Origin of the sequence: Mycoplana rhizolycopersici (assembly GCF_013378445.1) — a bacterium.
GTDB classification, from domain to species: Bacteria; Pseudomonadota; Alphaproteobacteria; order Rhizobiales; family Rhizobiaceae; genus Mycoplana; species Mycoplana rhizolycopersici.
The window spans coordinates 453,264-509,386 of sequence record NZ_JABXYK010000002.1 but is presented as its reverse complement, the minus strand read 5'-3'; the positions used below and the strand labels follow the sequence as shown (position 1 = coordinate 509,386).

Here is a 56,123-nt window from a genome sequence, read left to right as displayed (position 1 = left end):
ATCGCAGCTGCCGTATCAAGCGAGATTTCGGCCGGCACCTTGACGAGATGCTTCGTGTCGATGTTGCGCTCCGCCGCATAGGCGCTATCGGCCGTCGCATAGGCGACGCGGTCGCCGACGGAGAAATCGCTGACGCCTTCACCCAATTCGGTAACCGTACCAGCCCCTTCCTTGCCGGGGATGAAAGGCAGTTCACCCTTGTAAAGGCCGGTACGGAAATAGACGTCGATGAAGTTCAGGCCGATCGCAGCCTGCCTGATGCGCACTTCACCCGGTCCCGGCGGCGCCAGTTCGATCTCTTCCAGCTTCAGCACTTCGGGACCGCCAAGCGCGCGCACGACTATTGCCTGTGTCATGAAATTCTCCTGGACTCACTGCTTTCCAAGGCGCGGGAAAAACTGCAGCACCGCGCCGATGATATAGAGGTAGAGCCCCGTGCCGACCACGCCCAGCACCACCCATTGCGGCGACTCGAAATGCATCAGCAATGCATAACCGCCGAGTGCGGACCAAAGGAAGAACACCGCGAGGTTCAGCGTCCTCAGCCGCTGGACGCGGACGGGGTGCAGGAAGTTGATCGGCATGAAGGTGAGCAAAACCGACACCAACACCACGATCGACGCCGTCATCTCGCTCGCCTTGATGACGAACAGCGTGAAGACGACCATGTTCCAGACGACCGGAAAACCGGAAAAGAAGTACTCCTCCGTCTTCATCCCCATGTCGGCATAATAGATGGCGCTCGACATCACGATGGCGCCGGCGGCAACGAAGGACCACGGCTCCCCGATCATGCCGCTCTGATAGAGCGCGAACGCCGGCAGCAGCACGTAGGTCACATAGTCGATCACGTTGTCGAGCGTGTCGCCCGACCAGTTCGGCAACACTTCCTTGACGCGCACCTTGCGCGCGATCGGCCCGTCGATGCCATCGACGAGAAGTGCCAGGCCCAGCCACCAGAACATGTCGACGAAACGGTGCTCGGCCGCCGCAACGACGCCGAGGAAAGCCAGGAAGGAACCGGACGCGGTGAGAATATGCACTGAAAAGGCGCGAATTTCGGCATAGGGAACGCGTCTGTAATTGAAGAACTTCATCGCCTGCCTTTATTCGTCCGATGCGCCCCGGCCCTGCGCCATACGGTCTTTATTGCTGACGTCGCGCGGTTTTGCCCCCGTAATATGCACTGATTGATCGCCGCTGCCAGTGGAAATCCGGCCGTAACCGGTCCTGATCGAACCGTCCGGCCGAGCCGCGACGCTTCAGCCCATGGATTTTGCCCGAATCCGGGCGTAGTTTGGCAGTCACCCCGGGTCGGTATTTCTGTGGGTAAGCATGTCGTGAAAGAAGAATTGCATATGGAAGCCTTTGATATAGCTATCGTTGGAGCCGGACTGGCCGGCAATCTGGCCGCCCTTGCACTGGCCGATTCGGGCAGGCGCGTGGCGCTATTGGCCCCGCCGGCGCGTTCGCAGGACGGGCGCACGACCGCGCTGATGGCGCAATCGATTGACTTCGTGCGCGACCTCGGCCTCTGGGAGGAGATCGCCGGCGTCGCGGCCCCGCTGGAGACCATGCGCATCCTCGACGGCACCTCGCGCCTGTTTCGCGCGCCGCCGGTGAGTTTCCGTTCCAGCGAGGTCGATCTGGCAGCCTTCGGCTACAACATTCCCAACGCCCCCTTCCTTGAAGGCCTTGAGCGCAGGATCGATGCCAGCGAGACGATCACCCGCTTCCGCAACAAGCTCGATCGCCTCACCGCCGCAGACGATGCGGTCGACCTACATCTAGACGACGGACGTACGATCAGGGCTGGGCTCGTGGTGGGCGCGGATGGCCGGCAATCGGAAGTGCGCCGTCAGGGCGAGATTTCCGTGCGCACCTGGACCTATCCGCAGACGGCACTCGTGTTGAACTTCTCCCACACCCTGCCGCACGCCAACACGTCCACCGAGTTCCACACGGAGCACGGCCCGTTCACGCAGGTGCCCCTGCCCGGCCGCCGCTCCAGCCTCGTCTGGGTGCTTTCGCCGAAGGAAGCGGAAGCCATGCGCGACCTGCCGCTGGAAACGCTGAGCCGCGCCGTCGAGGAGCGGATGCAGTCGCTGCTGGGCAAGGTCACGGTCGAGGCCCCGCCCCAGTGCTTCCCGCTGTCCGGCATGCAGGCGGATCACTTCGGCAAGGGGCGCATCGTGCTCCTCGGCGAGGCCGCGCACGCTTTTCCGCCCATCGGCGCGCAGGGCCTCAACCTCAGCCTTCGCGACGTGATGGTGCTGCGCGACCTGCTGCGCGACCCGGGGCAGACGGCAGCCGCGATCGGCGACGCGTTCGACCGTCGCCGGCGGGCCGATATCCAGAGCCGCACCGTCAGCGTGGACCTCCTCAACCGCTCATTGCTCTCCGGCTTCCTGCCTGTGCAGATCCTGCGCACCGCCGGCCTGCACCTGCTCTCGGCGATCGGGCCGCTGCGCAGCGTCGTCATGCGCGAGGGCGTGGAGCCGGGCGGCTCGTGGAAAGCGCTTCGCAGTGGCTTAAGGGAACGGGTCGCCCGGAAGCAGGCCTGACATCACCAGGTAGAGAAAGCCGGTGACGGTCGCGACGGAAAGCACCGTCGTGATCAGGATCGTCGCGGAGGCACGCTCCTGCCAGACGCCATATTGCTGGCCGATGACGAAGACGTTGGTCGCGGTGGGCAACGCCGCGAGCAGAACGGCCGCCTGGACCCACACCGGGTCGAAGTTTCCGGCAAGGCCGAGCATCAGGTACATGGTGAGCGGAAGAAGGAGCAGCTTCGCCGGCACGATGTAGGCGACCTCGACCGGCACGCGCTTCAGCGGCCTGAGCGCAAGCGTCACCCCCATGGCGAAAAGCGCACAGGGTGCTGCGGCCTGGGCGAGATAGTCGATCAGCCTTTGCAACGGCAGCGGTGCCTGGAAGGAGAAGAAGGCGGCGAGGAAGCCGACAGCCGTCGCGATGATGAAGGGATGGGTGAGGATCCTGCGTGCCACGTCGGCCGCAATCGCCGCGAAAGACCGCTTTTCCCCGCCGGAAATAGACATCAGCGCCGGCGCGATCATGAAATGCATCATGTTTTCGAAGCAGAAGACGAGCGCGACCGGCACCGCCGCGCGCTCGCCGAGCGCCAGAATGGCAAGCCCGGGCCCCATATAGCCGATGTTGCCATAAGCGGCAGAAAGGCCCTGCATGGTCGCCTCGGCCACGTTCGCGCGTCGAAGAAGAAGGCCGATCGCAAAGATCAGCCCGAATACGAGATAGGTGGCGCTGACATTGGCGAGGATGAAATCGACGCGCGTCAGCTGCTCTATCGGCGTTTTGGAGACAAGCTTGAAGAACAGCGCCGGCAAGGCGATGTAGATGATGAACGTATTGAGCCAGCCGAGCGCCTCGGCCGGCTGGCGCGTCGCCTTCGCTGCCAGATAGCCCAGCAGGATCATGCCGAAGAACGGCAGCACCAGTCCCGAAATTTCCGCCATGCGACCTGCCGATTCCTACTGCTTCATGCACCTTGCCATCGGCTGTAGCGCAAGTTGCACCGACACGGAACCGCGCACGCCGAAGAATGCCGGGCTTTGTTTGACAGGCAGAAAGCCGATCAGCCGATCTGCGACAGGATCGGAAAGGTCTGTTGGAACCAGATCGCAATCGAGCTGACATATCCGAACATGAAGGCAAGTCCGGTCAGCACGAGGAGAACCCCCATCAGGCGCTCGACGGTGCCGAGATGCCTGCGAAAACGCATCAGGAACCGCATGAACGCGCCGGAAAACGCTGCCGCGATCCAGAAGGGAACGGCTAGCCCGAGCGAGTAGATAGCAAGGAGGAAGGCGCCGTCCCCGACCGTTTCGCGCGACGCGGCGACGCCGAGGATCGCGCCGAGCACCGGCCCGATGCACGGCGTCCAGCCGAAGGCGAAGGCGAGCCCCATGACGTAGGCGCCGGAGAGCGTCGCAGGCTTCCCGCCGCCCTGAAAGCGGGCCTCACGCGCAAAGAGGCCTATTCGCAGGACGCCGAGGAAATGCAGTCCCATCAAAATGATGATGACGCCGCCGACCTGCGCCAGTAGGTCGAGGTGACGCCTGAGCGCCATGCCGATGGTCGAGGCGCCTGCGCCGAGCGCGACGAAGACGGTGGCGAAGCCGAGCGTAAAGAACAGCGCCGCGAACAAGACCGCCCTGCGCGCGCGACCGTCATCGGTGGCGACCGTGCCATTCTTGAACTGCTCCACCGAGACGCCGGCCATGTAGCAGAGATAGGGCGGCACGAGCGGCAACACGCAGGGCGACAGGAACGACAGCGTTCCCGCCAGAAGCGCGCTCAGCAGGGATATTTCAGCGATCGACAAAACGCTCTCCGCTATACGATGCGCCCCGGGAAAGCCCCGGCCCGCATATTTACGAAATCCGGCCCGGCTGGAACCTGCCCCTCGATGGCCGGGCGCTGGCCGATCCGAAATTCCAGCGCTTCCTTAGCCGCCCAAGTGCTTGCGCGCCAAGCACGATTTGTTCAACGCGGCGAAATGCAGCAAACCTGCAAAAGACACAGCCATTTTTTGGGTTGACCGGAAAAGTTCGCCTGCTATATGTCCGCCCACTTCCGTCGGGACAGCACCCGCGTTCGGGAGCGCGTAGCTCAGCCGGTAGAGCAACTGACTTTTAATCAGTAGGTCCAGGGTTCGAATCCCTGCGCGCTCACCATAAATTTAGCGGCAAAATCAACGCTGTAGCGATGCAAGTCAAGGCAAGCATTGCCGAGGATTGCCGCTACTTACCCGCCTCTTGCGGGCATTCCCGTCACATGAATGGCACACGCCCCATGGCGCCCTGCCCTTCGGCACGTAGAAAAGCCGTCGGCTGGCGAGGCCGACGGTGCGCTGTTCAGCTTGGGCTGTCGTTTGAAGATGCAGGGCTTGCTGTCGGCAACGCGCGCAAGGCGGTTTCCGGATCAGCCTGAGCGGCTCCCGTACCTTCACGCCATTGAGAATATCCCGATGTGCATACCTTCGCCTGCACGGGACATCTCCGGAGGAACTGCGTGCCTATATGCATGACTTAGGGAAGATGGCTGACGATGGCGAGTGACGAGGGTCTACGTTAGGGTAAGATACGACTACGACCTCCGCAGCCCCTCTGGGATCTGGCCCGACAAGCCCAGATGCGCCCGGTCTTTGAAGACCTTAGCTTCAGCCGTCCGAGCTGTTCGGGTAGCCGTGCGCACCGCCTTGAGGGCAACCGGCATTGAATTATATGACCCTGACGAAGATCCTACCCATACACACGGAAAACATGATGCCCAAAAAGCCAAAAAACGAACATTCCGAACTAGCCGGCGAATTCACCGAAGACGGCATTACCGTCTTGGTCGATATCTTCCGCCCGGCCGGCACAAACAATGATTGGCGGCTCGAAGTGATTACCCAGAACGAAGAAGTGTTTGAGTGGGAGGACGGCTTCGCCACAGACCGAGACGCCTTTGACGAATTCCTGGCAACCATAGCGCGCGATGGAATCAAGTCCTTCCTTGAAGAAGACGACCCACCGACGACGCATTGAGCTCTCGATTTCGCTACAATGGCGTACAGCAGCGCGTGATCCGGCGTTCAAATTTTCGGTGCTGATCGACATTGAGGCGAATTGCTGCAGGCGTGGTAGCCGCATTGGTGCTGATCAGCATCATGTTCCGGCTCGGGACCACCTTGCATTGATGGATGTCCGACAGAGTGCCAGCATAGCTCGCCGGCACTCTGCGGGGTACAGTGGCGAATGCCCGGCAGAGACATGGACTGCGAAGACCGAATGGATGCTGCTCGCAACGCGATCCATCAACCGATGGCACGCCGCCCGACACCCCGCCCTTAGAAATCTCCGAGAGCGTAGCCGGCGCCGCGCACCGTGCGTATCACCTTGTCGGCCTTACCGAGGCTGATCCCCTTGCGAAGTCGCCCAATGTGGACGTCGACTGCACGCTCGTCCACCGTGGCATCGTCGCCCCATAGAGACATCTTCAGCTCGGAACGGGAATAGACACGCCCAGGCGACCGCATCAGGAATTCGAGCAGCTTGAACTCCTTTGGGCCCAGCCTCACCTCACGCATCTGTCGATGCACCCTGTAGGATTCCCGGTCCAGAGTGAGATCGCCGACTTTGAGCATATGCCCCAGCGCGGCCGGGTTCAGACGCCGTAGCAGGTTCTTGACCCTGATCACGAGCTCGATAGTCGAAAATGGCTTGACGATGCAGTCATCCGCACCTGCAGAAAGGCCAGCAAGACGCTCGTTCTCGCTGTCGGCATCCAGCAGCAGGATGATCGGCAGGCCGGTCGTCGGCGGGGTCGTTCGCAATTGACGGCAAAGATCGATGCCCGACATCCCGGGCAATGCCCAGTCGAGAACCAGCACTTCCGGAACAGCTTTCTGAAGGCGCTGCACGGCGGCTCCACCGTCCGCAATTCCTTCGACGGTAAAACTCTCCTTGCGCAGATCGCGCTCCAGTATCAGACGTAGCGGCTCATCATCCTCGACGACAAGAATTCGCACAGCCATGCAGACACGACTCCCTTATTGAGCCTCCAGCGAGTATCCAGCCCCTCGAACCGTCCGAATGACATCCGGCATCGTCGACAAATTGAGCGCCTTGCGCAGACGTCCAACGTGTACATCGACGGTGCGTTCGTCGACGTAGATGTCATGTCCCCAAACCCCATCAAGCAATTGCGCCCTGGAGAAGACCCGCCCCGGGGCCGACATGAAGAACTCCAGCAACCGGAATTCCGTCGGACCCAGCCGGACCTCGCGTGACCGGCGGTGCACGCGGTGGGTCTCACGGTCCAGTTCGATGTCGCCCGATTTCAAGACCGTCGACAGCACCTCTGGCTTCGCACGCCGCAGCATGGCCTTGACCCGCGCCATCAGCTCTGGGGTTGAAAATGGCTTGACCACATAGTCGTCGGCTCCGGTCGCCAGACCGCGGACACGCTCGCTTTCCTCGCCGCGCGCCGTCAGCATGATGATGGGCAGGCGCTCGGTCTCCGAGCGCTGGCGCAGCCGCCGGCACAGCTCGATGCCGGAAACGCCGGGCAGCATCCAGTCGAGAATGAGAAGGTCCGGCTGGCGCTCCTGCAGGCGGATTTCCGCCTCGTCGCCCCGCAGGATCGTGTCCACCTCGAAACCCTCGGCCTCGAGGTTGTAGCGCAGGAGGACGCTCAGCGCCTCCTCGTCCTCGACCACGGTAATCTTGGGAACCATGCCTTGCAAACTCCTGGATTCGCTTCCTGGCTACGCGGCCGTCATTCCGGCCGCGCACCGTCGATGTTGGCTTGCCTGCCGCTGATCATTCCTCTACGGCGCCAACGGACGTGGTGTGGTCGTCCTTCGGGCGCTCGCCCTCCGGCTGCGACCCCGTCGCCATGTAGAAGATCGTCTCGGCGATATTGGTCGCATGGTCGCCGATCCGCTCGATGTTCTTGGCGCAGAACAGCAGATGCGTGCAGGGCGTGATGTTGCGCGGGTCTTCCATCATGTAGGTCAGGAGTTCGCGGAACAGCGAGGTGTAGATCGCATCGATCTCGTCGTCGCGCTCGCGAATCTCCTTGGCCTTCTCGATGTTGCGCGAGGCATAGACGTCGAGAACCTCCTTGAGCTGCATCAGCGCAAGCTCCGCCAGGTGCTCCAGGCCGCGGGCGAGGTTGCGCGGGATGCTGGATCCCTGCACGGCAATCACCCGCTTGGCGGTGTTCTTGCCGAGGTCGCCGACACGCTCGAGATCGGCGGCAATACGGATCGCACCCATGATCTCGCGCAGGTCTGCCGCCATCGGCTGGCGCTTGGCGATGGTGACGATCGCCTTCTCGTTGATCTGCCGCTCGGCGGTGTCGAGGATGACGTCCTCGGAGATGACCTTCTGCGCCAGCGGAACGTCGGTGTTGATCAGCGCGCGCACACTGTCGCCGACCATTTCCTCTGCCGTCCCCCCCATCTCGGAGATCTTTCGGGAGAGATACTTCAGTTCTTCGTCGTAGACCGAAACGATATGGGTCGATGACATATCTGTCTTCCTAAGTTGGCACGTAGCTGGGGCTAAAGGCTCTTCCGACGCGTTTGCGTCAGCCGAAGCGGCCCATGATGTAGTCCTGCGTGCGCTGGTCGTCCGGATTGGTGAACATCTTGTCGGTGTCGTTCTCCTCGACGAGATTGCCGAGGTGGAACATGGCGGTGCGCTGCGAGACGCGGGCCGCCTGTTGCATCGAGTGCGTCACGATGACGATCGTGAAGTTCTCGCGCAGTTCGTGGATCAGTTCCTCGACCTTGGCGGTCGCGATCGGGTCAAGCGCCGAACAGGGTTCGTCCATCAGGATGACTTCCGGGCTGACTGCAACGGCGCGCGCGATGCAGAGACGCTGCTGCTGGCCGCCGGAGAGGCCGGTACCCGGTGAATCAAGTCTATCCTTCACTTCATTCCAGAGGCCCGCCTTCTGAAGTGCGGAGGCGACGATGTCGTCGAGGTCGGACTTCTTGGCGGCTAGGCCGTGGATGCGCGGCCCATAGGCAACGTTCTCGAAGATCGACTTGGGGAACGGATTCGGCTTCTGGAACACCATGCCGACTTTGGCGCGCAATTGCACCGGATCGACCTTCGGATCGTAGATGTTCTCGCTGTCGATCGAAATATTGCCCTCGACCCGGCAGCTTGCGATCGTATCGTTCATGCGGTTGATGCACCGCAGGAAGGTCGACTTGCCGCAGCCCGAAGGGCCTATGAAGGCGGTCACGGTCCGCGAGCGGATCTCGATGTTCACGTCCCTGATGGCGTGCTTGTCGCCATAGTAGACCTGTACGTCACGGGCGGAAACTTTCGTTTCATTCATTGCTGCAACCTTCGGCGTGGGCGTGATTGCCGTTGTCATACCGGACATGTTCATCTTTGTACTCCCTTTTACCAACGGCGCTCGAAGCGGCGGCGGAGAATGATCGCGATCAGGTTCATCAGAATCAGGAACACCAGCAGCACGATGATGGCACCGGAGGCTCGCTCGACGAAGGCCGGATCCCCGCGCTGCGTCCAGTTGTAGACCTGGACAGGCAGGGCCGATGCAGGGTCGAAGAACCCGTCCGGCGGACCGGCCGGATATTCGCGAACGAAGGCGACCATGCCGATCAGGAGCAGCGGCGCCGTTTCGCCAAGCGCCTGGGCGAGGCCGATGATCGTGCCCGTCAGGATGCCTGGCATTGCAAGCGGCAGGACATGGTGGAAAATCGACTGCATTTTCGAGGCGCCGACGCCGAGTGCGGCGTCGCGGATCGATGGCGGCACGGCCTTGAGTGCGGCACGTGTCGCGATAATGATCGTCGGAAGCGTCATCAGCGTCAGTACGAGGCCGCCGACGATCGGCGCCGACTGCGGCAGCCCAGCGAAGTTGATGAAGACGGCAAGGCCGAGGATGCCGAAGACGATCGAGGGAACGGCCGCGAGGTTCGCGATGTTGACCTCGATCAGGTCGGTGAAGCGGTTCTGCGGCGCGAACTCCTCGAGATAAATCGAGGCGGCGACGCCGAGCGGCAGCGACAGCACCAGCACGATCAGCATCATATAGGCCGAGCCCAGGATCGCGACGCCGAGGCCGGACGCCTCGGGCCTTGTGTCGGACGCGTCCGGAGCCGTGAAGAAATCCCAGTTGAAGCGCGTCGTGAGGATGCCGGCTTCCTTCAGCCGCTCGGCGAGCTGGAGCTGCTCGGGCGAGGTATTGCGGTCAAGCGCGGCGCTCTCCATCGTCACCCGGCCCTTGTAGTAGCCGTCGATGCGGCCGGATGCCAGCAGATCGAACGACACGGTCTCGCCGATTTCAGACGGATTGGCGATCACATGGTTTCGCAGGCTCGCCGGCGCCTCCTTGGAGATCAGCTCCGATGCCGCCTTGGCATTCATGCCGTCAACGGAGATGCCCTTGGCCGCCATTGCCTCCGCGAGCGCCTTCTCTATCAGTGGCGTATAGCCGAACGTCGACACCTTTGCGATGCTCGCCGGATCGCGACTGCCGTCCTTGTCGAGCTTTGCCGGATCGAGAAAGACATCGAGCGTGACATAGGTCTGGCGGAACGACGACAATCCATTCGAGAAGATCGACGCCAGCAGGCCTACCAGCGCCAGCACGCCGAGTGCGACCGCGATAGCGCCCCAGAGGCGGAACCTGGCCTCCGCCGCGTTGCGGCGGCGCGTGCGCGCATCAGGCTCCAGAATAGACTTGGTCTGAATGTCCTTGGCGACATTGCCGAATACGGAGACGTCGGTCATTCGTACTGCTCCCGGTATTTGCGCACGATATAGAGGGCCACTACGTTCAGCCCCAGCGTGATGACGAAAAGTGTGAGACCGAGCGCAAAGGCCACAAGCGTCTCGGGGCTGGCGAATTCCGTGTCGCCGGTAAGCTGGCTGACGATCTTGACCGTCACCGTCGTCATGGCCTCGAAGGGATTGAGGTCGAGTTTGGCCGCCGCACCGGCGCCGAGCACCACGATCATGGTTTCACCGATCGCGCGGCTGGCTGCAAGCAGGATGGCGCCGACAACGCCCGGAAGGGCTGCCGGCAGAATGACCTTCTTGATGGTTTCCGACTGCGTCGCGCCGAGACCATAGGAACCGTCACGCAGCGACTGGGGCACGGCATTGATGATATCGTCCGACAGCGAACTGACGAAGGGGATGATCATGATGCCCATGACAAGACCGGCCGTCAGAACCGAAGAAGAAGAGCTTCCGAGACCCATCGGTTGCGCAAAATAGTCACGCAGGAACGGACCGACGGTGATCAGCGCGAAGAGACCGTAGACGATCGTCGGTATGCCGGCCAGAACCTCGATCATCGGCTTGGCGACGCTGCGAACCGCCTTGCTGGCATACTCCGCAAGATAGATCGCGATCATCAGGCCGATCGGGACGGCAACAAGCAGCGCGATCAACGATATGTAGAGCGTGCCCCAGAGCAGCGGCCAGATGCCGAGGTCGGAGCCCCCGCGGAACTGCGGATTCCAGACCGTCGAGAAGAAGAAGTCCGACGCAGGGTACATCTTGAAGAAATTGATGGTTTCGAAGACCAGCGAACCGACGATTCCCGCCGTCGTCAGGATCGCGACGGTGGAAGAGGCGATCAGCAGCGCCTTGATGAATGTCTCGCTGATGTTGCGCGCCCGCATGTCCGGGCGGATCCAGGTATAGGACCAGGCGCCGAACGCGATTGCGACCAGCAGGACCGCGACGGTCATCATCATGTTGCCGAATTTGGCGCCTTGACGATAGGCCTTTGCAGCCTCGAAGACCTCGGTCGGCACATCGCCGACAAGAGCGACGCCTACGTCGGCAAGACGTCCGCGAATGCTCGAGAAGTCGATGCTGCCGTCAGTCAGCGCGCTCTCGTCGATTGCATCGCGCGAAAGAACCGCGTCGAGACCGTTCGCAATGCGGCGAACGTCGGAGATGACAAGGCTGCGCGCGCCGCCATCGGGAATGACGCTGTCGGGTACCATTCCGTTGACGCGGCTATCGATGACGATCGGCTGTATGAAGAGCCAGGCGATGAGAACAAAGAAGGCCGGAACCGCGATGAAAAGTGCGACAGTCTGGCCGTAATAGCTTGGAAGCGAGTGAAGCTTCCTGCCGCTTTGAGCTGAAAGAGACAGGGCGCGCGCCCTGCCGACGAAATAGCCGGCTGCTGCTAGCACCAGCACGACAAGGAAGATCAATCCTACGCTCATCTCTGCCCAAGCCCTTTGACGGAAACTGGAAGACCGGCGACACCGTCATGGCGCCGCCGGCAAAGCTCGAAAGCTTAGTTCAGGGCACCCATCGGGGTACGAGCCTTGACGGCAGCCTGGGTCTTAGCGAGTTCCGGATCGGAAACCAGACCGTAGGCGGCGAGCGGGCCGTTCGGACCTGCCATTTCATCCGAAACGAAGAACTCGACATATTCCTGGAGGCCCGGGATGACGTCCAGGTGTGCGTTCTTCACGTAGAAGTACAGCGGACGGGAAACCGGGTATTCGCCGGAAGCGATCGTTTCGACGGACGGAACGACGCCGCCCATGGTGCCGACGCGCAGCTTGTCGGTGTTGTTCTGGTAGAAGGACAGGCCGAAGACGCCGATGCCGTTCTTGTTGGCGTCGACGCGTGCGAGCGTCTCGGTGTAGTCGCCGTCGATATCAACGGAAACGCCGTCGGTGCGCAGCGTCATGCATTCCTTTTCTTCGCCGCCGGCAGCCTTTATGGCTTCAGCGGTACCGTTTTCTTCGCAGCCTGCGATGAGAACCTTCTCGTCGAAGACTTCGCGCGTGCCGTGCTTGGTGCCCGGGATGAAGGCGAGGATCGGCTGCGCCGGCAGGTCGGCGCGGATTTCGTTCCAGGCCTTGTAGGGGTTGTCGACGAGCTGGCCGTCCTTCAGAACCTTGGCGGCGAGCGCATTGTGCCAGTCAGCCGGGGTGAAGGCGTATTCCGGACCATTGATTTCCGAGGCGAAGACGATGCCGTCATAGCCGATGCGAACTTCCTGGATTTCCTTCACGCCGTTGGCGGCGCAGGTGTCGATGTCCGACTGCTTGATGCGCGACGAGGAGTTCGCGATGTCGACGGTGTTCTCGCCAACGCCCTCGCAAAGCTTCTTGCGGCCCGCACCCGAGCCGCCCGACTCGACGACCGGGGTCGGGAACTCGAAGTTCTCGCCGAAGGCTTCGGCAACAATCGAGGCGTAAGGCAGTACAGTCGAGGAACCGGCGATCTGGATCTGGTCACGAGCCTGGACGACACCTGCGGTTGCAAGCACGATCGCGGCGACTGCGCAGCTTCCTAGATACTTCTTCATGGATTTTCTCCCGTGAAATTCGGATTGACGCTCTAACGTCGGCTCCCCTCTACAAGCGCTGCATAACAGATTTGTGACAGATTTATATCGTTTATGAATTGCGGAACAAAGAAGGCCTCCTCCTAAGGCAAGCGTCGGCTGCATGCATCTCCCCAGGTCGGCTGCAAGGCCTATTTCAGGGCCGGCAACAGACCACAACGCGCAGTTCCATTTAACCGGAGCCCAAGAGCTGAATCTCGTCGACGACGGCCCGTTCCTCGCGATGATCGAAAAGGAAGCAGAGCCTTCCAATGTCTGCTCCGCCCAAGACCGAAATAGCTCGCGGCCCGCCCTGAACCGGCGTCTGCTGCGAGTTGCCCACCCGAATCCCTAATTGTTGCCTGCTACGCGTCGGCCGCGTCCTCCTCGGCCCCAGCCAGGAGGACGGGGCGACGATCGCCGGGGTTAGCCGGCAGATCATCGTCCGGATGGAGCGAGGGAGCGAAGGCCCGGCTTTCGAGTGGCGCGCCCTGACACACGGCGATGGCCTGAATTTTATGATGCACATGACCGAAAGGCATGCCACAAAGGCGGCCCGCGGATCGGGCGCCTGCTGGTGCCGTGCGCGGCGCAGTGTCATGGCATCGGGAGAGGCATCGGCAGGATATGACGCGCAGCATCAAATCGCTTTCGTTCGTCGCGTCACAGGCGCCCGAGGCGCAGCAGGCGTTGGGAGAACTGGTGGCGCGCTACGGAAACGCCGACGCGGAAACGGCCGACGTGATCGTGGCGCTCGGCGGCGACGGGTTCATGCTGCAGACGCTGCACGCGACGATGAATTCCGGCAAGCTCGTCTACGGCATGAACCGCGGCTCGGTCGGGTTCCTGATGAACCGCTTCAGCGTGGACGATCTTCCCCGCCGCATCGCCAGTGCCGTGGAGAACTTGTGCCGACCGCTGGAAATGCGGACGGTCGATGCGGCCGGCGCCGTCAGCGAGGCGCTGGCCATCAACGAGGTCTACCTGTTCCGGCAATCCTACCAGGCCGCAAAGCTGCGCGTCAGCATTGACGGGCGGGTCCGGCTGGACGAACTGATTTGCGACGGTCTTCTGCTGGCCACGCCGGCCGGCTCGACGGCCTATAACCTTTCCGCACACGGCCCCATCCTGCCGCTGGAAGCCCCCCTTCTCGCCCTGACGCCCGTCAGCCCGTTCCGCCCCCGCCGCTGGCGCGGTGCGCTGTTGCCCAACCACGTGCGGGTCGACATCGACATATTGGAGGCGGAGAAGCGGCCGGTGAATGCGGTGGCTGACTACACCGAAGTGAAATCCGTCCGCTCCGTGCGGATCTCGCAATCGGAAAACCTGACGGCCATCATTCTCTCCGACCCCGATCACTCCTGGTCGGAGCGCATCCTGTCCGAACAGTTCCAGTATTGAACCGAGGCCGCCCCTGGAACGCCAAGGAGTTCGCGATGTTCCGCCCTACTGCCACCGCCATCCTCGTCGCAGTCATAGTGAGCGCGGCAGCAACCGTCCGTGCACAGAATGCGTCACCGCTGCCGCCGGCAGTGACCTTCGCCGTCAGCACCGGCTACTGGCAGGACAGTGCGGAGGATAGTGACAAGGCTGCAGCACCGACGACGGAGAGCACTGCTGCAGATGCAGGCGACACGCCCGTCCGCCGCGGCTACTACAAGCTCTTTTCCCTGCGCCAGCCGGACGGAACCGCAAAGGTCTTTCTGCAGCGCATCGAAATGGCGGCGGACGGCCCGGCGATCGCCTCGTCGACGGAAATCGAGGAATTCACAGCGATGAAGGCCTATGTGACGGATATCCGCCCGGAGAGCTCGGACGGCGTCACGGCCCAGCCCGGCATGTTCGCCACCATCCACCTCAAGACCGATCCGAAGGCGGCGCACTCCGATTCCTGGACAGTCCTGATCGACGATCTCGGCGAGATGCGCGTGGAAAAGGCCAGCAACTGAAGGCCGCAGTGGCCATTTTGCGGCATCGGCGGGATGCCGCGGCATCAGACTTCGAGTGGCAAAGCCCGGCACCACACGTGATCGCGTGAAGTCGCGGGGGCTTGCCGACAATGAAAAGGCCCCTCGAAGGGGCCTTTTCATTGTGTAGTCCGTCAGCTGCGAGACCGCAGCATCCATGCGCCGTCAGGCCAGGTCTTCGACTGACGCGTCGGCGCCGCCGCTGACACGGTGCGCGAGGGCCGCTTCCATGAACTCGTTCAGTTCACCGTCGAGCACGTCCGATGGCGCGGTGCTCTCCACCCCTGTGCGCAGGTCCTTGACCAGCTGGTAGGGCTGCAGCACGTAGGAACGGATCTGGTGTCCCCAGCCGATGTCCGTCTTTGAAGCGGCTTCGGCATTGGCAGCCTCCTCGCGCTTCTTCAGCTCGGCCTCGTACAGGCGGGCGCGCAGCATGTCCCAGGCCTTGGCCCGGTTCTTGTGCTGCGAGCGCTCCTGCTGGCAGGCCACGACGATACCCGACGGGATGTGCGTGATGCGCACGGCCGAATCGGTCGTGTTCACGTGCTGGCCGCCCGCACCCGACGAGCGATAGGTATCGATGCGGCAATCGCTCTCGTTGATGTCGATATTGATCGAATCGTCGACGACCGGATAGACCCAGACCGATGAGAACGAGGTGTGGCGGCGGGCGTTGCTGTCATAGGGCGAGATGCGTACCAGGCGGTGCACGCCCGATTCGGTCTTCATCCAGCCATAGGCATTGTGGCCCTTGACGAGGATCGTCGCGGACTTGATGCCGGCCTCTTCGCCGTCGTGGATTTCCAGAAGCTCGACCTTGAAGCCCTGGCGCTCGGCCCAGCGGGTGTACATGCGAAGCAGCATGTTCGCCCAGTCCTGGCTCTCCGTGCCGCCTGCGCCCGAATGGACTTCCACATAGGTGTCGTTGCCGTCGGCCTCGCCGGACAGCATCGCCTCGACCTGCCGGCGATTGGCTTCCGTGCGCAGCTCCTTCAAGGCGTTCTCGGCATCCTTGACGATGTCGGCGTCACCTTCTTCCTCACCGAGCTCGATGAGTTCGATGTTGTCCTTGAGCTGCTGCTCCAGGCCGCGCAGGCCGGTGATGCCATCATCGAGCTGCTGGCGCTCGCGCATCAGCTTCTGAGCTTCGGTGGCATCGTTCCAGAGGTTCGGATCCTCTGCCTTGTTGTTCAACCAGTCCAGTCGTCTTACCGCCTGATCCCAGTCAAAGATGCCTCCTCAGCAGGCTTATGGCCTGCTTGATTTCGTCGACTACGTTTTCGATTTCCGCGCGCATATCCGTCTTCTTCGATTGTTTGCGAGTTGGTCCGTGAGATAGTCACATGGCCGAAAGATGTAAAGGCGGACGCTTGAGAACGCCCGCCTTTTTCATTTCCGTCGGCTGCTGAAGGTGATCAGAACAATCCGCTCTGGCCGCCACTCACCGCCTGGTTGGCCTGCGGCGAGCTGCGAAGGATCTCCTCCGGCTCCATGTACTCCTCGCCACCAATGACGGAGAAGGTGTCGGCCGGGCCGGTGCCGGGCTTGAAGGCTTCCATGATCGTGTCCGGATCGCCCTCCATGGCCGCCATGCCGGTCTTGCGGTTGACGGCGATCATCTGCATGCCTTCAGGAACGAGGAACTTCGTCGGCGGCGTGCCTTCCAGCGCCTGCTGCATGAAGGTGTTGAAGAGCGGGGCCGCCAGCGAGCCACCGGTGGCGCCACGGCCAAGCGGTGCGGGGCTATCGAGGCCGAGATAAAGGCCGGTGACGAGGTCAGGCGTATAGCCGACGAACCAGGCGTCCTTTTCGTCGTTGGTCGTGCCCGTCTTGCCGGCTGCCGGACGGTCGAGCTTGATCTTGCCGGCGGCGGTGCCGCGAGTGACGACGCCTTCCATCATCGAGGTGATCTGATAGGCGGTCATCGGGTCGAGCACCTGCTCGCGATTGTCGACGATATTGGGCTCTTCCTGGTTCTCCCAGTCCTGCGCGTTGCAACCTTCGCAGGTGCGCTCCTCGTGGCTGAAGATCGTCTTGCCGTAGCGGTCCTGGATGCGGTCGATCAGCGAGGGCTTGATCTGCTTGCCGCCGTTCGCCAGCACCGAATAGGCCGAAACCATGCGCAGGACCGTCGTCTCGCCGGAACCGAGCGACATGGCGAGAACCGGGTTCATCTTATCGTAGATGCCGAAGCGCTCGGCATATTCGGCGACGAGGTTCATGCCCATGTCCTGGGCAAGGCGGACGGTCATCAGGTTACGCGACTTCTCGATGCCGAGGCGAAGCGTCGAGGGACCTGCCGAGCCGCCGCCGTAATTCTGCGGCCGCCAGACCTGGCCGCCGGAGACGATCTCGATCGGCGCGTCCATGATGACGGAGGCTGGCGTATAGCCGTTGTCGAGCGCAGCGGCATAGACGAAGGGCTTGAAGGACGAACCGGGCTGACGCATCGCCTGCGTCGCGCGGTTGAACTCCGACTGGCTATAGGAAAAGCCACCGACCATGGCGAGTACGCGTCCGGTATGCGGATCCATGGCGACCATGCCGCCCTGGATGCGCGGCGGCTGGCGCAGGCGATAGGAGCCTTCGGTTTCGGTCGGCTCGACATAGACGACATCGCCCGGAGTGAAGACACCTTCCGGCGATTGCGCCGAGCGGCGGTCGCCCTTGGCGGAGCGGTAGGCCCACTTCATCGCCTCGGCCGGAATGCGCCCGGTGACCCGCTCGGGCGCAACCTTGCCCGACGGTTCCTTGCGCGGTTGCAGGCCGATGTCGGCGCCCTTGGAGTCGGTGGCAAGCACGACGGCCAGCTTCCATTCGGGAACGTCGCTGAACGATTGGACCTTGCTCAGTTCGATGCCCCAGTCGCTGCCTATCTCGACGGTCTTGATCGGACCATGGAAACCGCGGCGCTCATCATAGCTGGTGAGCCCCTCCTGCAGCACCTTGCGGGCGATCACCTGGAGGCGGGGGTCGAGAGAGGTGCGCACCGACAGACCACCTTCATAGAGCGCATTGTCCCCGTAGCGCTCGATGATCTGCCGGCGCACCTCCTCGGCAAAGTAATCGGATGCGAAGAGATAGGAGCCGCGGTTGCGCGGCGTCACGCCGAGCGGCTGCTGCTTGGCCTCGTCGCCTTCGCTCTTGGTGATGTAACCGTTCTCGGCCATGCGGTCGATCACCCAGTTGCGGCGCTCGATCGCTGCGTCGGCGCGACGGAAGGGATGATAGTTGTTCGGCCCTTTCGGCAGGGCGGCGAGATAGGCCGTCTCGGCGATCGTCAATTCGGTGACGGACTTGTCGAAATAGGTCAGCGCCGCGCCGGCGATGCCATAGGAGTTCATCCCGAAGAAGATCTCGTTGAGATAGAGCTCGAGGATACGGTCCTTGGAATAGGCCTGCTCGATGCGGAACGACAGGATCGCTTCCTTGACCTTTCGGTCGATGGTCTGGTCGGAGCTGAGCAGGAAGTTCTTCGCCACCTGCTGGGTGATCGTGGAGGCGCCGACCGGGCGACGGCCCGAGCCCATCTGCTGCAGGTTGGTGACGATCGCGCGGAACAGGCCGGTGACGTCCACGCCGGGGTGGTTGTAGAAATTCTTGTCTTCGGCCGAGAGGAACGCCGCCTTGACGCGGTCCGGGATCGCCTGAATCGGCAGGAAGAGCCGGCGCTCGCGGGCGTACTCGGCCATGAGCGCGCCGTTGGTGGCGTGGACGCGCGTCGTCACCGGCGGCGAATAATTGCTCAATACCTCGTAGTCAGGCAGATCTTTCGTGACATTGGCGAGATAGACTGCAACCACCGCGGCAACACCGAGGAAGAAGACAGTGCCAATCCCGAAAAAATATCCAATCAATCTGATCATTTGCCAGTTACCGGTATCCTAATCAATTCATCGCTGGAACGATGGCGGCGCACCACACGCGGTGCCTGTGCTCTTGGAAAGCCATCCATCCCTGCCGGCGACCTGAATATTCGTCACCGAGTCGCCCCGTCAGACCCGAGTAGAGCCTCGAATGTGAGGAAAATAGGGCTTAATGCAAACAACGGGCGAAGGCCATGGTTCAATTGCCGGTGCTGTCACTTTTTCGGCACATGAACGCTTTTTCGCACGCATCCTCAACCGTTGGGACGCCCGCGCTCAGCCGCCGTTGGCGACGACGGTCGCACGGTAGCGCCCCACCGCCTCCGCGATCAGGCCGGCCACCTTCTTCTGCCAGGCGGGATCGATCAGAAGCTGCTCGTCCTCCTTGTTCGACAGGAAGCCGAGTTCGAGAAGAACCGAGGGCACATCCGGCGCCTTCAGCACACGAAACCCGGCATAGCGATGCGGATTGTTGATGAGCCTGACCTCGCCTTCGAAGGCACCGACCACCTGCTTGGCAAGGCCGATCGAAAAGCCCTGCGTCTCGCGGCGCGTCAGGTCGATCAGGATATCTGCCACTTCCGGCGGCTCGCCCTCCAGCGGCATGCCGGCAATCTCGTCCGAAAGGTTTTCGCGCGCGGCAAGGTTGGCTGCGAGGCTGTCGGATGCCTTGTCGGAGATCGTATAGACCGTCGCGCCGCGGATATCCTTCTGGCGAAGCGTATCGGCATGGATCGAAATGAGCAGGTTGGCATTGCGGCTGCGCGCCAGTTGCACCCGCTGCGACAGCGACAGGAATTCGTCCTTGTCACGCGTCAGGAACGCTTCCGTCGACGGCAGCTTGTTCAGCGCTGCCGCGATCTCCTTGGCAAAGGCCAGCGTCACCGCTTTTTCATGCGTGCCGGTCTCCGCCCCCAGCGCGCCATTGTCGATGCCGCCGTGGCCAGCGTCGACGGCGATGACGAAATTGCCGGGTTCCACAACTTCGCCCGGCACCACCGCCCCATCCGCGAAAGCGACGCTTGCGGTCGCCTCTTTCCATTTCTGGCCGTTCACCAGCTCGACGAAGGCTTCCTTGGTGACGATCCCGGTATCGACGACGAGGCGAAAGCTCTTGCCGCCCTCCTCTTCCCGAATCTCGGTCGACGTGACGCTTGCAGGCCTGTCCGCTGTCAGCACGATGCGGGAGCGTCCCTCCGCCATGGCGCCGAAACGAACATCCTTGAAGAGGCCGCGGGCGACAAACTCATCCTTCTTCAGCGCAAACACGGTTTCTGGAAGATCGATCAGGATGCGATAGGGATTGGCGACGTAGTGAACAGATATATCCGGACGCTTGTCGAAATCGATGATGAGGCGCGTGCGGGCATCGTCGCCGGCCATGCGGCCAGAATAGGCGAGCAGCGCGGGATTTTCCGCCGGGATGGAGCCCGTCGTCACTTCTGCACCCGCAGCGGCGATTCCGCCGGCGAACGATGGGAAGGCCGCAAGCGCAAGCACGGCAGCGCCTGCAAGCCGGCACAGCAACCTCGCCGCCCGATTGCCCGCATCACGCCTTTGCGCCACAACGACTTTCAATTCCGACCTCCCCGACCAATACCGCCCTGGTTGCGGCTCGGATCCAACAGCAATTCCTTCGGCCGCGCCAGACGCCCGAAGCGAACAAATCGTCGGACAACCTTGACGCCGCATGGTTAACCGAACCTTACGGGCGGCGCGCCGGAGCAGCTGCGCGGCCGGCTTCCATCGGGCGGGATTGGATCATAATTGTGACGGTCCGGGCTTTTTCCTTGCCATTGTGACATATTGAACATAAAAGCGATTTCAGGGAAAAAGCACTGACGGGATAGAAGCCGCAGGCGGGCAGCCAACCATCTGGAATTGGCGCCGAAACTGGCCTTCATCCGCCGTCGCAAAGCTTCGTCCCGAGCAATGGAATCGCGGTAATCCGGCGGTGGCCGGACCAAATCAACGGTGGATATCCACCATGGGCATTCAGGCCCGCTTCATCGGACCGTCTCGGTCTATGACATTGGCAATCTCGTTTGGACGTTGATGTTGTCGCTGCGGTATATGTCAGAGGTTAACAGGCTTCGGTGCGTGATCGCACCAGTCGTTGTCTGGCCGCAGCCCGCTCACCCCGCCCCGACGGGAAATCACTTATCCGGCGCAGCGCTCCCACCTTCCGACCAACCGCCTATCGGCGGCTGGTCGCCAGACAGGCTTGGCCTGCGCCGAGGAGCAGGACTTTCATGGCAGACAAAATGCTTATCGATGCGTCTCACGCAGAGGAGACGCGCGTCGTTGTCGTACGCGGCAACCGCATAGAAGAATTCGATTTCGAATCGCAGCACAAGAAGCAGATCCGCGGCAACATCTACCTTGCCAAGGTGACCCGCGTTGAGCCGTCGCTACAGGCGGCCTTCGTGGACTATGGCGGCAACCGCCACGGCTTCCTGGCCTTCGCCGAAATCCATCCCGACTACTACCAGATCCCGCTGGCCGATCGTCAGGCGCTGCTTCGGGCAGAGGCCGAGGAAGCCCGCCGCGACGAGGACATCGAACACGTCGAGACCGCGCCCGTCGCCGCCCAGCCGGTGACGATCGTCCAGGAGGCGCCGGAGGAGACGCCGGTCGAAGCCAAGACTGTCGAAGCCAAGACCGCGGCGGCCGAGACCGTCGAGGTTGTCGCGGAAACGGCGGAAGCTGTGCCGGCCGCAGAAGCCGAGGCCGCGCCGGTCGAGGAAGAAACCAAGCCGAAGGCGAAGAAGCCGCGCAAGCCGCGCGCCAAGAAGGCCGTCGCCAAGGATGAGGCCACCGAAGAGGTGCAGGCCGCAGCAGCAGACGACGAGGACGGCAAGACACCGTCCGGCGACATGGCCGCCGCCGTCGATACCGACGTCATCTCCGAAGAGGTGCGCAAGCGTCCGGGCGAGGACGATGACGACGACGACGATCACCACGAAGAAAAGGAAGTGATCGAATCGGTCGGTGCCGAAGATGCGATGGAAGAGGTTCCGGACCGCATCCAGCGCAAGCCGCGCAAGCAGTACCGCATCCAGGAAGTGATCAAGCGCCGGCAGATCCTGCTGGTCCAGGTCGCCAAGGAAGAACGCGGCAACAAGGGTGCGGCGCTGACCACCTACCTTTCGCTCGCAGGCCGTTATTCGGTCCTGATGCCGAACACCGCCCGTGGCGGCGGCATTTCCCGCAAGATCACCAACCCGCAGGACCGCAAGCGCCTGAAGGAGATCGCCCGCGATCTCGAAGTGCCGCAGGGCATGGGTGTGATCCTGCGCACCGCCGGCGCCAACCGCACCAAGGTCGAAGTCAAGCGCGACTTCGAATACCTGATGCGTCTGTGGGAGAACGTGCGCACGCTGACGCTGAATTCGACCGCGCCCTGCCTCGTCTACGAGGAAGGCTCGCTGATCAAGCGCTCGATCCGTGACCTCTACAACAAGGATATCAGCGAGATCGTCGTTGCCGGCGAGGAAGGCTACAAGGAAGCCAAGGGCTTCATGAAGATGCTGATGCCGAGCCACGCCAAGGTGGTTCAGCCCTACCGCGACATTCACCCGATCTTCTCGCGCTCAGGCATCGAGGCTCAGCTCGACCGCATGCTGCAGCCGCAGGTGACGCTGAAGTCCGGCGGCTACATCATCATCAACCAGACCGAGGCGCTCGTCTCGATCGACGTCAACTCCGGCCGTTCTACGCGCGAGCATTCGATCGAGGAAACGGCGCTGCAGACCAACCTGGAAGCCGCCGAGGAAGTGGCGCGCCAGCTGCGCCTGCGCGATCTTGCGGGCCTGGTCGTCATCGACTTCATCGACATGGAGGAGAAGCGCAACAACCGCTCCGTCGAGAAGAGGCTGAAGGATTGCCTCAAGCATGACCGAGCCCGCATCCAGGTCGGCCGCATCTCGCATTTCGGCCTGCTGGAAATGTCGCGTCAGCGCATCCGGGCATCGGTGCTCGAAAGCACGACTCAGACCTGCCCACACTGCAATGGCACCGGGCATATCCGTTCCCAGTCCTCCGTCGCCCTGCATGTGCTGCGCGGCATCGAGGAGTATCTGCTCAAGAACACGACGCACAACATCACCGTGCGGACGACGCCGGATATCGCGCTCTACCTGCTCAACCAGAAGCGCGGCACGATCGGCGACTACGAGACGCGCTTCGGCGTGCATATCGTCATCGATGCGGATGCCCATGTCGGCGCCCAGCATTTCGCGATCGACCGCGGGGAGCCCGTCGAAAATCCGGTGAAGATCGAGCAGTTCGTCCAGTTCGCCCCCGAACCGGACGAGGACGACGACATCGTCATCGAGGAAGATCTGGAGGAAGAGGAAGCCGAGGCTGTGGCGAAGCCCGCTGCTGCCGCTGCTGCTTCGTCGTCTGACGACCAGTCCGGCCGCAAGCGCAAGCGCCGCCGCCGCCGCCGCGGCCGTGGCGGTGCCGAAGGCACCGAAGCCAGCGATACAGCGTCGTTCGGCGGCGAACAGCCGGGCGACGTGGACGAAGAAGGTGACGAAGCCGAGGATGAGGCCGAAGCCGCCGACGAGGCACAGCACGCAGCCGACGACGATCAGGGCAAGCGCAAGCGCCGTCGTCGCGGCAAGCGCGGCGGCCGCCGCAACCGCGGTGACGAGGCGGAAGCCGGTGCAGAAGCAGCAGACACTGAAGCTGAGGCCGACGTGGGAGAGCCGACCGTGATCGCGGCTACCGCGGATGCCGAAGTCGTGGCCGCAGTGGAAGGCGAGCCGGCGCCGAGCAGGGAAGAGGTCGTAGCCGAAGTGCAGGCCGAGCCCGCACCGAAGACCCGCCGGACCCGCAAGCCCAAGACAAAGAAGGAAGCCGAACCGGACGTGACGGCCGACGTCGAGGCACAGGCGGCGATCGAGGAGCAGCCTGCGGAAGAAGTTGCGGTCGAGGAGGCCGTCGAAGAGGCTGCGGCGGATCTCGAGGAAACCAAGCCCGTCCGCGCCAACCGCGACCTCTCGACGATCGCTTCGGCGCCCGTCGTCAAGTCCTCCTCGCCGCAGGAAAAAGAAGGCGACGAACCCGAGAAGCCCAAGAAGGGCGGCTGGTGGCAGCGTCGCGGCTTCTTCTGAGAACAGCCGATTTAAAGAATGCAGGACCCGGCCATCGTGCCGGGTCTTTTCTTTTTCGCCGGTGCGCGGTTCGTAGTGACGGCCGTCAAGGATCTGGGGGCGCGCGCTATCGCGCATACGGAGCAACTGTCACGCAGCGGTCTCCGACGCTCCTCACCCGGCGCCGTATGGATTTTGCATTGCCGTCAACGAGGTGCGCGCGGCGCATACCGTATGAAGTCCGGCACACCGATGGCACATCGATAAAGTCGATGCCGTCTATTTCAGCCAGGCCGCTATGCGATCCGTCGCCTCGACCATCTGCTCATATGCCCCGGCAAAGGAGAAGCGCATCGTACGGTGCCCGCCGATCGGATCGAAGTCGTGGCCCGGCGTCGCGGCGACGTCGATTTCCGCCAGCATGCGGCGGGCGAATGCCATGCTGTCATTCGTGAAGCGGCCGACGTCGACATAGGCGTAGAAGGCCCCGTCCATGGGCGAGGCGATGGTAAAGCCGATCTCGGGCAGCCGTGCCGCCAAAAGGTCGCGGTTGCGGCGATAGGCCTCGCGGTGGACGTCGAGTTCCTCGTGGGCGCCGAGCGCTGCGAGCGCCGCCAGCTGCGAGATTTCCGGGGCGGAGATGTAAAGGCTCTGCGACAGCCGCTCGATCGGGCGCACGACATCCTTCGGCAGCACCATCCAGCCGATCCGCCAGCCGGTCATGCAGTAGTATTTTGAGAAGGAATTGATCACGACGACGTCGTCGGTCAGTTCAAGCGCGGTCGTCGCCTCGCCCGAAAACATCAGCCCGTGGTAGATCTCGTCTGAGATGAAGGCGATGTCGCTGGCACTGCAGTAGTCGGCCAGCGCCTTCAGGTGCGCACGGTCGGTGACAGTACCCGTCGGATTGGCCGGGCTTGCCAGCAGCACGCCGGAAAGCTTGCCGAACACACTCTGGGCGGCCTCAAGGCTTTCAGGCGTCATCGTGAAGCCGTTTTCGGCGCTGACCTCTATCTCGATCGTCTCGATGCCGAGGGCTGCGAGAATGTTGCGGTACGCCGGGTAGCCGGGCCGCGCGATCGCGACTCGGTCGCCGACATCGAACAGCGTCAGGAAGGCGAGGTTGAAGCCAGCCGACGAACCTGTCGTCACCGCGATACGGGCCGGGTCGACGTCGACGCCGTGCCGGGCGCGGTAATGCCCGGCAATGCCCCGGCGCAGGTCGTTAAGCCCGAGCGCCTCGGTATAGCCGATGCGTCCGTCCTCGAGCGCCTGCCGGGCGGCTGAAAGCGCTGCGGCGGGCGCGGGATAGGCCGGCTGGCCCACCGCCATCGAGATGACCGGATTGCCTGCGGATCGCCGCCGCGTTGCCTCGGCAAGGACGTCCATTGCGTGGAACGGTTCGACTGCACTGCGGCGGGAGACTTTCATCGCTCGATCTTTCCTCGAGAATCAGGGACTGACGACGCCGGGCGGCGTGCGCGGGAATTTGCGGCGGGCCTCTGCACAACCGGAGTACCGAACTCCAGCGCCGCACGTGGCGGACAACGCAGTAGCCGGAACAGCGCCCTGTTCACAATCCCGGCAGGGCAGCCTTTCTACCGAAAATGCTGTTCCGTTTCCGCGGCCGCCGCCGTAAGGTCGTCGCAATGCGCCGCGATCATGATAGCGAAGCGGCCACTAGAAAACGACGGCAGCCAGTCTGCTGCGCCATCACGAGGACCATATGTTTCGCAATCACGGCAAGAAGCTTGCAGCCGCACTCGCGCTCGCAGGCGCGCTCACCCTTCCCTTCCAGGCCCATGCCTTCGATGCCAAGCAGAAGGAGGAAATCGGCGCAATCGTGAAGGAATACCTTCTCGCAAATCCTGAAATCCTGATGGACGTGCAGGAAGCCCTTCAGCAGAAGCAGATGCAGGCGCAGCAGCAGCAGGCCTCCGCAGCGATCACCGACAATCAGAAGGCGATCTTCAATGCCGCGGAAGACATCTCGCTCGGCAATCCCGACGGCGACGTGACCATCGTCGAATTCTTCGACTACAACTGCGGCTACTGCAAACGGGCGCTTTCGGACATGGACGCCATGCTGGAGGCCGACAAGAACGTCCGCTTCGTGCTGAAGGAGCTACCGATCCTGGGCCCTGATTCGCTTGCCGCCCACAAGGTCAGCGCTGCCTTCCGCGACCTGGCGCCGGAGAAGTACGGCGAATTCCACCGCGCCCTGCTCAGCGGCGAGGACCGTGCCACGGAAGAGACCGCGATCGCGCTTGCCGCGAAGCTCGGGGTCAGCGAAGCCGACATCCGCAAGCAGATGGAAGTGAAGCCGCACGACGATGCCGTCCGCAATGCCTACAGCCTTGCACAGAGCCTCGGAATCACCGGCACTCCCTCCTACGTCATTGCAAATGAAGCAGTATTCGGCGCCGTCGGCATCGACGAACTCCGCGAGAAGGTGGCGAACGTCCGCTCCTGCGGCAAGGCCGCCTGCTGAGGCCGGCCGGCAAAACCGATCCTGAGCATGGTCCCGGATTTATGCGCTGACGCCCCGGGACCGTGTGGTCTGCCATCTTTCCGCCATTCCCTTGCTGTTGAGGCAACGTGGTTGTGGACAAGGCGCGCGCGGGTCCTTGGGGCTTTTCCTTGAAGAACCGGCGGTCTATAGGTAAGCCACGATCCAGAAAGCGGAAATTCGAATGGCTCCCACCCTCTTTGTCCTGAACGGTCCAAACCTCAACGCGCTCGGCAAGCGCGAGCCTGGCATCTATGGCGGGCATACGCTGGCCGACATCGAAGCGCTGTGCCGCGCCGAAGGCGAGAAGCTGGGTTTTGCGATCGACTTTCGCCAGACGAACCACGAAGGCGTGCTCGTCGACTGGATCCACGAGGCCGGCGATACGGCGGCCGGCATTGCCATCAATGCAGGCGCCTACACGCATACCTCCATCGCCTTGCACGACGCCATCCGGGCCATCCGGATCCCGGTCGTCGAACTGCACCTTTCCAACGTGCATGCGCGCGAGGAATTCCGCCACAAGTCCATGATCGCGCCTGCGGTCAAGGGCGTTATCTGCGGGTTCGGCGAGCATAGCTACCTCCTGGCGCTGCAAGCGCTGAAATCCTTGACGAAATAAAGAAAATAAGAGGCTCACTCCCATGGCTGACAAGAAGCAGGGCATCGATCAGACGCTGATCCGCGATCTCGCGAACATCCTCAACGAGACGGACCTGACCGAGATCGAAGTCGAGCAGGACGACCTGCGCATCCGCGTCTCGCGCGCCGGCACGCCGCAGTACGTCTCCGCCCCTGTTCCCGCTCCTCATGCCGTCGCAGCACCGGTTGCAGCAGCAGCCGTCACCGCCCCGGCCGCTGTCCGCGACAATAAGAACGCCGTTACCGCGCCGATGGTCGGCACGGCCTACCTCTCCCCCGCCCCTGGCGCGCGCCCCTTCGTCGAAGTCGGCTCCACCGTGCAGGAAGGCCAGACGCTGCTCATCATCGAAGCCATGAAGACGATGAACCAGATCCCGGCACCGCGCTCGGGCAAGGTCACCGAAATCCTGGTCTCCGATGCTGCACCGGTCGAATATGGCGAACCTCTGATCGTCATCGAGTGAGGGCGGCGCGATGATCACCAAAGTCCTCATAGCCAACCGCGGCGAGATCGCGCTGCGCGTCCTGCGTGCCTGCAAGGAACTCGGCATCGCCACGGTTGCCGTGCATTCGACGGCGGACGCCGACGCCATGCACGTCCGCCTCGCCGACGAGAGCGTCTGCATCGGTCCGCCGCCCTCGCGCGACAGCTACCTCAACATCCATCAGATCGTCGCCGCCTGCGAGATCACCGGCGCCGACGCCGTGCATCCGGGCTATGGCTTCCTGTCGGAGAATGCCAAGTTTGCCGAAATTCTGGACGCGCACGGCATCACCTTCATCGGGCCGACGGCCGAGCACATCCGCCTGATGGGCGACAAGATCACCGCCAAGAAGACGGCCGTCGAGCTCGGCATCCCGGTCGTTCCGGGCTCCGATGGCGAAGTGAAGCCTGAAAACGCGCTGGAAATCGCGCGCAAGATCGGCTTCCCGGTCCTGATCAAGGCAACCGCCGGCGGCGGTGGCCGCGGCATGAAGGTCGCCAAGACGGCAGCAGATCTCGAAGAAGCGGTTTCCACCGCCCGCTCCGAAGCGCTCGCAGCCTTCGGCAACGATGCCGTCTACATGGAAAAGTATCTCGGCAAGCCGCGCCACATCGAAGTGCAGGTCGTCGGCGACGGCGCCGGCAATGCGATCCATCTCGGCGAGCGCGACTGCTCGCTGCAGCGCCGGCACCAGAAGGTCTGGGAAGAGGCCAACTCCCCTGCCCTGAACGTCGAGCAGCGCATGAAGATCGGCCAGATCTGCGCCGACGCGATGAAGAAGATGAAGTATCGCGGCGCCGGTACGGTCGAGTTCCTCTATGAGGACGGCGAGTTCTATTTCATCGAGATGAACACCCGCCTGCAGGTGGAGCATCCGATCACCGAAGCGATCACCGGCATCGACCTCGTGCACGAGCAGATCCGGGTAGCTTCCGGCGCCGGGCTTTCGGTCACGCAGGAGGAGATCGAATTCTCTGGCCACGCGATCGAGTGCCGCATCAATGCCGAGGATCCGCGCACCTTCGTGCCCTCGCCCGGCACGATCACGCATTTCCATGCCCCCGGCGGGCTTGGCGTACGCGTCGATTCGGGGGCCTACCAGGGCTACAAGATCCCGCCCTACTACGACAGCCTGATCGGCAAGTTGATCGTGCACGGACGCACGCGCGTGGAATGCATGATGCGACTTCGCCGCGTGCTCGACGAATTCGTGATTGACGGCATCAAGACGACGCTTCCATTGTTCCAGGAACTGATTTCCAATCAGGATATCGCCAACGGCGACTATGACATCCACTGGCTGGAAAACTATCTGGCCAAGACTTCAGTCTAGGGGCGGAACATGGCAGGGCGGCGCGGCAGGTCCCCGGAGATCACACCGGAACTTCTGCTGCGCGCCTATTCCATCGGGCTTTTTCCGATGGCCGATTCGGCTGACGACCCGGAGCTCTTCTGGGTCGAGCCAGACATGCGGGGCGTTATCCCGCTCGATCATTTTCACGTCTCGCGCAGCCTTGCCAAGACGATCCGCCGCAACCCCTTCGACATCCGCGTCAACACCGCCTTCGAGGCGGTGATTTCGGCCTGCGCCGAAGCGGCACCCGACCGCCCCTCCACCTGGATCAACACCAAGATCAAGACGCTCTACGCCACCCTGCACCGCATGGGCCACGCCCATAGCGTCGAGGCGTGGGAAGGGGACGAACTTGTCGGCGGCCTCTACGGCGTGTCCCTGGGAGCTGCGTTCTTCGGCGAAAGCATGTTTTCCAGACGCACGGACGCCTCGAAGATCTGCCTCGTGCACCTGGTCGCACGGTTGAAGGAAAAGCGCTTCCTGCTGCTGGACACCCAGTTCACCACCGAGCATCTGAAAACCTTCGGCGCCATCGACGTGCCGAAGGCGAGCTACGAGGGCATGCTCGCCAAAGCGTTGGCCTCGCCGAATTTGGCGTTCTGAGACTGGTTGTCCTCAACAAACCCGCATCCGCTTTGTACCAACGCGCTTAGTTGCCCTGATCCAGACGCCGCAATACGATGCGTAGATAAGTCTGTTTTCAGGGGCCAACTTGTGAGCCTTAAGCCACCCGCGTGGAAGATCATATTGCTTGCTGCGGTCTTGGGGCCTCCCATCGGCACAGCACTGTTGCTCGTACCTTTTGGAGTCTTAAAATGGGAACACACGTGGTCCATCGTCGTGATCGGATACGGTTTCGGGTTCGTGCCGTATTTATTGGGCGGAACGTTGTTCGCGGCACTGCGCCATAATCTTGGATCAGGATATTGGTGCGCAGGCCTTTGTGGCGGGGTCGCTACTGCAATCTGCGCGGCAGCTATGCTCCAAACAAAAGCATGGCGGGGAATTATATACCTCACCGGCTTTGCTGGAGTGCTTCCCGCCCTCGGTGTACGGTTACTTTTGTATCGCTGGTTTCCCGAAGGACCCAAGGCGACCTGACAATCAGCAAAACGGCCCCTGCTTTCCTGCTCTCGCAGCCGACCAAGCCGATATTCTGTGCTCGACCGGGTCCCACAGTGGAGGAATTGCTTTAGCGAGAGGTCGTCGTGTCCGGCGGAGGCACCTCGGATTGCGCCTTGCACTCCGTGAGCCAGACGTCATAGACCGGGTGCTCGACGGCGTTCAGGCCCGGGCTCTCGGCAAACATCCAGCCGGTGAAGATGCGCCTGATCTTGCGGTCCAGCGTGATCTCGTCCACTTCAACGAACGAATCAACCTTCTGGGCTTCCGCATCGTCGCGATTGTAGCAGACGCGCGGGGTGACCTGCAGTGCGCCGAATTGCACCGTCTCGCCGACATAGACATCGAACGAGGTGATGCGGCCGGTGATCTTGTCCAGTCCGGAAAAGACGGCGACGGGGTTTTCGATGCGGGCGGCCTCGGCCGGAGCATTTGCGGCGAGCAGCGCGGCGCCCAAGACGGCGAGCGCGGACGCCTTTCGCAAAGCGATGTTCAGCCTGCCTGTCAAGTCCGTCCCCTTTCGTCTTCCGCATAAGAACCGGCCCGGCACGAGGACCGGGCACCTTCTGCGCTAGCCGTCAAATGTGGCGAAAGCGGTTCAGCCGCGCGGCGTCCAGGCGTCATAGTCGCCGGTGACGCGCGGACGCTCGCCGGGAACGGCAAGTGAACCCGGCGGGCGGTAGGCCTGCGCCGTTCCGGTCGGGTTGGGGCGATGGTCCTTCTGCCACTCACGCGGCTTGTAGTCCTCGTCGGCCGGGGAAACGTCAGTGCGATGGTGCATCCATCCGTGCCAGCCGGCCGGGATCGCGGATGCTTCGGCATAGCCCTTGTAGATCACCCAGCGCCGCGTGCGGCCCTCGGAATCGGTGCCGCCGCCCTGATAATAGACGTTTCCGAACTGATCTTCGCCCACCTTCTTGCCGAAGCGCCAAGTATGGAACCGCGTTCCGATGGTCTGTCCGTTCCACCAGGTGAAGATCTGCTTGAGAAGGCTCATTGTCCACTTCCTTGACCGGGCCCGAAAGGCTGGCCCGCTGTCGAAACCGTTCCTCGCTTATGGCGCGACGGGGTGCGAATGTCCAGCGATTCCCGACTGTTCAGGCCGGTTTTGCCGTGACGGATCGCGTCTGCCGCACCGTGCGAACGCCCTGAATTCCGCCGAGGCATTCAGCCGAGCGCCTTCTCGTAGACCAGCGCCGGCATTCCTGGCAGTTCGACGCGCCCCGAGGCTTCGCCAACCTTTTCGAACCCGTGCGCTTCATAGAAGGCGATCGCGGCGGCATTCTCCGGCTCCACCTCGATCCGCATCACCTTGGCATCGGGAAAGCAAGTCTCAAGCTCGGCGAACATGTCGCGGCCGATGCCCTGTCGCTGATATTGCGGCAGCACGTAGAGTTGCTGCAGGATCGCCACCTTCGGCTCGGTCTTCGACATCGCCGCATAGGCCATGCCCCCAAGAGCCTTGCCATCGTCGGCGACGACGAACTCGGAATCCTTCCGCTTCAGCCGGTCGGCCAATGCGGCGACGGAGTGCCACTGCGCCGTGATCTCGCTGACCCTGGCAGCGCCGTAGATGCCGTCATAGGTGGCGTGCCACGTCTCGGCCAGGAGAGCGCTGACCTTGGAGAGGTCGCGCTCCGAGGCCGTTCGAACGAAGAACACAGGCTTATTCCTCGATGCCGAGCTTGGCCTTGACGAGGGCCTGAACGGCCTGCGGGTTGGCCTTGCCGCCGGTCGCCTTCATCACCTGGCCGACGAACCAGCCGGCCAGCGTCGGCTTGGCCTTCACCTTCTCGACCTGGTCGGGATTGGCGGCGATGATGTCGTCGACAGCCTTCTCGATCGCGCCGGTGTCGGTGACCTGCTTCATGCCTCGATTTTCGACGATTTCGGCTGGCACGCCGCCTTCGGCCCAGACGATCTCAAACAGGTCCTTGGCGATCTTGCCGGAGATGGTGCCGTCCTTGATCAGGTCGATGATGCCGCCGAGCTGGCCGGGAGAAACGGGAGTCTCTTCAATGGCTTTGCCGGCTTTGTTCAAGGCGCCCAGCAAGTCGTTGATAACCCAGTTGGCCGCAGCCTTGCCGTCGCGTCCGGCCGCCACCGCCTCGAAATAGTCGGCGATCGCCTTTTCGGAGACCAGCACCGAGGCGTCATAGACCGACAGGCCCAGCTCGGTGACGAAACGGGCTTTCTTGTCGTCGGGCAGTTCCGGCAGGTGCGTCTTCAGCTCTTCGACATAGGCGTCGTCGAATTCCAGTGGCAGCAGGTCCGGATCGGGGAAATAGCGGTAGTCGTGCGCATCCTCCTTGGAGCGCATCGAACGGGTCTCGCCCCTGCTCGGATCGAACAGGCGGGTCTCCTGGTCGATGCTGCCGCCGTCTTCGAGGATGCCGATCTGGCGGCGGGCTTCGTATTCGATCGCCTGGCCGATGAAGCGGATCGAGTTGACGTTCTTGATCTCGCAGCGTGTGCCGAACGCCTCGCCTGGGCGGCGCACGGAGACGTTGACGTCGGCGCGCATCGAGCCCTCGTCCATGTTGCCGTCGCAGGTGCCGAGATAGCGCACGATCGAGCGCAGCTTCGTCATGTAGGCCTTGGCCTCGTCCGACGAACGCATGTCCGGCTTGGAGACGATCTCCATCAGCGCCACGCCGGAGCGGTTCAGGTCGACATAGGACATGGTCGGATGCTGGTCGTGCATCGACTTCCCGGCGTCCTGCTCCAGATGCAGGCGCTCGATGCCGATCTCGATGTCCTCGAAATTGCCCTGGCGATCAGGGCCGAGCGAGATGACGATCTTGCCCTCGCCGACGATCGGATCCTTGTACTGCGAGATCTGGTAGCCCTGCGGCAGGTCCGGGTAGAAATAGTTCTTGCGGTCGAAGATCGAGCGCTTGTTGATCTGCGCCTTCAACCCGAGCCCGGTGCGCACCGCCTGCCGGACGCATTCCTCGTTGATGACCGGCAGCATGCCCGGCATGGCCGCGTCGACGAGCGAGACGTTGGCATTCGGCGAGTTGCCGAAGGCGGTCGAGGCGCCGGAGAACAGCTTGGAATTGCTGGTGACCTGGGCGTGCACCTCCATGCCGATGATCACTTCCCAGTCGCCGGTGGCGCCGGGGATGAAACGTTTCGGATCGGGGGTGCGGACGTCGATGATGGTCATCTGATGCTCGTATCTAGGCTTGCTCTTCATCTTGGAGGTAGAGCAATTAGCCGGACGGCGCAAGGCTTGGAGATGGCCTGAACGCGCCTTGTTCCATGGGGTGGCCGATGTTAGCGTTGCGTCGTCGCTCCCGTGAAACAGACCCGGCGAAGTTCAGGAATTTTCCATGTCCAGTCCCGCATCGTTCCGCCTCCCCCTCCTTAGCCTGACGATCGCGCTTTCGCTGACGCCCGCCGCTCACGTGCTCGCCCAGCAGCTGACGGTCAAGGACCAGGTCGAACTGATGGAAAGCATGAAGGCCGAAGGCAAGACCGGTCTGGCGCGAAAGACCAAGGAGGTCGACGCCCGGCCCGCCCACGCCGGAGAGGTGGTCATCACGATCATCAAGGGACAGGGCGTGGAGACGAAATCCAAGCCGGCCGAAGAGGGCGACTGGGTGGTGAGAAACCGCTGTGCGGAGACCGGAAACGAAGAGATTCTCGTCAAGGCAGCGAATTTTCCGGAGCGCTATGGCGAGGCGCTGGCACCTGCCGACAACAGAGGCTACCAGCCTTTTCGGCCCACCGGAGCGGAGATGAACTATTTCATCGTTTCGAAATCACTCGGCGAATTCGTTTTCGACGCGCCCTGGGGCGAACGCATGGTAGCGATGCCAGGCGATGCGATCGTTCAGGTTCAAAACGACCCGTCGGATACCTACCGGATCGCGGCGGCATCGTTTGCCTGCACATACGAGATCACGACCCCCGCGCCAAAGCCCTGAAATCAGCCCTTGCATTTGCCGGAAGGCATCGGCTCTTGACGTGACGGCTTATTCGTAACATAAATAGTTACATGAAAAGAAACAGCCGTCTTTCCGCAGCACTGCATGCGCTTCTTCACATGGCCGAGCGCGATACGCCGATGACCTCCGACGACATCGCCGCCTGCCTGAACACCAATGCCGTCGTCGTTCGCAGGACCATGGCGGGCTTGCGCGAGGCCGGGCTGGTTGAATCCGGGCGCGGCCACGGCGGCGGCTGGGTTGTGACCCGGCCGCTCTGCGAAATCTCGCTGCTCGACGTTCATCTGGCGCTTGGCGAGCCGGACCTGCTTCAGATCGGGCATGCGACGGAAAATCCCGGCTGCGTGGTCGAGCAGGTCGTCAACAGCGCACTCGACGAAACGATGAAGGAGGCAGAGGACATCCTTCTCCGACGTTTCGGAGAGATCAAGCTGGAAGACATGGCCGCCGCATTCCGCGCCCGGTCCGCCGGGCATGCAGCTACGGCTCACCGTACCGGCTGAGACGACATCCCCTCCCTCGGGGCAGCTTGCTGACGGCCCGGCCGGCAGACGCTCTCCCTATGCCAGAAAGGACCCATCATGACCGAAGATGCCATCATCATCGGCGGCGGTTTCGCAGGCCTGTCCGCCGCCACGATCCTCGCCCGCGCCCGCCGCCGTGTCACCATTTTTGACACCGGCACACCGCGCAACCGCTTCGCCAGTCACTCGCATGGCGTGCTTGCGCTGGACGGAAAGCCCGGCACGGCGATCCTGGAAGAGGCCAGAGCCCAGCTGTCGCGCTATCCCACCGTTACCTTCGTTCAGGCCGCAGCCGAACGGCTCGAAGGCGAGCGCGACGATTTCCGCGTCGTCGGCAGCAATGGTGAAGCCGTCCATGGCCGGCGCGTCCTGTTGTCCACGGGCTTCGAGGACATCCTGCCGGATGTTCCGGGCCTTGCGCAATTCTGGGGCGAGCGCGTCCTGCATTGCCCCTACTGCCACGGCTACGAGCTCGGCGGCGGCGCTCTCGGCGTGCTGGCCAGCGGACCGATGAGCGCCCATCAGGCAACGCTTCTCGCAGACTGGGGCGATGTCACCCTTTTCACCAACGAACAGCCCGAACCGGATGCGCAGAGCCTTTCGTTGCTTGTCGAGCGCAACGTCAGCTTCGTATCCGGAAAGGTCGAGAAGGTGGCGGGTGGCGACGACGGCGGCCTCGTCGTCTCGACCGCTCACGGGTACGCCGTCAGCGTCAAGGGACTGTTTGTCGCGCCGCAGCTGAAGATCCGCGGCGGCATTCCGCAAGCACTCGGGCTTGCTACCGCCGAAAGCCGGGTCGGCCCGACCATCGCGATTGACGGGGAACGGCAGACGTCGCTTCCCGGCCTCTATGCGGCGGGAGACATCGTGCTCGGGGCAGCCAATATCACCCTTGCTTCGGCGGACGGGGTTACGGCAGGCCTTAACATCCATCGCTCGCTGATCTGGCCGTCGGCCTGAAGCTGGTTGGAGGCGATCGTCAAAAGCCACCCGGCCCATAGCCGATCGGCTGGTCCTCGATCAGTTGGCGCCTGAGTCCGACGGACTCGACGTTGCGGTCGAGCTTTTGCGAATAGGCGACGGAGAGCCAGTTCACCGCGTAGCCGTGCTTACGGAAAAAGGCGAGCGCGGGGGCGTTGCGCGCATGGGTCTGCAGATCGACCGTCTCGAAGGCGGTCCTGCGCATCTCGTCCTCGATCGCGGCAAGAAGGGCGGAGCCGACGCCTTGGCGCTGCATGCCGGGATCGACCCAGAGATCGGTGATCTCCTCATCCATCTTCTCGCGGGCGGCCCAGCCGGCGATGCGCCCGCCGGTCTCTGCCACCGCGACCGTCACCCAGTGGCCTTGCAGGAAATGCACGAAGGCGTTGCGGGCATTGTCGCGCAACGCGTCCAGGTCGGCGACGCCGGTCACTGCCTGCTCCCAGGCGCGCATGCCGATCTCGGCCAGCACCGGAATGTCGCCGCCATGGGCGTGTCGGATGATCGTCATCGTTTGAGCCCCTTTTCCCCGGGCCGGATCAAACCATCCGAATCGCCGCTTGGCGAGTACTTACCACCACTTCTGCGGCGAGAAACGGCCGGCAGCCTTCTCGATGACGTGCGCGGTCTTGAACAGCGTTTCCTCTTCGAAGGGCTTGCCGATGAGCTGCAGGCCGAGCGGCAGGCCCTTGTGGTCGAGCCCGGCGGGAACGGCGATACCCGGCAGGCCGGCCATGTTCACCGTCACCGTGAAGATGTCGTTCAGATACATCTTGACCGGATCGGCGGCGAGGTCCTCGTCGGCGATGCCGAAGGCCGAGGACGGGGTCGCAGGCGTCAGGATCGCGTCGACGCCGGCGTCGAAGGCCAGTTCGAAGTCGCGCTTGATCAACGTGCGGACCTTCTGCGCCTGCAGGTAGTAGGCGTCGTAGTAGCCGGCCGAGAGCACGTAGGTGCCGATCATGATGCGGCGCTTGACCTCCTTGCCGAAGCCGGCCGCACGCGTCTTCTCGTACATGTCGACGATGTCCTTGCCGTCGACGCGCAGGCCGTAGCGCACGCCGTCGTAACGGGCAAGATTCGAGGAGGCTTCGGCAGGCGCCACGATGTAATAGGCCGGCAGCGCGTACTTCGTGTGCGGCAGGCTGATGTCGACGATCTCGGCACCGGCTTCCTTCAGCCAAGCAATGCCCTGCTGCCAGAGCGCCTCGATTTCTTCCGGCATGCCGTCGACGCGGTATTCGCGCGGAATGCCGATCTTCATGCCCTTGATCGACTGGCCGACTGCCTTCTCGTAGTCCGGCACCGGCAGATCGACGGAAGTCGTGTCCTTGGCGTCGACCGATGCCATCGACTTCAGCAGGATCGCGGCGTCACGCACGTCGCGGGCGATCGGGCCGGCCTGGTCGAGGGAGGAGGCAAAGGCAACCACGCCCCAGCGCGAGCAGCGCCCGTATGTCGGCTTGATGCCGACGGTGCCGGTAAACGCCGCCGGCTGGCGGATCGAGCCGCCGGTGTCGGTGGCGGTGGCGCCGGCGCACAGGAAGGCTGCGACGGCGGCAGCCGAGCCGCCCGAGGAGCCGCCCGGAACGAGATCGAGGTTGGAGCCCTCGGCGCGCCAAGGGTTCTTGACCGGACCGTAATAGGAGGTCTCGTTGGAGGAGCCCATGGCGAATTCGTCCATGTTCAGCTTGCCGAGCATGACGGCGCCGTCGTTCCAGAGGTTCTGAGTGACGGTCGACTCATACTTCGGCTTGAAGCCGTCGAGGATGTGGCTGCAGGCCTGGGTGTGGACGTCACGGGTGCCGAAAAGGTCCTTGATGCCGAGCGGGATGCCTTCCAGCGCGCCGGCCTTGCCTTCGGCAATCCGCGCGTCGGATGCCTTCGCCATCTCGCGCGCCTTGTCCGGCGTCACCGTGACATAGGCATTGAGCGCACCGTTGGCGGCGTCGATCGCGGACAGATAGGCATCCGTCAGCTCGACGGCGGTGATCTCCTTGGCGCCAAGCTTCTCGCGGGCTTCGGCAATGGTCAGGCGGGTCAGATCGGTCATGGCTCTATCTTTTTCGGGTCACGCAGCGCTGGAGGCACGTCCAAGCTGCTTCTGGTAGAATATCGAATAGGGGCTTTCCGGGTAGTCGAGCACCGGACCGCAGCGGTTGAAGCCGGCCTTCTCATAGATCGCCCAGGCGGCGGGATGCTGGTCGCCGGTCTCGAGCACGAGCTCGGAGATACCGTCATCCTGCGCGGCGTCGATGATCCTTGCCAGAATATCGCGCCCGATGCCCCTGCCCTGCCATTGCGGCCGGGTGAACATGCGCTTCACCTCGCCTACCTGCTGCGAATGACGCTTCAGGGCGCCGCAACCGATCGCGCTGCCGTCCCCGTCGCGGGCGATCCAGACGGTAACGCCCGGTTCGGCCATCTGCTCCACCGTCAGGTGATAGCACGCCTCCGGCGGCGACAGCGCCAGCAGAACCTCGTTCAGTTCCGCTACCAGCGCGCGCACCTCGTCCTGAAGCGGGCTTTCGACGGCGATCGTCACGGCCAAGGGCTTACTCCACGACCTTCGGCACGAGGAAGAAGTTGCGATCGGAAACCGGCGCGTTGGCCACCACGTCGTCAGCCTTGCTGCCGTCGGTCACGACGTCGTCGCGCTCCTTCATGGCCATCGGCATGACCGAGGTCATGGGCTCGACGCCCGAGACGTCGACTTCGCCCAGTTGCTCGACGAAACCGAGGATGCCGTTCAGCTCCCCCATCATCCGCTGGGCTTCTTCTTCGCTGACCGCGATACGGGCAAGGTGGGCCACCCGCTTGACGGTGGCAAGATCGACAGACATCGGCATTCTCCGGTCGGAAATTTCCTACCCGCTATAATGACCAAGCCCCGGCTGCGCAACGGGGGAATGTGCCACGCCATCGGCAAGACGGCATGAAACCTTGTCAGGAGCCATGGGATGAGTGCACGTCATTGCCGTTCATCCGCCTGCCGGCACCGTCTCCCCGCAGACGGGGAGAAGGAAGAAGCGGCCGCGTCGGGAAAGGCAGGCCTTACCGCGAAACGATGTCGCCGACCTTCGGCACTTCGATCCTTGCCTTCGTGCCATCCATCGCGGCGACGAAGGTATCGGGCGTCTGGTCGATGATCGGGAAGGAGCCGTAGTGGCAGGGAATGACGGTCCCGAACTTGAAGAAGCGCTGGCAGGCAAGAGCTGCCACCGCGCCGCCCATCGTGAACCGGTCGCCGATCGGAACCAGGCCGATCTCCGGCTGGTGCAGTTCGTGGATCAGCGCCATGTCGCCGAAGATGTCGGTGTCGCCCATGTGATAGAGCGCCGGCTCGTCCTCGAAATGCAGGACCAGGCCGTTGGCGTTGCCCAGCGAATGCGAGACACCGTCCTCGGTGATCTGCGCGGACGAGTGCAGCGCGTTGACGAAGGTGGTGGAAAAGCCGTCGAAATGGATCGTGCCGCCGGTATTGCCCATCTCAAGCTTTTTCACGCCCTTGGAACCCAGCCATGCTGCGAGATCCGCATTGGCGAGCACGGTGGCGCCCGTCTCCCTGGCGATTGCGACCGTGTCGCCGACATGATCGCCGTGGCCGTGCGTGAGCAGCACGTGCGTGAGACCCGCCGTCGCTTCCTTTCGCTTCGTCTCGTCGAAAGCGGGGTTGCCGGTGAAGAACGGGTCGATCAGAATCTTCGCCTTGGCCGTTTCGATATGGAAGGCCGAATGGCCGAGCCATGTGATCTTCATGGTATTCTCCTATTGGACTTCAGTCATCTTATGACATAGAGCAGTGCTCGCAAAATAGCGGCTCGGTTGCCTGGATGCCCGTTCCGCGCCGGCGAACGGCGTGGCGATGGTTATGCCGCCAACGGGAAATTCCGGCAACCGGCACGCGAGAACGGCCTGACCGGACGAATATCCAGCCTTCGCAACGGAGACAAGAATGGCCCACGACGATGACGAGTACGTGTACGACGAAGCGACCGGCGACTGGCGCCCGGCCTCCGAAGTCGCCGCGGCCGTGGCCGCCAGCCGGCCTCGAGCGCGCGATGCGGCCGGCAATGATCTGGCAGACGGCGATTCGGTCGTACTCATCAAGGACCTGAAGGTAAAAGGCGCGGGGCAGACGCTGAAGCAGGGCACGGTGATCAGATCGATCCGCCTCACCGACAATCCGGAAGAGATCGATTGCCGGCATGACGCCATCAAGGGCCTCGTGCTGCGCACGGAATTCGTGCGCAAGCGCTAAACATTTCCAGGAGAGTCCCCCCATGGCAACGCTGACGCTCGAAGAACTGGCGGAAGTTCTCGAACCCGGCCAGCCGGTCGCCGGCCTGGACCTCGGCACCAAGACGATCGGATTGTCGGTGTCCGACCTCGGCCGCAGGCTCGCAACGCCGCGGCCGGTGCTGAAGCGGGTGAAATTCGGCATCGACGCGGAAACGCTGCTGGCCTTCGCCGAAAAGGAAAAGATCGCGGCCTTCGTCATCGGGCTGCCGATGAACATGGATGGCAGCGCCGGTCCGCGCGTCCAGGCGACGCGCGCCTTCGTACGCTCCATGGGCGAACGGACGGATATTCCCTTCGTCTACTGGGACGAACGGCTCTCGACCGTCGCCGCAGAGCGCACCCTGATCGAAATGGACGTTTCGCGCAAGAAGCGGGCGGAGCGGATCGATTCGGCCGCCGCCTCGTTCATTCTTCAGGGAGCACTGGACAGGCTTTCGGCGCTCGGCAGAGCCTGAGCCTTCGCAGCCTCCTCCGCTCCGTGGCGACGCTGCCACCAGGCGCCTATCTGCCGGCGCTTGCGAAACGCGATGATGGCAAAGACGAACAGGCTGTCGACGGCGATTGCGCGTGCAACCAGCGGCGGGATGGTCTCGGGAGGCATGCCGAGGACGTGGCCGTAGACGCGAAAGACCAGATCATGCGCGTTGCGCGTCAGCATGAAGATGCCGAAATTCATGTCGTAGTAGGAAAGCCCGAACCAGCTGCCGAGCAGCGCGATCGGAAGTGCCCAGAGAATCAGGAACCACTTCATGCGGTTCTCCCCTCGCCCAGGAAGGCATCACCGAATTCCAGCCCGATTTCGCGAATGGCGAACAGGCCGAGCAAGACGATTGCCGGCACCGCGATGTCGAGTGCAAGTGCTGTGAAGAAGGCCGTCATGGCCGAGATCAGAACCGCTTTCGGCATGGCGCCGTTCCTGATGGTTAATGAAGCGTTAATAATCCGACATTCTACCCATCACCGCGGGCGCGCAACGCAAAGTCGCCGTTAAGGTTAATTTCCACACTGCGGCCGCTCCTGCTCCGTTCGGCAGCGAGCGCCATCAGCACCTTCGCCCGAATTAAATCTCCGGCATTGCCGTTTGTTCCCTCCCATGAAATGAGGACGCAAAGTCCCACACACTGGTCTCGCCATGCTCGTCGTCTTCGAAAGCACCCTGCCCGTCTTCCTGCTCGTCGTGCTCGGAACGCTGCTGAAGCGATGGCGGAAGATCGATGACGGCCTGTGGCTGGGACTTGAGCAGCTGGGCTTCTACGTTCTCTTTCCCGCGCTTTTGTTTTCGACACTCGCGCAAGCCGATTTCGGCGGGATGGAAGCAGGAGCGCTCGCGATTGCCTCCATAGGCTCGGTCACGCTGATGTCGGCCGGCCTGCTGCTCTCCTGGCCGCTTTTCCGCAAGGCCGGCGTACCGGCAGCATCCTTCAGCACCGTGTTCCAGACATCAACGCGCTGGAACGGTTTCATGGCGCTCGCGACTGCCGGCAAGCTCTACGGCCAGGGCGGCATCGGAATGCTGGCGCTGATCATGACGCTCATCATCATCCCGATCAATTTCTATAATATCGCCATCCTGATCTGGTTCGGCGGCGGCGCGCGCGACGTCCGGAACTTCCTCTTCAAGGTGATCAGCAATCCCCTGATCCTCGCGTCCGCGCTCGGCACGATCTTCAACCTGTACGGCATCCATATCTACGCCCCGCTGATGGAGACGATCGACCTCGTCGCCGAAGCCTCCCTCAGCCTCGGCCTGATCATGGTGGGCGCCGGTCTGCGCGTCGCCGATGCGCTGCGCCCCGGCGCGATCGCACTGATTTCGGTCGTGCTCAAGCTGTTCGTGATGCCGTTCATCATGGTCGGAACGGCATGGCTGCTCGGCATCGAAGGCGAGGCCTTGCTCGTGGTCGCGCTCGGCGCCAGCGTGCCGACGGCGATGAACGGGTATCTTCTGGCCAAGCAGATGGGCGGCGACGCGCCGCTCTACGCCTGCGTTGCCACGCTGCAGACGGCGCTGTCGTTCCTCACCATTCCGCTGGTGCTGACGCTGACGGCCTATGCGGCCGGATAGAGCAGATCGACGATGTAGGCCGAATCGAAGCGGGAATCGAGCATGCCGTAGGTCGAACGCCAGCCGGCTGCCAGACGCGTTTCGAGAAATGCGTCGGCGATGCGACCCGCACCGATGCGGTTGAGTTCGGCAGCAGCGGCGGAAAGTGCGAGTTGCTCGACCAGCATCCGCGCCGCCCCCTCGTCCCGCTCGCAAAGCGAAGTTGCCGCGCGCAGAACTTCGACCGTCTTGCGGCCGGAGGGACCGAGATCGCGGGCGATTCCGGCGAAGACGGATTCGAACAGGTCCTTGCCACGCGCCAGCACGCGCAGCACGTCCAGCGCCATCACGTTGCCCGATCCTTCCCAGATCGCATTGACAGGCGCCTCGCGGTAATGCCGGGCGATCGGACGCTCCTCGACATAGCCACTGCCGCCGATGCACTCCATGGCCTCATAGATTAGGGCGGGTGCGATCTTGCAGCACCAGTATTTCGTCACAGGCGTCATGACGCGTGCATAAGCCGCGTCGTCGGCGCTGACCGGCGCCCGGTCGAAGGCTTCGGCAAGCCGCAGCGACAGCGCCGTCGCCGCCGCCACGTCGAGCGCCATGTCGGCCAGAACGCGCGTCATGATCGGCTGGTCGACGAGGTTCTTGCCGAAGACCTTGCGGCCACGCGTATGGTGGACGGCCTCGGCAAGCGATGCGCGCATGATGCCGCTGGAGGCGAGCGCGCAATCGAGCCGCGTCAGCGTCACCATGTCCAGGATCGTGCGGATACCGGCGTCCGGCGGACCCAGCAGGAAGCCGAACGTATCGTTGAATTCCACCTCGGAAGACGCGTTCGAACGGTTGCCGATCTTGTCCTTAAGGCGCTGGAAGCGCAGGCCGTTCGCGGTGCCATCCTCCAGAAGCCGCGGCACCAGGAAGCAGCCGACGCCGTCGCGGGTCTGCGCCAGCATGACGAAGGCATCGCTCATCGGTGCCGACATGAACCACTTGTGGCCGCTCAGGCGGTAGATTCCCTCGCCCACGCGCTCGGCGGTGGTTGTATTGGCCCGCACATCGGTGCCGCCCTGTTTTTCCGTCATGCCCATGCCGATGGTGACGGCAGCCTTCTGCATGGCGGGGCGGTTGGTACTGTCGTACTTGCGCGACAGGATGCGGCCGGCCCACTCGCGCTGCACCACCGGTGAGGCGGAGATCGCCGCCACCGACGCGCTCGTCATGGTCAGGGGGCAGAGGTGCCCGCTTTCGAGCTGCGCGGTCAGGAAGAACCGGACGGCGCGCGCCTTGTGCGCCCTGCCCCGTTCGTCCGGCAGGTTCTCCCAGATAGAAGAGTGCAGGCCGCTGGCCATGGAGCGGCGCATCAGCGCGTGCCAGGCAGGGTGGAAATCCACCACATCCAGCCGTTCGCCGCGCGGTCCATGGGTGCGCAATTGCGGCGGCGACTCGTTGGCCATGCGCGCCAGTTCCTGCGCCTCGGCGGATGTCACCTGGCGGCCGATCGCGTCGAACTCGTCACGCAGCGGCTTCGGCAGGCTGGCGGTTCCGTCCACCAGAAGGGGATCGGACCGATAGGCATTGATGCCCGTCCACAGCTTCGGCTGGTTCAGGTCTGCTAGGGTCTGTTCGGTCCGGGTCATCTGAGTCATGTCCGGGTTCTAGCCTAACTGCGCCTGTCGCGAAACGGGGGCACAGGGGCCATACCCCCAAAGAATGCAGGAAAAGAAGGCCGAAGGCAGGGTGGCGGCCCGCGCCGCCTTGCCGCATGGCGGCGGAGCCTCTATAGACCCCGCGTATTCAAGACAGACGAGGCGACCTCATGGATTCCTTTCCGCATCGCCACCTGCTCGGCATCAAGGGATTGACCGAGCCGGAAATCACCTACCTGCTCGACAAGGCGGACGCGGCCGTCAACATCAGCCGGCAGCGGGAGAAGAAGACCTCGACGCTGCGGGGCCTTACCCAGATCAATCTCTTCTTTGAGGCATCGACGCGCACGCAATCCTCCTTCGAGCTTGCGGGAAAGCGGCTCGGCGCGGACGTGATGAACATGTCGGTCGGCAATTCCTCGGTGAAGAAAGGCGAAACGCTGATCGACACGGCGATGACGCTGAACGCCATGCATCCGGACGTACTGGTGGTGCGCCACTCCTCCGCCGGTGCTGCCGCCCTTCTCGCGCAGAAGGTCTCGTGCGCGGTCGTCAACGCCGGCGACGGACAGCACGAGCATCCGACCCAGGCACTCCTCGACGCTCTGACGATCCGTCGCGCCAAGGGCAAGCTTTCGCGCATCATCGTCGCGATCTGCGGCGACGTCCTGCATTCGCGCGTCGCCCGCTCCAACATCCTGCTTCTGAACGCCATGGGCGCGCGGGTGCGGGTCGTGGCGCCGGCGACCCTGCTTCCCAACGGCATCGCCCAGATGGGCGCCGAGGTCTACCACTCGATGGAAGAGGGCCTGAAGGACGCGGACGTGGTGATGATGCTGCGCCTGCAGCGAGAGCGCATGTCGGGCGCCTTCGTGCCCTCGGTGCGCGAGTACTTCCGCTACTTCGGTCTCGACGCGGAGAAGTTGAAGGCCGCCAAGGAGGATGCGCTCGTCATGCACCCCGGGCCGATGAACCGCGGCGTGGAGATCGCGTCCGAGATCGCCGACGGGCCGCAGAGCGTGATCGAGCAACAGGTGGAGATGGGTGTCGCCGTCCGCATGGCGGTGATGGAAACCCTTCTCGTCTCGCAGAACCAGGGACCGCGCGCATGACCCGGCCGACCGTCATCAACAACGTCCGCATCATCGATCCCTCGCAGAATCTCGACGAGACGGGCACCATCGTCATCGAAGACGGCCGCATCGCCGCCGCTGGCAGCGGCGCCCGCAACCAGGGAGTGCCCGACGGCGCGGAGGTCGTGGACGGATCCGGCCTCGTCGCCGCACCAGGCCTCGTCGATGCCCGCGTGTTCGTCGGCGAGCCCGGTGCCGAGCACCGCGAGACGATCGAATCTGCATCGCGCGCGGCAGCGGCGGGCGGCATCACCTCGTTCATCATGATGCCCGATACCGACCCTGTCATCGATGACATCGCGCTGGTCGAATACGTGCTGAAGACGGCGCGCGACAAGGCGCTCGTCCATGTGCACCCGGCAGCAGCTCTGACCAAGGGGCTGGCCGGAACGGAAATGACGGAATTCGGCCTGCTGCGCGAGGCCGGCGCCGTCGCCTTCACCAACGGCCGCCACGCCATGCACGACGCGCAGGTGCTGCGCCGGGCGATGACCTATGCGCGCGAATTTTCCGCCGTGATCGCTCTTGAGACCCGCGACAAGCATCTCGGCGCCGGCGGGGTGATGAACGAGGGGCTGCTGGCAAGCTGGCTCGGCCTTTCGGGCACGCCGCGCGAGGCGGAGGTGATCCCGCTGGAACGCGACCTGCGACTTGCAACCCTGACACGCGCCGCCTATCACGCAGCACAGATCTCGGTGCCGGAATCGGCGGACGCCATGCGCGTTGCCCGCTCCCGCGGCGCCAACGCCACCTGCGGCATCTCGATCAACCACCTGACGCTGAACGAGAACGACATCGGCGAGTACCGCACCTTCTTCAAGCTGTCGCCGCCGCTTCGCGGCGAGGACGACCGCACGGCGATGGTACAGGCGCTGGCCGACGGCACTATCGACATCATCGTCTCCTCCCACGATCCGCAGGACGTCGATACGAAGCGGCTGCCTTTCGCGGAGGCGGCCGACGGTGCGATCGGGCTGGAGACGATGCTGGCCGCAGCGCTTCGCCTGCACCACAGTAGCGAAGTTTCGCTGATGCGCCTCTTCGACGCCATGTCGACGCGGCCGGCGAAGATCTTCGGGCTTGATGCCGGCACGCTCCGGTCCGGCGCCGTCGCCGACCTCGTGCTGATCGATCTCGACGAGCCGTGGATCGCGGCCAAGGACGGCTTCGTGTCGCGCTCCAAGAACACGCCCTTCGAAGATGCCCGCTTTACGGGTCGCGCCGTTCAAACCTATGTTGCGGGCAAAAGGGTGCATGCGGCGCAGCGGTAGGCGGCGCGGATGAGGGGCTAGTCGAACGGCCTGATGCAAGACACGACAGATCGGCAATCTCGGGGGAAACAGTAGAGTGCCTGACATCCTGACCTGGCAGATGGGACCGCTGCCGACGCTTCTGAGCCTCGCCTTCGGCTATCTGCTGGGCTCCATTCCCTTCGGCCTCCTGCTGACCCGGATGGCCGGCCTCGGCGATGTGCGCAAGATCGGTTCCGGCAATATCGGCGCTACCAACGTGCTTCGCACCGGCAACAGGAAGCTGGCCGCGGCCACCCTCCTGCTCGATGCGCTGAAGGGCACGGCGGCGGCGGCGATCGCTTCCAGTTTCGGGCTGGAGGCCGGGATCGCGGCCGGCTTTGCCGCCTTCATGGGGCATCTCTTTCCCGTCTGGCTGGGTTTCAAGGGTGGCAAGGGCGTCGCCACCTATCTCGGCATCCTGCTCGGGCTCGTTCCCTTCATGCTCGCCGTCTTCGCAGCGATCTGGGTGTCGGTTGCCTATCTTACGCGCTATTCCTCGCTGTCCGCCCTGGTTGCAACAGCGGCGTGTCCGGTTGTATTGTGGTTTACGGGGTACGAGGAGGTTGCGATCCTGTTTGCCGTCATGACGCTGATCACTTGGATCAAGCACCGCGCAAACATCTCGCGACTGCTGCGTGGTACCGAAAGCAGGATCGGCGACAAGGGCTAAAAACAAGTTCAGGACGGGGGGCACATGTCCGAAGGCGCAGGCAGGCAGGGGATTGCGCTTTCGGAGAGACAGAAGATCGCCTGGCTGCGGCTGATCCGCAGCGACAATGTCGGTCCCGTCACCTTCCGCGACCTCATCAACCACTTCGGAACGGCCGAGGCAGCGCTCGAAATGCTGCCTGAGCTTTCAAGGCGCGGCGGCGCCGTGCGCTCCATCCGCATCGCAAGCCATGCGGATGCCGAGCGGGAGCTGGAACTTGCGCACCGCCATGGAGCGGCCTTCGTCGGCATCGGCGAGCCCGACTATCCTCCCTTTCTGAGAAAGATCGACGGCGCGCCGCCGCTGCTGGCCATGAAGGGCAACCGGGCCGCCGCCGGTGACGTTGCCGTCGGCATCGTCGGCTCGCGCAACGCCTCGATCGCCGGCGCGAAGTTCGCGGGAATGCTGGCGAGGGATCTGGGTGCGAGCGGGTATGTCGTCGTCTCCGGGCTGGCCCGCGGCATCGATACGGCCGCCCACCGTGCCAGCCTCGCAACGGGCACGATCGCCGCCATGGCCGGCGGGCTGGACCAGCCCTACCCCCCGGAAAACATCGGCCTGCTCGACGAGATCACCTCAGGCAACGGTCTTGCCGTCAGCGAAATGCCGTTCGGCTGGGAGCCCCGTGCCCGCGACTTTCCGCGCCGCAACCGACTGATCGCGGGTATCGGCCTCGGACTGGTCGTGGTCGAGGCGGCGAGCCGTTCAGGCTCGCTGATCACCGCCCGCAACGCAGCGGATTTCGGCCGCCTCGTCTTCGCCGTCCCGGGTTCGCCGCTTGACCCGCGCGCGCACGGCACCAACGCGCTGCTCAAGGACGGCGCCATCGTCACAACGGATGCGTCGGATGTGCTGGAAGCCCTCGCGCCGCTTCGCGAGCCGGACCTATTTCAAAGCCAGAGCCGCGCCGAAGAGCCGGCGGTGGACAGCGACCCCATGGCCCTGCCCCCTGACGATAGCGAGCGCGATCGCATCGCCTCAGCCCTTGGGCCGACGCCGGTCGAGATCGACGAGATCATCCGCCACACCGAGCTTGCCGCCGCAACGGTCTATCTCGTGCTGCTGGAACTGGATCTAGCCGGTCGTCTTCATCGCCATGCCGGCGGCCTGGTTTCGATCGCCACCGACTGACAGCGGCCGCAGGCCGGACTGGATGTCGCCGGCTTCGACATATGCCATCTCGATCAGGTAGCGCAGCATTTCCGCCCCCTCGATGTTGGCAACGGCCCGAAGCTCCCCCAGCATCTGGCGGATATAGGCAATATTGTCATGCGTCCGCCCGGTAAGCGGCACCGGAATCCTTGGTTTGGTATTCATGTCAACGTCCCGCTCGAATACCGCGGCGCAACCACACGTCATCGCCGCAACCTTTACTCACGGAAGACGATACAACCTTTATTTTAAATTGCAATACACACCACAACACCCATAGATTGCACTCACCGCGCACCAGTTATTTTGACGTCGCCTCTTGACCGAAACGCTTTCCCTGTTCATTTCGAGGGCAACGACAACGCCGGCGCGTATCGCAGAACAGAAGGGCTATCCCGCCGGGAAAGGCCCCCGGCACAGAGAACGACGATGAATGTTGTAGTGGTGGAATCGCCTGCCAAGGCCAAGACGATCAACAAGTATCTGGGTTCAGGCTACAAGGTCCTTGCCTCTTTCGGACACGTTCGCGACCTTCCGGCCAAGGATGGATCGGTGCTTCCCGACCAGGATTTCGAGATGTCCTGGGAGGTCGACAGCGCATCGGCGAAGCGGATGAAGGAGATCGCCGACGCTGTGAAATCCTCCGACGGCCTGATTCTGGCGACCGACCCTGATCGCGAAGGCGAAGCGATTTCCTGGCACGTGCTGGACCTTTTGAAGAGGAAGCGCGTGCTCGGCGACAAGCCGGTCAAGCGCGTGGTCTTCAACGCCATCACCAAGGCTGCCGTGCTCGATGCGATGAAGGCGCCGCGCGATATCGACATCGCACTGGTCGATGCCTATCTCGCCCGTCGCGCACTCGATTATCTCGTGGGCTTCAACCTTTCGCCGGTGCTCTGGCGCAAGCTGCCGGGCGCGCGTTCGGCCGGCCGCGTGCAGTCGGTTGCCCTCAGGCTCGTCTGCGATCGTGAATCCGAGATCGAGCGTTTCGTCTCCGAGGAATACTGGAACCTCTCCGCCCTGCTGAAGACGCCGCGCGGCGACGAATTCGAAGCCAAGCTCGTGTCTGCCGACGGGAAACGCTTGCAGGCTCGTTCCGTCGGCAACGGCGAGGAGGCAAACCGCCTGAAGGACCTGCTCGAGGGCGCGAGCTACCGGGTGGAAAGCGTCGAGGCCAAGCCCACGAAGCGCAATCCGGCCCCGCCGTTCACCACGTCCACGCTGCAGCAGGCCGCCTCCTCCAAGCTCGGCTTCTCGGCATCGCGCACCATGCAGGTGGCGCAGCGGCTCTACGAAGGCATCGATATCGGCGGCGAGACCGTCGGCCTGATCACCTATATGCGTACCGACGGCGTGCAGATGGCGCCGGAGGCGATCGATGCCGCGCGTCGGGCGATCGGCAACCAGTTCGGCGATCGCTATGTGCCGGAGAAGGCCCGTTTCTACTCCACCAAAGCCAAGAACGCCCAGGAAGCGCACGAGGCGATCCGCCCGACCGACTTCAACCGCGTACCCGATCATGTCCGTCGCGCGCTGGATCCCGACCAGGCCAGGCTCTACGACCTGATCTGGAAGCGCGCCATCGCAAGCCAGATGGCGTCGGCGGAGATCGAGCGCACCACCGTCGAGATCGACGCGGACAACGCTGGCAAGCATGCCGGCCTGCGCGCGACCGGCTCGGTCATCCGCTTCGACGGCTTCATCGCCGCCTATACCGACCAGAAGGAGGACGGCGAGCAGTCCGACGATGGCGACGAGGATGGCCGGCTGCCGGAGATCAATGCGCGCGAAAACCTCGCCAAGCAGAAGATCAACGCGACCCAGCATTTCACCGAACCGCCGCCGCGTTACTCCGAAGCCTCGCTGATCAAGAAGATGGAAGAGCTCGGCATCGGCCGGCCGTCCACCTACGCCGCGACGCTGAAGACGCTCGAGGACCGCGAATACATCATCATCGACAAGCGCAAGCTGATCCCCGAAGCCAAGGGCCGACTGGTGACGGCCTTCCTCGAGAGCTTCTTCACCCGCTACGTCGAATACGACTTCACGGCTTCGCTCGAGGAAAAACTCGACCAGATCTCGGCCGGCGAGCTCAACTGGAAGGACGTGCTGCGCGACTTCTGGCGCGACTTCATCGCCCAGATCGACGACACGAAAGAACTGCGCGTCACCAATGTACTGGATGCGCTGAACGAGATCCTGGCGCCGCTCGCCTTCCCCAAGCGCGAGGACGGCGGTGACCCGCGCGCCTGCCCCTCCTGCGGCACCGGCAAGCTGTCGCTGAAGCTCGGCCGCGGCAGCGGCGCCTTCATCGGCTGCTCGAACTATCCGGATTGCCGCTATACCCGCCCCTTCGGTGCGGAGGCCGCCAATGGCGAGGGCCAGGCATCGAACGAACCGCAGGCGCTCGGCAAGGATCCGCATACCGGCGAGGAAATCACGCTGCGTTCGGGCCGCTTCGGCCCCTATGTGCAGCGCGGCGACGGCAAGGAAGCCAAGCGCTCCAGCCTGCCGAAGGGCTGGACGCCCGACAGCATCGACCATGAGAAGGCGCTGGCGCTTTTGTCCTTGCCGCGCGACATCGGCGCACATCCGGAAACGGGCAAGATGATCTCCTCCGGGCTTGGCCGCTACGGGCCGTTCGTGCTGCACGACGGCACCTATGCCAACGTAGAAAGCATCGAGGACGTGTTTTCGATCGGCCTCAACCGCGCCGTCTCCGTGCTCGCCGACAAGCAGAGCAAGGGTGGCGGACGGGCTCGCGGCGGCACGCCGGCGGCGCTGAAAACGCTCGGCGACCATCCGGACGGCGGCGCTATCACCGTTCGCGATGGCCGCTATGGTCCCTACGTCAACTGGGGCAAGATCAATGCGACGCTGCCGAAGGGCAAGGACGCCCAGGCCGTAACGCTCGAAGAAGCCCTGGTCCTGATCGCAGAGAAGGCCGGCAAGGGCGGCGGCACGAAGGCCAAGGCTAAGGCGAAGACTGCGAAGTCCGCCGCGACCAAGGCGGACGGCGAAAAAGCCACCAAGGCCAAGACGACGAAAAAGGCCGCCCCCAAGGCGAAAGCCGCAGCGAAGACCAAGAAGGCAAGCGCCAAGAAGGTAGACGAATGACGCATGATCCCCGCGACCGGTCGAGGCAGAACAAACGGCCCGGCCGCGCGGGCCGCGACCTGCCGCCGGGCGCCGAGATCCCGCTGATCCACGGCGAGATACCGCCGCGCGAGGTGCTGTTGCGCTTCATCGCCGACCACCCGGACAAGGCCTCCAAGCGCGAAATTTCCAAGGAGTTCGGGCTGAAGGGTGAAAAGCGGGTCGAACTGAAGCAGATCCTCAAGAGCTTCGAGGAAGAGGGCCTCCTGGAAAAGCGGCGCAAGTCGCTCGTGCGTCCCGGCGCCCTGCCCCCGGTCGCCGTCCTCGACATCACCACCCGCGACGTCACGGGCGATCTCATTGGCCGGCCGGCGGAGTGGCTTGACGACCTTGGCGTCGCGCCGGCGGTGACGATCCGCCAGCCGAGCATCGGCAAATCGGCCGGCAAGGCTCCGGTCGCGGGTCTCGGCGACCGGGTTCTGGCGAAAATCTTCCCGGCCAAGGACCGCGGCGGGCCGGCCTATACCGCCCGCGTCATCAAGATCCTCGACAAGCGCAAGAATGCCGGCATGGGCGTGTTCCGCACCGCTGCGGACGGCGGCGGCCGGATCATGCCGATCGACAAGCGCGGCGAGGAACTTTCCGTCGACAGCGATTTCATGGCAGGAGCAAAGGACGGCGACCTCGTCGAGATCGACGTGGTGCGCATCGGCCGCTATGGCCTGCCGCGTGCGCAGGTAAAGGCGGTGATCGGCTCGGTCGCCTCGGAGAAGGCGATCTCCATGATCGCGATCCATGCGCACGGCATTCCCTACATCTTCCCCGAAGGCGTGCTGAAGGAAGCCGCGGCCGCCGGCCCGGCGACGATGGCGCACCGCGAGGACTGGCGCGCGCTGCCGCTGATCACGATCGACCCGGCCGACGCCAAGGACCACGACGACGCCGTCTATGCCGAAGCGGACAGCGCGCCGGAAAATCCCGGCGGCGTCATCGTCACGGTCGCGATCGCCGACGTCAGCTACTACGTCCGCCCCGGCTCCGCGCTGGACCGGGAGGCGCTGAAGCGTGGCAACTCGGTCTACTTCCCCGACCGCGTCGTGCCGATGCTGCCCGAACGGATCTCCAACGACCTGTGCTCGCTGAAGGAAGGCGTCGATCGGCCGGCTCTTGCCGTGCGCATGGTGTTTTCCAAGGAGGGTCGAAAGGTCGGCCATACCTTCCATCGCATCATGATGAAGAGTGCGGCCAAGCTTTCCTACCAGCAGGCGCAGGCTGCAATCGACGGCGCGCTAGACGACAAGACCGGACCGATTCTCGAGACCATCCTCAAGCCACTGTGGCACGCCTATCGTATCCTCACCGTGGGCCGCGACCGGCGCCAGCCGCTCGAGCTCGACATGCCCGAGCGCAAGATCTTGCTGAAGGAGGACGGCACGGTGGACCGCGTCGTCGTGCCCCCTCGCCTCGACGCACACAAGCTGATCGAGGAAATGATGATCCAGGCGAACGTCGCTGCGGCCGAGACGCTGGAAAAGCGGCAGCAGTCGCTGATCTACCGCGTCCATGACGCGCCGTCGCTCGCCAAGCAGGAAACGCTGCGCGAATTCCTCGCAACCCTCGATATTTCGCTGGTCCGCGGCGGCAACATGCGTTCGAACCATTTCAACGGTATCCTGAAGAAGGCCGAGGACAAGCCGTTCCAGCAGATGGTCAACGAGATGGTGCTGCGCTCGCAGAGCCAGGCGATCTACAGCCCCGAGAACATCGGCCACTTCGGCCTCAACCTGCTGAAGTACGCCCATTTCACCTCGCCGATCCGCCGCTATGCGGACCTGATCGTGCATCGCGCGCTCGTGGCCTCGCTGAAGCTCGGTGAAGGCGGCATTACCATGGATGAGGAGGCCGCACTCGACGACATCGCTGCCGAAATCTCCACCTTCGAGCGCCGCGCCATGGCGGCCGAGCGCGACACGGTCGACCGCCTGATCGCCCATCATCTTGCCGGCCGGATCGGCGAAGAGTTCGAGGGCCGCGTGTCGGGCGTCACCAAGGCGGGGCTTTTTGTCACTCTTCCCGCCTATGGCGCCGACGGCTTCGTGCCTATATCTACGCTCGGTCGCGATTATTACATCTACGACGAGGCGCATCAGGCGCTTTCCGGCGAGAAGACCGGATTGGGCTATCGTCTCGGCGACGAGGTCGTGGTCAGGCTGGCGGAGGCGGTGCCGCTTGCTGGCGCGCTACGCTTCGAGATGTTGAGCGAAGGGCGCAAGATGCCGACGGGCGTGCGCTCGTTCCACAAGGCCAACCGCCGCGATCGCAGCGGGTCACGGCGGCAACCGGGCACGCGCCCGCCGCGAGGCAGGCGCTAGTCCGGGCATAGGCTAGGGCAGCAAGGATACGAACATGCAGGCGACCTTTCGACAGACCGCATCGGGCTCCGGCCAAAGTCGCGCAGAGGAACGCCCGCTGGGCCGCGCAATCCGCCGCGGCATGCTGAACCGCTGTCCGGCCTGCGGCGAAGGTCGCCTGTTCCGGAGCTTCCTCAAGCCTGTCGATGCCTGCACCGTCTGCGGCGAAGAGATGCTCCATCACCGTGCCGACGACCTGCCTCCCTATCTCGTCATCACCATCGTCGGCCATTTCGTGCTCGCCGGCTACATGGCGACGGATCTCCTGCTTCCCTTCAGCACGTGGATGCATCTGGCCATCTGGGTGCCCGTGACAATCATCAGCGCAATCTTCCTGATGCAGCCCGTCAAGGGCGGGGTGATCGGCCTGCAGTGGGCCTTGCGGATGCATGGTTTCGGGGGACATGCCGATACGCCGGCCGACGACCTCCCCTCCCGCGAAGCCAACGAATGACCGCCGCTCCCCTGCTCCGGCCGGTGGATGCCGCCTCGGTCGTCCTGATCGACCGCTCGGAGGGGCGATTTCGCGTTCTTGTCGGCAGGCGCAGTAGCCGGCACGTCTTCATGCCCGACGTCTACGTGTTCCCCGGCGGACGGCGCGACCGCGGTGATTCGCGTATGCCCGTCCTCTCCTGCCTGCACGAAGCCACGAGCGCACGCCTGTCGATCCGAACACATGCCCGCATGCGCGAGGCGACGTTGCAGGGCCTTGGCGTTGCGGCCCTACGCGAACTGCACGAGGAGGCCGGGCTTGTGGTCGGAAGGCGCACAGGTAGCGACGAACGCCTTGGCACGCCCTTTCTGCCGGATCTGTCACATCTTCGTTTCTTTGCGCGCGCTATAACGCCCCCTGGACCGCCGCGCCGCTTCGACGCCCGCTTTTTTGCCCTTTTTACCGACGATGCAGGCGTCGATCCTGCCAGTGCGCAGGATAGCCCCGAGCTTTTCGACCTGCATTGGGTCGACATCTTTGAGGAACTGAAGATCGAGATGCCAGCGATAACCGTCACGGTTCTTGAGGAACTGAAGAATTCCCTGCAAAGAGACCCGACACTGCCGTTCGGGGATCAGGCTGCGCTCTTCATGCACCGCCGGGGCCGGTTCGTCCGAGATACGCTTTAGGATATCGCGCGCATGTCAGATCCCCAAACGGATCCCAAGCCGGGCTCCAAGCCAGGCTCGATGCCGTCCAGCCCTGCGCCAGTCGACAGCATCCACTGGCGCTCGCTCGTGGCGGCGATGGCGGCGATCGGCGCGGTCGGTATCGCGATCGGCCTGGGCCTGCCGCTCCTCAGCATCATCATGGAAAAGCGCGGCATCTCGTCCACGCTGATCGGGCTGAATTCCGCGATGGCGGGCATCGCCGCGATGCTGAGCGCCCCGTTCACCACCAAGCTTGCCCATCGCTTCGGCACCTCGAACATCATGGTCGCCGCGATCGTCCTGGCTGCCGCAAGTTCGCTCGGATTCTACTACGTCGAGAATTTCCTTCTTTGGTTTCCCCTGCGAATCGTTTTCCACGGGGCGACCACGATGCTGTTCATCCTGTCGGAATTCTGGATCAACGCCGCGGCACCACCGCGTCGGCGCGGTCTGGTGCTCGGCATCTACGCGACCGTCCTCGCGCTCGGCTTCGCAAACGGCCCGCTCCTCTTCTCGCTTTTGGGCAGCGACGGCCCCCTGCCTTTCGCCGTCGGCGCCCTGATCATTCTGGTCGCTGCAGTACCGATCCTGTTTGCACGGCGGGAAAGCCCGACGATCGACGAGAAGCCGGAACTGCATTTCATGCGCTACGTCTTCCTTGTGCCGACCGCCACGGCCGCCGTCTTCGTCTTCGGCGCGGTGGAAGTCGGCGGTCTGTCGCTCTTTCCGATCTACGCCACGCGCACGGGCTTTACCGAATCGCAGGCCGCATTGCTGCTGACGGTCATGGGCGTCGGCAATTTCCTGTTCCAGATTCCGCTCGGCATGCTGTCCGACCATATGAAGGATCGCCGCAGGCTGCTTTCGATCATGGCCTGCGTCGGGCTTCTGGGTGCGGCCTCCCTGCCGCTTCTGTCCGAAAACTGGCTGCTGATGGCCATCGTGCTGCTCTTCTGGGGCGGCTGCGTCTCCGGCCTCTACACCGTGGGACTCAGTCATCTCGGCTCGCGCCTGACCGGAGCCGACCTCGCGGCAGCCAACGCCGCGTTCGTGTTCAGCTATGCGGTCGGCACGGTTGCCGGCCCGCAGGTGATCGGCGCGGCGATGGATATCGCCGGTCTGGACGGATTTGCATGGGCAATCGTGTTCTTCTTTGGCCTCTATGTGGCGCTTTCCCTGGCGCGCATGGTGTACCGGCCAAAACGGACTTGACTTTTCGGGCGCGATTTGTAGTTTCGCGCCACATTTGAAGTTCCAATGCCGTGGAACCGGACAGGTCGTCCACGGCTTCGTTTTTGTAAAGGCAGGACGACCATGGCCAAGGCTACCACCATCAAGATCAAGCTGCTGTCGACGGCCGACACCGGCTTCTTCTACGTCACGACGAAGAACAGCCGTACGATGACGGAAAAGATGACCAAGACGAAGTACGACCCGGTCGCGCGCAAGCACGTCGAGTTCAAGGAAACCAAGATCAAGTAATCCTGGTTGCTTCGGCACATTTCAAAGGCGCGTCGCTCTTGCGGCGCGCCTTTTTCGTTGCCCGCCCTGAAGGGAGCCGATCAGTGTATCGGATGATGAAACAGCTCGCCTGAAACCAAAACGCCGCCCCCTTTCGGAAGCGGCGTTAAATTGGGGGCCGACTGGGGATGACGACGGCACGAGGATTCCGTTTATGTCTTCACCAGCCGGCCGACCCCACGACCCAGGAGATGCGGCGGACCTAGCATCATGGGGTAACCCGGCGGGAGCTTTACGCTCGCCATTGATGAGAGGATTGCGCGGAATTGGAAAAAAATCAATGA

General features: G+C 63.4%; 54 protein-coding genes and 1 tRNA gene (1 of these 55 only partly in view). 27 read left to right on the top strand and 28 right to left on the bottom strand.

Features of this window, described 5'->3' with window-relative positions; translation table 11 throughout:
• Both HV823_RS04985 and pcsA read right to left on the bottom strand, forming a co-directional pair.
• Positions 1-356 carry the start of a quinone oxidoreductase family protein gene (locus HV823_RS04985; RefSeq protein ID WP_176948611.1) on the bottom strand. Its footprint begins 616 nt before the window's first position, so 356 of the gene's 972 nt are visible here — the first part of the coding sequence; it begins with the start codon at positions 354-356; its stop codon lies beyond the left edge, outside the window.
• A gap of 15 nt (positions 357-371) precedes the next feature.
• A complete protein-coding gene (gene pcsA, locus HV823_RS04980) occupies positions 372-1,097 on the bottom strand; it encodes a phosphatidylcholine synthase (RefSeq protein ID WP_176948610.1) in 726 nt (241 codons plus the stop codon).
• A 261-nt stretch (positions 1,098-1,358) separates the two neighbouring features.
• Between pcsA and HV823_RS04975 the strand changes: the two genes are divergently transcribed.
• Complete coding sequence (locus tag HV823_RS04975) at positions 1,359-2,564, top strand: UbiH/UbiF family hydroxylase (protein ID WP_176948609.1); 1,206 nt, start codon at positions 1,359-1,361, stop codon at positions 2,562-2,564.
• Here the strand turns inward: HV823_RS04975 and HV823_RS04970 are convergent.
• Both HV823_RS04970 and HV823_RS04965 read right to left on the bottom strand, forming a co-directional pair.
• The gene (locus HV823_RS04970; RefSeq protein ID WP_176948608.1) at positions 2,532-3,494 is read right to left on the bottom strand and encodes an AEC family transporter; all 963 of its coding nucleotides are present in this window, start codon (positions 3,492-3,494) and stop codon (positions 2,532-2,534) included. The two genes, HV823_RS04975 and HV823_RS04970, sit on opposite strands and share 33 nt — an antisense overlap.
• A gap of 119 nt (positions 3,495-3,613) precedes the next feature.
• Positions 3,614-4,363, bottom strand: a complete 750-nt coding sequence (locus HV823_RS04965; protein ID WP_176948607.1) for a cytochrome c biogenesis CcdA family protein — start codon at positions 4,361-4,363, stop codon at positions 3,614-3,616.
• 276 nt (positions 4,364-4,639) lie between these two features.
• Between HV823_RS04965 and HV823_RS04960 the strand changes: the two genes are divergently transcribed.
• Both HV823_RS04960 and HV823_RS04955 read left to right on the top strand, forming a co-directional pair.
• Positions 4,640-4,715: transfer RNA gene (locus HV823_RS04960), tRNA-Lys, on the top strand.
• Between the two features lie 591 nt (positions 4,716-5,306).
• Positions 5,307-5,570 carry a hypothetical protein gene (locus HV823_RS04955; protein ID WP_176948695.1) on the top strand — a complete coding sequence of 88 codons (264 nt, stop codon included), beginning with the start codon at positions 5,307-5,309 and terminating at the stop codon, positions 5,568-5,570.
• 302 nt (positions 5,571-5,872) lie between these two features.
• Here the strand turns inward: HV823_RS04955 and HV823_RS04950 are convergent, their stop codons facing one another.
• The 7 genes from HV823_RS04950 to HV823_RS04920 all read right to left on the bottom strand — a co-directional run bounded on the left by HV823_RS04950 (position 5,873) and on the right by HV823_RS04920 (position 12,861).
• On the bottom strand, positions 5,873-6,559 hold the full coding sequence (locus HV823_RS04950; protein WP_176948606.1) for a winged helix-turn-helix domain-containing protein: 687 nt from the start codon (positions 6,557-6,559) through the stop codon (positions 5,873-5,875).
• A 15-nt stretch (positions 6,560-6,574) separates the two neighbouring features.
• On the bottom strand, positions 6,575-7,261 hold the full coding sequence (gene phoB / locus HV823_RS04945; protein ID WP_176948605.1) for a phosphate regulon transcriptional regulator PhoB: 687 nt from the start codon (positions 7,259-7,261) through the stop codon (positions 6,575-6,577).
• Between the two features lie 85 nt (positions 7,262-7,346).
• Positions 7,347-8,060, bottom strand: a complete 714-nt coding sequence (phoU, locus tag HV823_RS04940; RefSeq protein WP_176948604.1) for a phosphate signaling complex protein PhoU — start codon at positions 8,058-8,060, stop codon at positions 7,347-7,349.
• Positions 8,061-8,118: 58 nt separating this feature from the next.
• Positions 8,119-8,880 (bottom strand): phosphate ABC transporter ATP-binding protein PstB, encoded by a 762-nt coding sequence (gene pstB / locus HV823_RS04935; RefSeq protein ID WP_246300941.1) that lies wholly within the window; start codon positions 8,878-8,880, stop codon positions 8,119-8,121.
• 68 nt (positions 8,881-8,948) lie between these two features.
• The gene (gene pstA, locus HV823_RS04930; RefSeq protein ID WP_176948603.1) at positions 8,949-10,304 is read right to left on the bottom strand and encodes a phosphate ABC transporter permease PstA; all 1,356 of its coding nucleotides are present in this window, start codon (positions 10,302-10,304) and stop codon (positions 8,949-8,951) included.
• The gene (gene pstC, locus HV823_RS04925; RefSeq protein WP_176948602.1) at positions 10,301-11,761 is read right to left on the bottom strand and encodes a phosphate ABC transporter permease subunit PstC; all 1,461 of its coding nucleotides are present in this window, start codon (positions 11,759-11,761) and stop codon (positions 10,301-10,303) included. The genes pstA and pstC overlap by 4 nt, the downstream gene beginning before the upstream one ends.
• Positions 11,762-11,835: 74 nt before the next feature.
• On the bottom strand, positions 11,836-12,861 hold the full coding sequence (locus tag HV823_RS04920) for a substrate-binding domain-containing protein (RefSeq protein ID WP_176948601.1): 1,026 nt from the start codon (positions 12,859-12,861) through the stop codon (positions 11,836-11,838).
• Between the two features lie 645 nt (positions 12,862-13,506).
• Between HV823_RS04920 and HV823_RS04915 the strand changes: the two genes are divergently transcribed.
• Positions 13,507-14,280, top strand: a complete 774-nt coding sequence (locus tag HV823_RS04915) for an NAD kinase (protein ID WP_176948600.1) — start codon at positions 13,507-13,509, stop codon at positions 14,278-14,280.
• 35 nt (positions 14,281-14,315) lie between these two features.
• Entirely contained in the window at positions 14,316-14,828 is a 513-nt protein-coding gene (locus tag HV823_RS04910; protein WP_176948599.1) for a hypothetical protein, read from the top strand.
• A 183-nt stretch (positions 14,829-15,011) separates the two neighbouring features.
• Here the strand turns inward: HV823_RS04910 and prfB are convergent.
• The 3 genes from prfB to HV823_RS04895 all read right to left on the bottom strand — a co-directional run bounded on the left by prfB (position 15,012) and on the right by HV823_RS04895 (position 20,290).
• Positions 15,012-16,143 (bottom strand): peptide chain release factor 2 gene (prfB, locus tag HV823_RS04905; protein WP_176948598.1). Its coding sequence is split into 2 segments (ribosomal slippage): positions 15,012-16,073 and positions 16,075-16,143, totalling 1,131 coding nucleotides; the frame shifts between segments, so codons are not numbered across the junction.
• Between the two features lie 118 nt (positions 16,144-16,261).
• Complete coding sequence (locus HV823_RS04900) at positions 16,262-18,712, bottom strand: penicillin-binding protein 1A (protein WP_176948597.1); 2,451 nt, start codon at positions 18,710-18,712, stop codon at positions 16,262-16,264.
• A gap of 276 nt (positions 18,713-18,988) precedes the next feature.
• The gene (locus HV823_RS04895) at positions 18,989-20,290 is read right to left on the bottom strand and encodes an N-acetylmuramoyl-L-alanine amidase (RefSeq protein ID WP_246300898.1); all 1,302 of its coding nucleotides are present in this window, start codon (positions 20,288-20,290) and stop codon (positions 18,989-18,991) included.
• Between the two features lie 674 nt (positions 20,291-20,964).
• Here HV823_RS04895 and HV823_RS04890 point away from each other — a divergent pair.
• The gene (locus HV823_RS04890; protein WP_176948595.1) at positions 20,965-23,832 is read left to right on the top strand and encodes an Rne/Rng family ribonuclease; all 2,868 of its coding nucleotides are present in this window, start codon (positions 20,965-20,967) and stop codon (positions 23,830-23,832) included.
• Positions 23,833-24,090: 258 nt separating this feature from the next.
• Here the strand turns inward: HV823_RS04890 and HV823_RS04885 are convergent, their stop codons facing one another.
• Positions 24,091-25,242, bottom strand: coding sequence for a pyridoxal phosphate-dependent aminotransferase (locus HV823_RS04885; RefSeq protein WP_176948594.1), 1,152 nt, complete (start codon positions 25,240-25,242; stop codon positions 24,091-24,093).
• A gap of 295 nt (positions 25,243-25,537) precedes the next feature.
• Between HV823_RS04885 and HV823_RS04880 the strand changes: the two genes are divergently transcribed.
• From HV823_RS04880 to aat, 5 genes are all read left to right on the top strand, one after another.
• Positions 25,538-26,302, top strand: coding sequence for a DsbA family protein (locus tag HV823_RS04880; RefSeq protein WP_176948593.1), 765 nt, complete (start codon positions 25,538-25,540; stop codon positions 26,300-26,302).
• 202 nt (positions 26,303-26,504) lie between these two features.
• The gene (aroQ, locus tag HV823_RS04875) at positions 26,505-26,942 is read left to right on the top strand and encodes a type II 3-dehydroquinate dehydratase (RefSeq protein WP_176948592.1); all 438 of its coding nucleotides are present in this window, start codon (positions 26,505-26,507) and stop codon (positions 26,940-26,942) included.
• 22 nt (positions 26,943-26,964) lie between these two features.
• Positions 26,965-27,426 carry an acetyl-CoA carboxylase biotin carboxyl carrier protein gene (accB, locus tag HV823_RS04870; protein WP_176948591.1) on the top strand — a complete coding sequence of 154 codons (462 nt, stop codon included), beginning with the start codon at positions 26,965-26,967 and terminating at the stop codon, positions 27,424-27,426.
• Between the two features lie 10 nt (positions 27,427-27,436).
• Complete coding sequence (accC, locus tag HV823_RS04865) at positions 27,437-28,780, top strand: acetyl-CoA carboxylase biotin carboxylase subunit (protein ID WP_176948590.1); 1,344 nt, start codon at positions 27,437-27,439, stop codon at positions 28,778-28,780.
• A 9-nt stretch (positions 28,781-28,789) separates the two neighbouring features.
• Entirely contained in the window at positions 28,790-29,404 is a 615-nt protein-coding gene (gene aat, locus HV823_RS04860) for a leucyl/phenylalanyl-tRNA--protein transferase (RefSeq protein ID WP_176948589.1), read from the top strand.
• 589 nt (positions 29,405-29,993) lie between these two features.
• Here the strand turns inward: aat and HV823_RS04855 are convergent.
• From HV823_RS04855 to gatB, 4 genes are all read right to left on the bottom strand, one after another.
• Positions 29,994-30,431: a DUF2155 domain-containing protein gene (locus HV823_RS04855; protein WP_425487634.1), complete on the bottom strand. Its 438-nt coding sequence runs from the start codon at positions 30,429-30,431 to the stop codon at positions 29,994-29,996.
• 90 nt (positions 30,432-30,521) lie between these two features.
• Positions 30,522-30,920 (bottom strand): NADH:ubiquinone oxidoreductase subunit NDUFA12, encoded by a 399-nt coding sequence (locus tag HV823_RS04850; protein WP_176948588.1) that lies wholly within the window; start codon positions 30,918-30,920, stop codon positions 30,522-30,524.
• Between the two features lie 170 nt (positions 30,921-31,090).
• Positions 31,091-31,585 carry a GNAT family N-acetyltransferase gene (locus HV823_RS04845; RefSeq protein WP_176948587.1) on the bottom strand — a complete coding sequence of 165 codons (495 nt, stop codon included), beginning with the start codon at positions 31,583-31,585 and terminating at the stop codon, positions 31,091-31,093.
• Positions 31,586-31,589: 4 nt separating this feature from the next.
• Complete coding sequence (gatB, locus tag HV823_RS04840; protein WP_176948586.1) at positions 31,590-33,092, bottom strand: Asp-tRNA(Asn)/Glu-tRNA(Gln) amidotransferase subunit GatB; 1,503 nt, start codon at positions 33,090-33,092, stop codon at positions 31,590-31,592.
• Positions 33,093-33,258: 166 nt separating this feature from the next.
• On the opposite strand from gatB, the gene HV823_RS04835 reads away from it, so the two are divergent.
• The 3 genes from HV823_RS04835 (at position 33,259) to HV823_RS04825 (ending at position 35,360) form a co-directional block, all read left to right on the top strand.
• Positions 33,259-33,855, top strand: coding sequence for a hypothetical protein (locus tag HV823_RS04835; protein WP_246300896.1), 597 nt, complete (start codon positions 33,259-33,261; stop codon positions 33,853-33,855).
• 71 nt (positions 33,856-33,926) lie between these two features.
• Positions 33,927-34,379 carry an Rrf2 family transcriptional regulator gene (locus tag HV823_RS04830; protein ID WP_176948585.1) on the top strand — a complete coding sequence of 151 codons (453 nt, stop codon included), beginning with the start codon at positions 33,927-33,929 and terminating at the stop codon, positions 34,377-34,379.
• A 78-nt stretch (positions 34,380-34,457) separates the two neighbouring features.
• Entirely contained in the window at positions 34,458-35,360 is a 903-nt protein-coding gene (locus HV823_RS04825) for an NAD(P)/FAD-dependent oxidoreductase (protein ID WP_176948584.1), read from the top strand.
• Between the two features lie 19 nt (positions 35,361-35,379).
• Here HV823_RS04825 and HV823_RS04820 read toward each other — a convergent pair whose 3' ends face one another.
• From HV823_RS04820 to HV823_RS04800, 5 genes are all read right to left on the bottom strand, one after another.
• Entirely contained in the window at positions 35,380-35,892 is a 513-nt protein-coding gene (locus tag HV823_RS04820; RefSeq protein ID WP_176948583.1) for a GNAT family N-acetyltransferase, read from the bottom strand.
• A 60-nt stretch (positions 35,893-35,952) separates the two neighbouring features.
• Entirely contained in the window at positions 35,953-37,434 is a 1,482-nt protein-coding gene (gatA, locus tag HV823_RS04815; protein WP_176948582.1) for an Asp-tRNA(Asn)/Glu-tRNA(Gln) amidotransferase subunit GatA, read from the bottom strand.
• 18 nt (positions 37,435-37,452) lie between these two features.
• The gene (locus tag HV823_RS04810; RefSeq protein ID WP_176948581.1) at positions 37,453-37,932 is read right to left on the bottom strand and encodes a GNAT family N-acetyltransferase; all 480 of its coding nucleotides are present in this window, start codon (positions 37,930-37,932) and stop codon (positions 37,453-37,455) included.
• 4 nt (positions 37,933-37,936) lie between these two features.
• Positions 37,937-38,224, bottom strand: a complete 288-nt coding sequence (gene gatC / locus HV823_RS04805; RefSeq protein ID WP_097138835.1) for an Asp-tRNA(Asn)/Glu-tRNA(Gln) amidotransferase subunit GatC — start codon at positions 38,222-38,224, stop codon at positions 37,937-37,939.
• Positions 38,225-38,435: 211 nt separating this feature from the next.
• Positions 38,436-39,140: a metal-dependent hydrolase gene (locus HV823_RS04800; RefSeq protein WP_176948580.1), complete on the bottom strand. Its 705-nt coding sequence runs from the start codon at positions 39,138-39,140 to the stop codon at positions 38,436-38,438.
• 196 nt (positions 39,141-39,336) lie between these two features.
• Here HV823_RS04800 and HV823_RS04795 point away from each other — a divergent pair, with 196 nt between their 5' ends.
• Positions 39,337-39,642: an alkylphosphonate utilization protein gene (locus tag HV823_RS04795; RefSeq protein WP_176948579.1), complete on the top strand. Its 306-nt coding sequence runs from the start codon at positions 39,337-39,339 to the stop codon at positions 39,640-39,642.
• Between the two features lie 22 nt (positions 39,643-39,664).
• Positions 39,665-40,138, top strand: coding sequence for a Holliday junction resolvase RuvX (gene ruvX / locus HV823_RS04790; protein WP_176948578.1), 474 nt, complete (start codon positions 39,665-39,667; stop codon positions 40,136-40,138).
• Here ruvX and HV823_RS04785 read toward each other — a convergent pair.
• Complete coding sequence (locus HV823_RS04785; protein WP_176948577.1) at positions 40,096-40,434, bottom strand: DUF6105 family protein; 339 nt, start codon at positions 40,432-40,434, stop codon at positions 40,096-40,098. The two genes, ruvX and HV823_RS04785, sit on opposite strands and share 43 nt — an antisense overlap.
• Positions 40,431-40,589: a hypothetical protein gene (locus HV823_RS04780; protein ID WP_176948576.1), complete on the bottom strand. Its 159-nt coding sequence runs from the start codon at positions 40,587-40,589 to the stop codon at positions 40,431-40,433. Before HV823_RS04780 ends, HV823_RS04785 begins: the two co-directional genes overlap by 4 nt.
• A gap of 226 nt (positions 40,590-40,815) precedes the next feature.
• Between HV823_RS04780 and HV823_RS04775 the strand changes: the two genes are divergently transcribed.
• Positions 40,816-41,748 carry an AEC family transporter gene (locus HV823_RS04775; protein ID WP_176948575.1) on the top strand — a complete coding sequence of 311 codons (933 nt, stop codon included), beginning with the start codon at positions 40,816-40,818 and terminating at the stop codon, positions 41,746-41,748.
• Here HV823_RS04775 and HV823_RS04770 read toward each other — a convergent pair.
• A complete protein-coding gene (locus tag HV823_RS04770) occupies positions 41,733-43,382 on the bottom strand; it encodes an acyl-CoA dehydrogenase family protein (RefSeq protein ID WP_176948574.1) in 1,650 nt (549 codons plus the stop codon). The two genes, HV823_RS04775 and HV823_RS04770, sit on opposite strands and share 16 nt — an antisense overlap.
• 170 nt (positions 43,383-43,552) lie before the next feature.
• Between HV823_RS04770 and HV823_RS04765 the strand changes: the two genes are divergently transcribed.
• The 4 genes from HV823_RS04765 (at position 43,553) to dprA (ending at position 47,647) form a co-directional block, all read left to right on the top strand.
• Positions 43,553-44,494, top strand: coding sequence for an aspartate carbamoyltransferase catalytic subunit (locus tag HV823_RS04765; protein WP_176948573.1), 942 nt, complete (start codon positions 43,553-43,555; stop codon positions 44,492-44,494).
• Complete coding sequence (locus HV823_RS04760) at positions 44,491-45,786, top strand: dihydroorotase (protein ID WP_176948572.1); 1,296 nt, start codon at positions 44,491-44,493, stop codon at positions 45,784-45,786. The genes HV823_RS04765 and HV823_RS04760 overlap by 4 nt, the downstream gene beginning before the upstream one ends.
• A gap of 100 nt (positions 45,787-45,886) precedes the next feature.
• Positions 45,887-46,477, top strand: a complete 591-nt coding sequence (gene plsY, locus HV823_RS04755) for a glycerol-3-phosphate 1-O-acyltransferase PlsY (protein ID WP_176948691.1) — start codon at positions 45,887-45,889, stop codon at positions 46,475-46,477.
• A gap of 24 nt (positions 46,478-46,501) precedes the next feature.
• Entirely contained in the window at positions 46,502-47,647 is a 1,146-nt protein-coding gene (gene dprA, locus HV823_RS04750; RefSeq protein ID WP_176948571.1) for a DNA-processing protein DprA, read from the top strand.
• Here dprA and HV823_RS04745 read toward each other — a convergent pair.
• Positions 47,591-47,833 (bottom strand): hypothetical protein, encoded by a 243-nt coding sequence (locus tag HV823_RS04745; protein ID WP_176948570.1) that lies wholly within the window; start codon positions 47,831-47,833, stop codon positions 47,591-47,593. The genes dprA and HV823_RS04745 overlap by 57 nt on opposite strands.
• Positions 47,834-48,097: 264 nt before the next feature.
• Here HV823_RS04745 and topA point away from each other — a divergent pair, with 264 nt between their 5' ends.
• The 6 genes from topA to rpmG all read left to right on the top strand — a co-directional run bounded on the left by topA (position 48,098) and on the right by rpmG (position 55,800).
• Positions 48,098-50,785: a type I DNA topoisomerase gene (gene topA / locus HV823_RS04740; protein WP_176948569.1), complete on the top strand. Its 2,688-nt coding sequence runs from the start codon at positions 48,098-48,100 to the stop codon at positions 50,783-50,785.
• Positions 50,782-53,136 carry a ribonuclease R gene (gene rnr / locus HV823_RS04735; protein ID WP_176948568.1) on the top strand — a complete coding sequence of 785 codons (2,355 nt, stop codon included), beginning with the start codon at positions 50,782-50,784 and terminating at the stop codon, positions 53,134-53,136. The genes topA and rnr overlap by 4 nt, the downstream gene beginning before the upstream one ends.
• Before the next feature lie 34 nt (positions 53,137-53,170).
• Positions 53,171-53,629: a DUF983 domain-containing protein gene (locus tag HV823_RS04730; protein WP_176948567.1), complete on the top strand. Its 459-nt coding sequence runs from the start codon at positions 53,171-53,173 to the stop codon at positions 53,627-53,629.
• The gene (locus tag HV823_RS04725) at positions 53,626-54,297 is read left to right on the top strand and encodes an NUDIX hydrolase (protein ID WP_176948566.1); all 672 of its coding nucleotides are present in this window, start codon (positions 53,626-53,628) and stop codon (positions 54,295-54,297) included. Before HV823_RS04730 ends, HV823_RS04725 begins: the two co-directional genes overlap by 4 nt.
• A gap of 60 nt (positions 54,298-54,357) precedes the next feature.
• A complete protein-coding gene (locus HV823_RS04720; RefSeq protein WP_176948690.1) occupies positions 54,358-55,530 on the top strand; it encodes an MFS transporter in 1,173 nt (390 codons plus the stop codon).
• Positions 55,531-55,632: 102 nt separating this feature from the next.
• Complete coding sequence (gene rpmG, locus HV823_RS04715) at positions 55,633-55,800, top strand: 50S ribosomal protein L33 (RefSeq protein ID WP_097138867.1); 168 nt, start codon at positions 55,633-55,635, stop codon at positions 55,798-55,800.
• Positions 55,801-56,123 lie beyond the last annotated feature (323 nt).

What these genes read in the sequence shown, in the direction of transcription:
- rnr (WP_176948568.1), top strand. Translation starts at nt 50,782, where the DNA reads ATGACGCATGATCCCCGCGACCGGTCGAGGCAGAACAAACGGCCCGGC.
- HV823_RS04900 (WP_176948597.1), bottom strand. Translation starts at nt 18,712, where the DNA reads ATGATCAGATTGATTGGATATTTTTTCGGGATTGGCACTGTCTTCTTC.
- pstC (WP_176948602.1), bottom strand. Translation starts at nt 11,761, where the DNA reads ATGAGCGTAGGATTGATCTTCCTTGTCGTGCTGGTGCTAGCAGCAGCC.
- aroQ (WP_176948592.1), top strand. Translation starts at nt 26,505, where the DNA reads ATGGCTCCCACCCTCTTTGTCCTGAACGGTCCAAACCTCAACGCGCTC.
- aat (WP_176948589.1), top strand. Translation starts at nt 28,790, where the DNA reads ATGGCAGGGCGGCGCGGCAGGTCCCCGGAGATCACACCGGAACTTCTG.
- HV823_RS04730 (WP_176948567.1), top strand. Translation starts at nt 53,171, where the DNA reads ATGCAGGCGACCTTTCGACAGACCGCATCGGGCTCCGGCCAAAGTCGC.
- rpmG (WP_097138867.1), top strand. Translation starts at nt 55,633, where the DNA reads ATGGCCAAGGCTACCACCATCAAGATCAAGCTGCTGTCGACGGCCGAC.
- HV823_RS04915 (WP_176948600.1), top strand. Translation starts at nt 13,507, where the DNA reads ATGACGCGCAGCATCAAATCGCTTTCGTTCGTCGCGTCACAGGCGCCC.
- HV823_RS04885 (WP_176948594.1), bottom strand. Translation starts at nt 25,242, where the DNA reads ATGAAAGTCTCCCGCCGCAGTGCAGTCGAACCGTTCCACGCAATGGAC.
- dprA (WP_176948571.1), top strand. Translation starts at nt 46,502, where the DNA reads ATGTCCGAAGGCGCAGGCAGGCAGGGGATTGCGCTTTCGGAGAGACAG.
- HV823_RS04955 (WP_176948695.1), top strand. Translation starts at nt 5,307, where the DNA reads ATGCCCAAAAAGCCAAAAAACGAACATTCCGAACTAGCCGGCGAATTC.
- HV823_RS04800 (WP_176948580.1), bottom strand. Translation starts at nt 39,140, where the DNA reads ATGAAGATCACATGGCTCGGCCATTCGGCCTTCCATATCGAAACGGCC.
- HV823_RS04880 (WP_176948593.1), top strand. Translation starts at nt 25,538, where the DNA reads ATGTTTCGCAATCACGGCAAGAAGCTTGCAGCCGCACTCGCGCTCGCA.
- HV823_RS04760 (WP_176948572.1), top strand. Translation starts at nt 44,491, where the DNA reads ATGACCCGGCCGACCGTCATCAACAACGTCCGCATCATCGATCCCTCG.
- phoU (WP_176948604.1), bottom strand. Translation starts at nt 8,060, where the DNA reads ATGTCATCGACCCATATCGTTTCGGTCTACGACGAAGAACTGAAGTAT.
- pstB (WP_246300941.1), bottom strand. Translation starts at nt 8,880, where the DNA reads ATGAATGAAACGAAAGTTTCCGCCCGTGACGTACAGGTCTACTATGGC.
- plsY (WP_176948691.1), top strand. Translation starts at nt 45,887, where the DNA reads ATGGGACCGCTGCCGACGCTTCTGAGCCTCGCCTTCGGCTATCTGCTG.
- topA (WP_176948569.1), top strand. Translation starts at nt 48,098, where the DNA reads ATGAATGTTGTAGTGGTGGAATCGCCTGCCAAGGCCAAGACGATCAAC.
- HV823_RS04890 (WP_176948595.1), top strand. Translation starts at nt 20,965, where the DNA reads ATGGCAGACAAAATGCTTATCGATGCGTCTCACGCAGAGGAGACGCGC.
- gatA (WP_176948582.1), bottom strand. Translation starts at nt 37,434, where the DNA reads ATGACCGATCTGACCCGCCTGACCATTGCCGAAGCCCGCGAGAAGCTT.
- pstA (WP_176948603.1), bottom strand. Translation starts at nt 10,304, where the DNA reads ATGACCGACGTCTCCGTATTCGGCAATGTCGCCAAGGACATTCAGACC.
- HV823_RS04975 (WP_176948609.1), top strand. Translation starts at nt 1,359, where the DNA reads ATGGAAGCCTTTGATATAGCTATCGTTGGAGCCGGACTGGCCGGCAAT.
- HV823_RS04725 (WP_176948566.1), top strand. Translation starts at nt 53,626, where the DNA reads ATGACCGCCGCTCCCCTGCTCCGGCCGGTGGATGCCGCCTCGGTCGTC.
- pcsA (WP_176948610.1), bottom strand. Translation starts at nt 1,097, where the DNA reads ATGAAGTTCTTCAATTACAGACGCGTTCCCTATGCCGAAATTCGCGCC.
- HV823_RS04920 (WP_176948601.1), bottom strand. Translation starts at nt 12,861, where the DNA reads ATGAAGAAGTATCTAGGAAGCTGCGCAGTCGCCGCGATCGTGCTTGCA.
- ruvX (WP_176948578.1), top strand. Translation starts at nt 39,665, where the DNA reads ATGGCAACGCTGACGCTCGAAGAACTGGCGGAAGTTCTCGAACCCGGC.
- accB (WP_176948591.1), top strand. Translation starts at nt 26,965, where the DNA reads ATGGCTGACAAGAAGCAGGGCATCGATCAGACGCTGATCCGCGATCTC.
- gatB (WP_176948586.1), bottom strand. Translation starts at nt 33,092, where the DNA reads ATGACCATCATCGACGTCCGCACCCCCGATCCGAAACGTTTCATCCCC.
- HV823_RS04835 (WP_246300896.1), top strand. Translation starts at nt 33,259, where the DNA reads ATGTCCAGTCCCGCATCGTTCCGCCTCCCCCTCCTTAGCCTGACGATC.
- accC (WP_176948590.1), top strand. Translation starts at nt 27,437, where the DNA reads ATGATCACCAAAGTCCTCATAGCCAACCGCGGCGAGATCGCGCTGCGC.
- HV823_RS04825 (WP_176948584.1), top strand. Translation starts at nt 34,458, where the DNA reads ATGACCGAAGATGCCATCATCATCGGCGGCGGTTTCGCAGGCCTGTCC.
- gatC (WP_097138835.1), bottom strand. Translation starts at nt 38,224, where the DNA reads ATGTCTGTCGATCTTGCCACCGTCAAGCGGGTGGCCCACCTTGCCCGT.
- HV823_RS04910 (WP_176948599.1), top strand. Translation starts at nt 14,316, where the DNA reads ATGTTCCGCCCTACTGCCACCGCCATCCTCGTCGCAGTCATAGTGAGC.
- HV823_RS04775 (WP_176948575.1), top strand. Translation starts at nt 40,816, where the DNA reads ATGCTCGTCGTCTTCGAAAGCACCCTGCCCGTCTTCCTGCTCGTCGTG.
- HV823_RS04820 (WP_176948583.1), bottom strand. Translation starts at nt 35,892, where the DNA reads ATGACGATCATCCGACACGCCCATGGCGGCGACATTCCGGTGCTGGCC.
- HV823_RS04770 (WP_176948574.1), bottom strand. Translation starts at nt 43,382, where the DNA reads ATGACTCAGATGACCCGGACCGAACAGACCCTAGCAGACCTGAACCAG.
- HV823_RS04850 (WP_176948588.1), bottom strand. Translation starts at nt 30,920, where the DNA reads ATGAGCCTTCTCAAGCAGATCTTCACCTGGTGGAACGGACAGACCATC.
- HV823_RS04780 (WP_176948576.1), bottom strand. Translation starts at nt 40,589, where the DNA reads ATGCCGAAAGCGGTTCTGATCTCGGCCATGACGGCCTTCTTCACAGCA.
- HV823_RS04970 (WP_176948608.1), bottom strand. Translation starts at nt 3,494, where the DNA reads ATGGCGGAAATTTCGGGACTGGTGCTGCCGTTCTTCGGCATGATCCTG.
- HV823_RS04950 (WP_176948606.1), bottom strand. Translation starts at nt 6,559, where the DNA reads ATGGCTGTGCGAATTCTTGTCGTCGAGGATGATGAGCCGCTACGTCTG.
- HV823_RS04785 (WP_176948577.1), bottom strand. Translation starts at nt 40,434, where the DNA reads ATGAAGTGGTTCCTGATTCTCTGGGCACTTCCGATCGCGCTGCTCGGC.
- HV823_RS04765 (WP_176948573.1), top strand. Translation starts at nt 43,553, where the DNA reads ATGGATTCCTTTCCGCATCGCCACCTGCTCGGCATCAAGGGATTGACC.
- HV823_RS04795 (WP_176948579.1), top strand. Translation starts at nt 39,337, where the DNA reads ATGGCCCACGACGATGACGAGTACGTGTACGACGAAGCGACCGGCGAC.
- HV823_RS04745 (WP_176948570.1), bottom strand. Translation starts at nt 47,833, where the DNA reads ATGAATACCAAACCAAGGATTCCGGTGCCGCTTACCGGGCGGACGCAT.
- HV823_RS04830 (WP_176948585.1), top strand. Translation starts at nt 33,927, where the DNA reads ATGAAAAGAAACAGCCGTCTTTCCGCAGCACTGCATGCGCTTCTTCAC.
- phoB (WP_176948605.1), bottom strand. Translation starts at nt 7,261, where the DNA reads ATGGTTCCCAAGATTACCGTGGTCGAGGACGAGGAGGCGCTGAGCGTC.
- HV823_RS04720 (WP_176948690.1), top strand. Translation starts at nt 54,358, where the DNA reads ATGCCGTCCAGCCCTGCGCCAGTCGACAGCATCCACTGGCGCTCGCTC.